A 56,433-nucleotide genomic window follows, 5' to 3' on the forward strand; every position below is an offset into this window, starting at 1 on the left:
GGAGCTTGGTAACTACAAAACTCTTGCTTCCCTTTCTTTTTACCTAATTTGTCCCATTTTTTAGTAGGGTAGAGTAGAATGAAACCTCTTTAGATACAAAGCATGTATCTCTATGAGTAAAAATCATATTAAAAACTTACTCAAACACTGCCACCGCACGTACAGGCGACCCCGTTCCTCCTCTAATTTTGAGGGGCAAAGCAATAAACCGAAATCGTCCACGTCCGATTAATTGATGAAGATTAATCATGTTTTCATAATGTGTAAAACCCATTTTACCACAGATATAATGTACCTCCTTATTGCTGATTTTGGGTATTCCAGGCGATAGTGTTTCTACACCAAAAGCTGATATTTGCTTCTCCCCTAACCATTGTGTTGCCTCTGCTGTCAATCCCGGTCCTTTGTTCCAATTTTCTGTCGCAAAATGTTTTCGATAATGATTGGTATATAGTAAAACTGTGTCCCCTTTTTTGATTTCCAAACCAGCATTCTCACAAGCTTTTTGTAAATCTTCTGAAGTAATGAATTCTTGTAAACCTTTATCACTCAAATCAAGGCAAATACCTTCTGTGTAAAACATAGATAAAGGCATTGTGTCTATAGACTGCCCCACAAACTCCTTACCCATGTGATTGAGCGCATCTACGTGCGTTCCCGTATGCTCGCTTAGTTCCAATTTATATATACTTGGCGTTTGGATTTCATCATCTGTCAGTCCCTCCCATTGCTCATGTGTGGCATGAATTTCCATTTTTACAGGTGGTAAACTATGAAAAACCGACATTCCATCAAATATTTCTTGGCTCAAATCTATAATTTCCATTATTCAAGTATTTTTCCTATGTTCAAAATCCCTTTCGGGTCCAAGGCTGTTTTCAAGGTTTTCATTAAAGTTATTTCCTCTTGACTACGACTCAGATGCAACCACATTTTTTTCTCTAACCCAACGCCATGTTCTGCCGTAATTGAGCCTCCAATAGCGGTAAGAGGTGTCAAAACAATTTCTTCAACTTGGTGCCGCGTATCTGCATGATTTTCGTTGGTGCTTACAAAAAGGTGTAAATTGCCATCTCCCATGTGTCCAAAAGCATAACAGGAAACTTGCTCAAATCTGTTCTGAAGTTTGCCTTTTATTTCTTCAACATAGGATTCCATGGTATTGATAGGCAAACTTACGTCAAATAAAAAGACAGGATGATGAACTTGAAAAATAAGCTCTACCTGCTCTCGTATTCCCCAAAACCAGTCAAGTTCTTGCTGTGACTTTGCCAAGGCTGCATCAGTAATAATCTCTCTTTCAAAGCAGCTTTCTAATAATCCTTCAAAAAGTGCTGAGTCCGCCTCCTGATTTTGCCCCAATGCTTCTATTAACACATAAAAAGGGGCATTTTGTGGTAATGGAGGTGAATATGGCGATGGCGCCGAAGTCATTAATTGGTAATAATCTTGCCAAATAATCTCGTAAGTGGTCAGCAAACTAGCAAGAATCTTTTTTGCTTCATGTAAAAATTGAACAGCATCCTGAAAACTTGCCAAACATACTAAGGCTGTATTACGGGATTGAGGTGCATCTTCCATTCTTAAAACGGCTTTAGTAATAATTCCTAGAGTTCCTTCAGAACCAATAAAGAGTTGTTTGAGGTCATATCCTGCATTATTTTTCATCATTTTATTCATAGATGAAATGGTAGTTCCATCTGCCAAAACAACTTCTAATCCCAGCACCAGTTGACGCATAACACCATAACGCAAAGCCTGAAGTCCCCCAGCGTTGGTTGCGATATTTCCGCCAATCATACAGCTACCTTTTGCCCCCAAATCCAAGGGAAACAGGAAGCCTTGATCTGCGACTTTTTGTTGTAAATCTTGCAAAATAACCCCCGCCTGCACTGTTACAGTTTTGTTTGTGACATCTATTTCTTCGATTTTGTTCAGTCGTTCCAGCGTAATGGCAATTTCATCACCTGAAACCTTTGCTCCTCCAGCAACGCCTGTCAATCCTCCATGTGGAACTACAGGCTGTGCGTACGCATGGCAAATACGCATGATTTCAGCAAGTTCTTCGGTACTTTTAGGACGAGCCAACGCTTTGCAGTGAAGTGCTGCCCCTGCCATCCAAACACTAGCAGGACGATGAGCCGCTTCATGTTGGGAAAGAATACACTCCATACCAAAAGATTCTTGGAGTTTTTCTACTATATCATTCATTTATATGCTTGTGTTTTATGGATACGGAAATGTTGTGTTGCGCTAAATATGGACAATCGAAAAGAAATGTACTGTATTTATTGTCTTTTCAAAATCTTAAAGAGCATGAAGATTCAAGGACTTTCTTCAAATTTATAACTTCTCCGTTAATGGTTATTCTAAGTAAAGATATTTTCGTCTTTCATTCGAATTAAATATTTTTTATAGCAACGAATTATTCCTATTTTTGCCTTGAGTCAGAAAAGAGGAAAGCGTAGGCGTTTTCTTTGCCTATTGTAGGCATAACGCTTCTTCATTCATTCACTCAATAGCACAATGAAAGAATACGGCACAAACGTCCAGAAATTAGTTGATTATATATTATCGGTTCAAGACAAAGAAAAGCGTACTAAATACGCCTATTTGCTTGTCGAACTGATGCGTCAAGTACATCCGAATATGCGTGATAATCAGGACTATTCCAACAAACTTTGGGATGACTTGTATATTATGTCAAATTTCAAATTGGATGTCGACAGCCCGTTTCCTCCTCCGTCGCCAGATGCAGTGGGTAAACTTCCAAAACACGTTCCTTACAATGTTAATGAGTTGCGTTTTCGCTACTATGGTCGCAACGTTGAGTTGTTGATTAAACGTGCTATCGCAGAAAGTAATGAAGAAGAAAAGCGTATTTTGGTGGCGCACATCGCTCGATTAATGAAAACTTTTTACCAAAATTGGAACAAAGAAGTAGTCGATGATGAAGTTATTTGGGGGCATTTGTTAGAAATGTCAAATAACGTACTTGCGCCTGTAGTAGAAGGTATCTCTGGAAAATCTGCTTTAGGTAACTTGCGTAATGCTCGTCCTGCCACCAGCAACAATAATTCGAATAACGGTCGCAATAACAACAATAATAATAACAACAATCGTAATTTCGGAAGTCGTAATAACAATCATCAAAACGAAAGAAACGATCGTAACGACCGCAATAACAATAATCGTAATTCGAACGGTCCACGTAACAACGACAATAGAAACAATCACAATAATCGTAACAACGGAAAACGATAGTGCTGTTGGCCTCAAACACAATTCAACAAAACAATAAACCATTCGGCTTAGCGGGCACATTATCCCTTAATTATAAAATAGTATATGGCATCATTTAAAGTAACAGGCGGTCGCCACCTCAAAGGCGAGATTATCCCTCAGGGAGCCAAAAACGAAGCTTTACAAATTTTGTGTGCGGTGGTTTTGACAAAAGAACCAGTTACCATTCACAACATTCCAAACATTCGTGACGTAAATCAATTGATTGAGTTATTGGGCGATATGGGTGTTCGTTGCACACGTTTGAGTGATTCTTCTATCAAGTTTGATGCCGCAGAAGTAAACCTTGATTATCTAAATTCAGAAACATATAAGCGTAAAGCAGCAGCTTTGAGAGGCTCAGTAATGTTATTGGGACCCACTTTGGCTCGCTTTAAAAAAGGTAGAATTCCTTCTCCAGGTGGTGACAAAATCGGTCGTCGTCGTTTGGATACTCACTTTCATGGTTTCATGAAATTGGGTGCAAAATTCAATTATAGTCAAGAAGATGGTGGTATTTATGAAGTAGATGCTTCGCATTTGCAAGGCGTCTATATGTTGCTTGACGAAGCGTCGGTAACAGGTACAGCCAACATCGTAATGGCTGCTGTATTGGCAGAAGGTACAACAACTATTTACAACGCTGCTTGCGAGCCTTATTTGCAACAATTGTGTAAAATGTTGAACCGCATGGGAGCCAAAATCTCGGGGGTAGGTTCAAACCTTTTGACAATTGAAGGTGTATCAGAATTGCATGGAACAGAGCATACTATGCTTCCAGATATGATTGAAATCGGTTCATTCATTGGATTGGCAGCCATGACTCAGTCAGAAATTACCATCAAAAACTGTTCAATCCCTGATTTAGGAATTATGCCACAGGTATTCCAAAAATTAGGTATCAAATTGGAATTCAGAGGAGATGATATTTTTGTACCAGCACAAGACCACTATGAATTAGAAACATTCATCGATGGTTCAATGCTAACCGTTTCTGACCACCCTTGGCCAGGCTTTACTCCAGACTTGTTGAGTATTGTTTTAGTAACAGCGATTCAGGCAAAAGGAACGGTATTGATTCACCAAAAAATGTTTGAAAGCCGTTTATTCTTTGTTGATAAATTGATTGAAATGGGCGCTCAAATCATTCTTTGTGACCCACACCGTGCTACCGTTGTTGGTTTGAACCGTCAACAACAATTGCGTGGAATCCGCATGACATCACCAGATATTCGTGCAGGGGTTTCGTTGTTGATTGCAGCACTTTCAGCTAAAGGAACATCGATTATCGAAAATATTGAGCAGATTGACCGTGGTTATCAAAATATTGATACACGTCTTAATGCAATTGGCGCCGAGATTGTTCGTTTATAGAATAGTACAAAGGCCCAGTGTTAAAACACTTCAGCGATTCATGGTGCTGAAGTGTTTTTTTTGTTTCTAATCTAAAGTTCTCAGAATTATTAATTGATTTCATCTCTACTTGCGCCCTTCCTTTAAATCTAAATTGCTATCTTTAGGTATTACTGTAACTCCCCACATACATGAATATCAAACAAAAAACACTGCTTTATCTCATTGGCATTCCTGTTGCGTATGCACTTGCACTAAGATTGCTCTACAAAATACCTCGTCTTGAAGGAATTTTTTCGTTAATGTCTATCAGTTTTTTGTTTTTTGTTCCCTTTATCGTGGGGACATTGACTACCTATTTAGCCTCAGAAAATTTCACAAATACCAAGTTAAAAGCAGCCTTTCTTCCTTGGATACCAATATTGATTTTCTTCTTTGTTACATTTTTATTTGCCATTGAGGGCTGGCCTTGCCTGCTGATGATAGCCCCAATTTTTTTAATCGCAGCATCAATTGGAGGGCGATATGGAGTAAATTTGAAAAAAAGAGATAAGAATAATCGTCTACAACTATCAGCTTTGACAGTCCTTCCCTTTCTTATATCTCCAGTCGAGCAAATGATTGGCGCACATACCTCTGAATACAAAGCATATACCTATATCGACATCAAAGCGCCAGCAGCGAAGATTTGGAGTAATGTAACCAGAGTTAGAGAAATTTCAGAAAAAGAAGACCAAGGTTATCTTACGCATTTGCTCAATTTTCCTCGTCCTGTAAAAGCTGAGCTCAATTATGAAGGTGTTGGAGCATATCGTGCTGCCATATTTACCAATGGACTCGTTTTCCACGAAACTGTAACAGAATATATTCCTCTCAAGAAAATGTCATTTACCATCAAAGCACTTCCTCACGAAATTCCACTTACCACAATGGATGAACATTTGGTTGTAGGTGGCAAATATTTTGATGTACTCAATGGCACTTACGAACTCGAAAAGCTAGGTGATAATTCTTACCGACTTCACTTATTCAGTAATTTCAAACTGACCACTACCTTTAATTTCTATGCAAGTTGGTGGACAAAAAACATCATGAAAGACATTCAAAATAATATTCTTCAGATTGAAAAACAACGATCTGAGTCTATGTGAATACCTACTTTATGCTGTTCTGACTAAATCTCTTGGGCTTTACTCCTATTTGTTCTTCAAAGACTTGTGAAAAATGACTCAAATTGGTAAAGCCCAAAAGATAACCAACTTCCGAAACGCTTATATTGCCCTGTTGCAAGAGATTGGCAGCACTTTGGATTCTAAATTTTTGATAATAGCTATAAATGCTATCTCCAAAAATCTGCTTAAAAATTCGCTTGAGTTTCGATTCGCTCATAGTCGCTTTTTTTGCCAAATCAGCAACTAAAGGTGGTTTACTAAGGTCTGCTAACATTTGGTTTCTTATTTCATAAATTTTCTGTACATCTTGTGTATTCAAAGAATGAAAAGCACTTTTATTCTCACGTTTAAGGAGCTCCGAAAGTGTCAAACAGACTAATTCTTCGGCTTTTAGTTTTAGAAAAAACGGCTCTAAAATCTTCGGCACAGCTGCCTCCACAATCTCCTGAGCAACCTCTTGAAGTCGAGGAGAAATCAATTCTTCAAAAATACTTGGTTGCGATTTTTCCAGTAATTGCGATAAAAAAGTATTTTCAGTAATATCTCCAATTAAGGTCTGGAGATACGCCAAATCTATGCTTATCACAATAGCAGAAATTTTGACACTACTCGGAAAAAACATCTCATAGTCCATACCTCCCGTAGCAATTTGTACCGAAGGTAGCTGATTTAACGCGCCCTCTCTTTGGGTATTTTTCGTAAGAATATGATGAAATGAAAAGGCGACATTTCGAATCGATTTGTCGGTAACTTTTCTCCTGATAAACAAATCTTCCTTTAGTTCATAATCACGCACCATCATCTTGATAGAGGTATTCAAATTGTAACCTTTGACAAAACCATTGCCCAAATGGCTCGGAATAACGATTTGTCCATCCACAATATTTGTCCCCAATATATCTGCAAAAGAGGAAAGTAACCCTGTTCCATCTTTTGATTCAAACTCTATTATCATTTGACCTGATTTAGCTATTTATTAAACATTTTAGGATATTTTATCGTAAAATGAACATATACTTTTGCAAAGTAAACAAATTAATAAAGCAATGAATCATTTATTAGAACATAAAAAAGTTGCCATTATCGGCGGAGGACCTGGTGGATTAACCTTAGCAAACCTTTTGCAACAAAAGGGAATTGCTGTTAAGGTTTATGAACGCGATGCCAATCAATATACTCGTCAACAGGGTGCAACGCTGGATTTGCATCACGAATCAGGATTGAAGGCTTTGAGTAGAGCAGGATTGCTAGAAGAATTCAAAAAACATTACAGAATTGGGGCAGATAAACTGTGTATTACAAACGCACAGGCAACGCCTCTTTGGGACGACCATCAGGATGAGGTTATTGCAGATTTTGGCAATGAAGATTTCAGACCCGAAATTGATAGAGGTCCCCTGAGAGATATACTGATCAAGGCTCTTTTGCCTGAAACAATTATTTGGAATTCGCATTTCGAAAAACTTCAACCTTTAGAAAATGGTTGGGAGATATTTTTCAAAAATGGTAATTCAGCATACACCGACTTGGTGATTGGAGTTGATGGAGCTAATTCTAAAATTAGACCATATTTATCAAATATTTCGCCAATTTATTCGGGAATAACTATTGTTGAAGGTAATATATACCATGCGGCTCAAAATACACCAACGCTATGGAAAATGACCAATGGTGGAAAAATATTCGCAATGGGTTCAGAAAAATCACTTATTCTCAGTACGAAAGGAGATGGCGCTTTGTCATTTTACACGGGTACTAAAGAGTCAGAAAATTGGCTTCAAACCTGTGCCATTGATTTTACGAATAAAGATTCTGTGAAAAAATGGTTTATGGAAAGCTATGCTGATTGGAGCGACATTTGGCTAGAGATTTTTGATACCGATGAGTCCTATTTTGTACCTCGTCCTATGTATCATTTTCCTCTGAATCAATCTTGGGAAACTCAATCCAATCTGACAATCATTGGCGATGCTGCGCACAGAATGCCTCCATACGCGGGTGAGGGCGTTAATATGGCGATGCAGGATGCCTTGGAATTAGCTGAAGCATTAACAGAAAGTAACTTTTCGAGCATTCAAGATGCTTTACAGGCATTCGAAAAACAAATGTTGGAAAGAACTTCAGTAGTTACACAAGACACACTCATCAACACAGACTTGATTCACTCCGAAAATGGATTAGCAGAAATGTTAGCATTTTTTAAAGTTGAAAATAAGGATGAAGCTGAAATTGTGTAAAATAAAATGCGTACTGATTTGTACAAATCAGTACGCAAAGCTTCTCCAATTTTTCAAATAGGCAAATCAATCAAGAATAGACTCCCCGACATTGGGTCGCTTTGGATACTTAATTTTCCTTGGTATTTATTGACTCTTTCTTTGATATTTTGGATGCCATTTCTATCAGTTTTTTGATCGGGGTCGAACCCAATTCCATTATCTTGAATCGAAAGAATAATTGATTTTTTCTGAATCATAATCTTTATACTCGCTTCGGAACATTGACTATGCTTGGCGATATTATTGACGGTTTCTTTAAAAATCAAATAGATGTCATGCCGTTTTTCCATAGGTAAGGCAATACCGCTCAAATCCTCTGGAAGTTGTAATTGATAGTTGATATTTTTAGCCTCAAACAATTCGCTGGCATAGCGTGTCATGCGAGAAAGTACATTTTCCAAACTATCATTTTGAGGTTTGATACTCCATACAATATCATCTAAAGCCTCAGAAATCTTTTTGGCATCCTCTGAGATTCTCTCAACAAAGCCTTTATTTTCAGGTTGTTCAACTAATCTTTGCTTGAGGATATTACTGATGATATTGATACCGCTGATGGTAGAGCCGACTTCATCGTGCAAATCCGCTGAAATCCTATTTCTCACGGTATATATCTCTTTAATTTGCTTGATTCGGTACAAATAAAGGCTATAGACAGCTACAAGCACTAGCAACCCTACCAATAGCTGAAACCACCAAGTTTGGTAAAAATGCGGTTGGATTTCAAAATCAATCGACAACGGAACACTCGCCCAATTCCCCTGACTATCCCCTTGTTGCACCAATAATTCATATTGTTTGGGAGATAAATTAGAAAAGCTTATCATTTCTGCGTTTCCATTATCAATCCAATTGTCGTGAATATCTACCAGTTTAAAACGAATATGATTTTGCGAAGCTGATTTAAAATTTAAAGGACTTAGCCTAATTGTCAGATTGTTCTGTTGGGGTTCAAACAACAGCGATTTATGGGTATTTACTAAGGTTGTATCGCCCAGTATTTCGATCGTAGAGATTTTCAAATTTGATTTTATCTGCTTCTGCTGAAGCCTTTCCAACTGCAAAATATTAAACTGATTGGTAAACCCCAGCCATAGCTGATTGGCTTGATTTAGGCTGTAGCCATATACCACATCATTCTCGGTCAAGCCATCTTTTTCAGAAAAGTAAGACACTTGATTTTGTTTTCCAACCGAGCAAACCCCTTCGGTAGTACCCATCCATATGGTGCCCTTTTTGTCCAACACAATCGAGTTACAGTTTCCTCCTTTTAGTTTTAAATTTCCTGAGGCTCCTGTTCTAATGATTTTACCCGTTGTAGTATTAAGCACATTAAAGCCGCCATATCCCGAAATAGCGATCGTATTTGGCTCATGATAAGCTAGACTCAAATAGTAATCAGTAACAAAATCGGTATGTTTATTCTGGTTTTCAGCTAATACAAACTGCTTCTTTTTTATGTCAAAATGGGCAATACCAAAACCTTTGGGAAACCATGCAGAAAACCATAGATTTCCCTCTTTCGTCTCGAGAATATCGGTAAATACATTTTGCTGAAAAAAGTTTTGATAAGGTAACTCTTTCCAAGGCTGTAGTCGCTGATGAGTACGCCAATCATACACTTGAATCGCTCCTGACTCAGGCAAACACCAAAGTTGATTTTGCCTAGTCAGGCATACCTTTTTGATATTGGTAGTAAAAGAAATAAGCTTTTCCCATGATTTCTTGGCAAGATTTAATCTAAAAATAGCCTTTTGAGTACATGCTAAAAGATTCCCTGAAACATCTTTTAACAACTGATTGACAGGAACCCCATCAGGTATCGCAAATAATTGAAAATCATTAGTATGCTCATTCCATGATAATACTCCTGTATGGGAAAGTCCTAGCCAATTTCGTTCGGTATTTTCATGAAAAAAGCAGGTTACCTTTACGGGAAATGCCACCAATTTTTTGGGTAAATCTACCTGCAAAAGCGTCGCATCTACCGCAAAATCATGCTTAAGAAGTCCTACTGAAGAAGCTAACCAAGTAATTTGATTTTGGGTATCTAAATAACAATCTTTCATGGCAATACCTTCTTCTCGTAGATTTGAAAAATCTACAAACGCTCGCTGTTGTGCATCAAAAAGGTATAACGAGCGATCGGTGCCAAGCCAAAAATGAGATGGCAAGTGAGCAGGTTTAAGAAACACAGAAACGTCAGTCTTCGAGGGAAGCTTTACATAAGAACTGATATGCTTTTTAGAAATTTCGAGTAAAAAAACACCTCCATTTGCTGTAGTAAAAAGGGTTGAATCTTTACTCAAAAATGCAATATCGCTTACAGATTGGTTTTTCAAAACTTTCCACAAACGCTTCGTTTGTGAGTCATAGCACTGAATTCCCCACTGATTAGCTACCCAAACACGCCCTTGGGAATCTTCTGTAAACCGACTTTTAAAAATATTGAATTGATAACTTGACGTAATTCGGAAGACTTTTAAATGCTTGGTTTTAGGTTCAAAACACTTGATATTGTTAAAATCATTAGACCAAATTTGCCCTTGACTATCTGCAAAGACATTTTCATAATGATCATTTTCGGGATAGGCATCGTGCAAATCAGACGAAATTTCTTTTTGAATTTTTAAGCTTTTTTCGTCAATACTAAAAAGTCCGTTGATGTTGGCAAACCAGATTTTCCCTTTGTGGTCAGAGAACAAGCCAAAGAGCATTTCGGATTGAGGAAAATGAGTAAAATGATAGCCATCGTAACGACTAATACTTTGTTTGAAGCCTAACCACAAAAACCCCTGAGCATCTTTGGTAATAAACTGTACTTCTTTGGACAACAGTCCTTCCTTGATTCCGAGTCGCTCGAAATTAATCCCAGAGTGTTGAGATAACAATCGTTGAGTTGGAATAAGGATTAATAGCAAAAAAATACAATATAATTTCCTAAGCATATTGAGTAAGGTATTTATCAAATCAATACAAATGGCGTTGTGGCAATACTATTCTGGTTAACAGCTTGTTATCTGCGTAATCATCATGTGACAAAGAATTCGATTTTTGAGAACACTTCCAAAGCTTATCTCTCTTTTTGTCTTAAATTTTGAGTAAATGGAGTTTTAGAGTTATTTAAGCCCTAAATTCACTTTTAAATAATAGGCTTAGACCATTATTTTTCTCGAAACTTCAAGCAATTTCATCTATATTTAGGGCATAAATTTCTGACCATAAAACAATCCTTTTTTACAATTATGTCTGATAGAACCATTGCCACACGCAAACGTATTGCGCTCATTGCACATGACAACAAGAAAGCTGAATTAATCGATTGGGTATATTACAATAGAGGAGTTTTGTCGCGCCATGAGTTGTTTGCTACAGGCACAACAGGAAAATTAATTGAAGAAGCCATAGACCGACCAGTTAAAAAATTTTTGAGCGGACCACTCGGTGGCGATCAACAAATTGGAGCGTTGGTTGCTGAAGGTAAAATAGATGTATTAATCTTTTTCTGGGACCCAATGGCGTCTCAGCCTCATGACCCAGACATTAAAGCTCTTTTACGCTTAGGGGTTGTTTGGAATATTCCGATGGCATGTAATCGTGCGACCGCCGATTTTATATTGACCTCTAACCTTATCGCCGAAACCTACGAATCTGTACAGACAGATTATTCGGGATATTTGAATAGAAAGGTTTAAGATATATTCAAAACAGGGTGCGACTAATGTTACACCCTGTTTTGAATATAGTAATTTAAGTGAAATATGCTCTTATTCATTCATTGGGGTAATTTTCAAAACTTGGTCTGGTGCATTCATCAGGAGATATAAAGCGCCGTCGGGTGCAAATTTTACATCTCTTATTCTCCCATAACCCTTCAAAAGAATTTCCTGCTCAAGAACTTTATCTCCTTCAATTACCAGTCGTCTCAACTCTTGAAAAGCTAACGAGCCTACGATGAGATTTCCTCTCCATTTCGAAAACTTGGGTGAAAAAGCAAAATCTATCGCACTCACCGCAATAGAGGGAGTCCACTGGGTTAGGGGTTTTTCGATACCTTCTTTTTCGGATTTATCAGAAATAATTTTTCCACTATAATCTACGCCATAAGTCACCAATGGCCAACCGTAATTAGCGCCATTCTTAATGATATTTAGTTCGTCACCACCTTTTGGTCCATGCTCGGTGGCATAAATACTATTTGTTTTGGGATGAATTGTGATCCCCTGTGCATTACGATTTCCCCAAGAGTAAATCGCCGGAAGAAACTGACCATTCCCAACCAAAGGATTATCTTTGGGAATAGAGCCATCAGTATTGATACGGAAGATTTTACCCGATGGTCGAGTCAAAATCTGAGAATCCTCTCCCCGATTCATATCTCCAATCGTAAAAAACAAATGTCCTTTTTTATCCAAAGCCAAACGGCTTCCCCAGCGGGTTCCTCCCTTCACTTGCAAAGAATCGTGTACCTGAAACAAGGTTTGTTCTTCCTGCCATTGATTCTCTTTAATTTTACCACGCACAATTTTAGTCATTCCAGCAGCCTTCGCGTCCAAGCTATTTTCAGAATTATGGCTTAATGCTAAATAAACCCAACCATTTTTAGCATAATCTCGGTCGAGCGCAATATCCATATAGCCTCCTAATATACTTTGGGCATACGTTGGTGGCGTATTTTTTACGGAAGAATCACTCAATTTCCCATTTTTCATCCATGTTAATTCACCTGATTTCTCTGAAATTAATGCGGTATTATGATCAACAAACTCGATTCCCCAAGGAGTATTGAGACCACTAGTAACCAAACGCTCAACTTTAAGTTTATAATGTTTTGTTTCGACCATAAAACTTTCCTCATATTGTCGCTCTTTCTTTGGTTTTTGCTGAGCATTTACAATAAAATCGGCGATTGATTCAATCTCTTTCGCATTTAGAGTATTTTCCCACTTAATCATTTCTGTAGTTGGAACTCCCTGCGTAATAGTTTTAATTAAAGAAGACTTGTCTCCTCCATGTTTCCATGAATTTTTAATCAATGCTGGTGCCGAGCTTCCCTGGAGTTGCTCTCCATGGCAACCAGCACAATAGGTTTTATATAATTTTTCACCAGATTGTGCCCAGACTGGCAAAGTCAACAAACATAGTAAAACATTGATTAAAAAAAAGTTGAATAGTTTCATTAGAAAAAGCGGTTTAGTTCAAAGGGCTAATCTATATAATTTAGAAAACATTCTTTTGATAGGACTTTCAACTTGATACGAATTGCATAAAGTTTGAATAATTAGTACAAACCGATTGAATTTACCTCAAAATAAAAATGAGTCACCCCAAATTTTAGAATTAGGGTTATTTTCCAATTTTTATCAAAAAAAGCGCTCGAAAAACAATTTTCGAGCGCTTTTTTTGATACTGAAACTGTTTAAACTTTCGTAAAACTGCTTGCGTCAGCAATGAATTTATACTGTTTGAGCGAAGCGAGGTGGGACGCCACTCCGATTATAAATTCTTGATTTTTTTGTGGCCGCCGCTGCGGTTACTTTTTGTATCAAGGTGCTGTGTTAACAAACAAGTTCATTTGATTAAATATTTTTATAAATTGCATTACCAAAGCAGGAATTTATTTCCATGCACTTTAGGCGGAGCAATTTATTATTGACTCCGCCTTATTTTTTGAGTCTCATTACGTTCTTTGTCATATTGGTAATTTTCATCATAAGGTATATTGTTCTTGTATATAGTATAAATCAAGACAAGCATCTTTCTTTGTACAGCTACATTCCCTTTCATTTTTATGGCTGTTCTTTCGGTGATTTTTTCATAGGTGCTTTTCATTTTAGTATTGAATCTGCTTGCGGTTGTAGCTGGGAAAAATAGCGCTTTTCTAATATTTTTATTCCCTTTTTTAGAGATCCTAGTTTTAGATTCGGCGTTCCCAGATTGTTTTCTTACTACATCATATCCTGCATAACTAATAAGTTGGGCTTTATTATTAAATAAGGCAAATCCATTAGTTTCAGCAATGATAACGATAGCAGAGAGCAACCCTACATCTTTAATGGAACAGACATTGGATACTCGTTTTGCTAAGTCTTGATCTTTTTCAACGATGTTTTGAATTTCTTTTTCAATCTCTTGAATTTGTGCTTTGATAAAAATTAACCTACTTTCTAATCTCTTTAAGATGCTTTCTTCAGGTTTATAAGTGTGTTTCCAAGCATGAGATTGATTTTTAACGGTAGTCTGTTCTGCTTGAAGCATCATTCTTTCTCGACACAGATGTTTCAAAAGTCGCATTTGAGTGCTGCCAGGTTGCCATAGTTTAAGTTTTCTTTCAAGACCCATTTGAGCGATGGCTTGTGCATCGATATCATCTGTCTTTGACTTAATATTATGGCTTTGCATAAAGAATTTGACATTCTTTGCTAATTGAACGCTCACAGATTGATTTCTTTCTAATAAATCAAATGCCAGCGATTCGTAATAAATCCCAGACTAGGCGTCCCCGTAGCTTCCATTACATAGATTAGTGGAAGTTCAGAGCTTGTGAACTTTGTGACCCATTCCTGTAAGGTTTTAAAGCCTGCAGGCGTATTACTGATTTTTTTAGTACTTTTTACAACAATTTCATCGCTTGAAGTCTTGTGACTAATGCAAGCAACAAAACTATCCTTACTGATGTCAATTCCCACACATTGACGTGAAATAGATGGATTACTAATTACATTTTTGCTCATGGTCTTAGATAGATAAAATTGTCTTTTCTCGTCCTATACAAGCTTACCACCATTTTGGTGATGCTTAAGGTGCTGTTGTGACTCTTAGCAATGAGTGATGGGGAATCCCTTGAAATGTACATATCCAAATGGATTGTTTAGACAAAAATCTCCTCTCATCACACAAATGCTAATTTCGGAATTTAATCTATTTGAACATGAATTTTAGTAAAACAAACATACGAGACAAAAAGTAAGATGAAGAATTAATCAATAAAATATGTCTTTTGAAAAGTTTAAGCAGCTTCACTATAATGTCTGATACGTCAGCCTTAGACGCAAGACATTGCGTCTCTACTGGTAGAATATAGATTTTTAAGATAATCATTCACTCAATCGCAATTCACTAAATTAGAGATGAATCATGCGTGAATAAATAACAAACTTTTAATTCATCGAACTTCCCAAAAGTACTCTCAAATAATGCTCTAGGCGCTCAATATTTTGTTTTTGTCCTTCATCGGCCTTATGTGCTTTTACCACAATGTCGTACATTTCTGGAGTATCGAACAACATTGACCAGTCAATTTGGGTTTCGTCTCCTTTTTCCTCAAAAAATACGGTTGTCGTAAAATGAGGGTTAAAATGTTCGAATACAATTTTATGATAAGGAATGATTTCCAAATAGATACTTCGATTGGGATAATTTTTCCCATCTGGACCATGCATAGTCATTTTCCATTCGCCTTCTTCCTGCACATCCATCACATGAATCGTAGACGTAAATCCAGCGGGTCCCCACCAGTTAACTATATGTTTGGGCTCAGTCCAGACTTTCCAAAGCAATTCGATCGGAGCATCGAAGGTTGTGATAGTTCGGAGCTCTTTGATACTAGTAGTATTCATTTTCATAAAGGGTTTAGCATTATCGTAGCTAAAAATAACCGAAATTTGACTAATACCAAAGTAATATAGCACTTTATCGATATTCTTTTAGGTTTGTAACAATCAATGTCCTTTTGTTACTTCATCAAAAACTTTACAAAAATTTGCTCCTCCTATCTTGATAATTTCGGGTTCTGTCAAGCCGAGTTTTAATAATTCTTCTACTACGGTATAGAAATACCCCGAATGCTGAGATTCCCATATTTCATTGGTACGCTCGCCAAAACGTTTTGACTGATTGTTATTATTATTCTGACGATTTTGGTTAGCATTGGGAGAACGATAAGCGGGAGTCAATTTGGTATCTGTTCCCAAACACACATGGTTAACCCCTACTACATCTACCATTGCCTTGATATTTTGTGCATAAGCAACTGGCGAGTCCGTTAAATGTCGCCAAACTCCAATTAAACCTCCCGCATTAGCCACAATTTTGGCTTGCTCTTGACTAATCAAACGTGGCATCATCATTTTCGCCATACTAGGATTTTGTCCCAATTGCGTATTCAAACTCGTGTGTGATACCACCATAGGTTTGCTCGAAAGTTTGAGAGCATCGTTAATGGCAGCATCGCTACAATGCGTTAAATCAATCAAAATCCCTAATCTATTGCATTCTTTGACAACTTCCTTTCCAAAATCCGACAATCCATTAAATTTAGGAGGATTAGTATAAATATCGCCCAAAGGCACCGAGGCATCATTGTCGTGTAAAAGTCCTAATTGTCTTAGTCCTCGTTGATAAGCGATGCCTAAGCGTTCTATTTTACCTTCTAAAAAATGCCCTCCTTCTACCGATTGAATTACGATTGGAGTACCAGCCTTGTGAGCTTTCTTAAGGTCTGAAAGGTTGTATGCTCTCTTAATCTGATTGCTTTCCAACATTTTATCCATGGCATCCAATCCATTCATAAAACGCTCGTAGGCTTCTCCTTCGTAGGTAAGTTTTTGGTAGTCTACCGCAAAAGTCATACAAATAGCAGAAAGCCCTGATTTTTTCATTTCCTCTTTTAACGCTACCTCAGGACCAGGCAACTCCTCTTTTTTGAGAGGAACGTCTATGTGATTATGCGTGTCTATCGCAATAGTTTTATTGACGATAGCGACTATACGAGGATCTGTTTCATCGATGGCAAATGAACGTAAAGGTTTGAATAACATAATACCACCTATACCAGAGATAGCTGTCAAAAAATGTCTTCTTGTAAAAGCGTTTCGGATTTCTTTCATGATTTGATTGTCTGAATTGTTAGCAATAATTAACTCGATAAAAGCTATCGATTGATTATTTTGACAAACACTTAGACAAGGATGTTGCTCAAATGTGAACGTATCTTGAAGGGAAACTACTTTTTTTCGACATACATAATCTACAGCGCCATCATCGGAGATTTTTTGACCCCGAAAAACTGGTTAATACAAAAAAGAAAGCACCAAGATATTGTAGTTATAATCCTTAATGCTTTCATATTTATTCCATTTAGATTCGATTAATAATATCATTTGCAACAGCCTTGAGTTCAGCTATAGAAGTTTTTTCTGAAAATTCATTTACTTTGAGTCGAATCATTTCATTCTTTTTTCTTGCGATAATGAGACAAAAATTTTTGCCATCACTATGAAAAAATGCTTCCTCTCCCACGCCGCTCAATGTCTCATACCCACTTTGATGTTGGTTGCTTTTCTGGAATTCTGAATATAGTTTGATCGCCTCAGCTTCATTTTCATAACTATCAAACATAAAATATAAGGCCTTTTGTGGTCTATCAACTGTACTTGACTTGGTCAAAAACTTACATTTGTATTCATGACCACCATTCTTTGATGCACTTGAACTTTCGGAAAGCTCACAGGATTCTCCCAAAATTCTTGTTGCTTCTTGTTGGGTTATTTTATGACCGCCAATAGCGGGAGCTACCAATGAAAAGATAGAGATTAATCCATATAGTATTATTTTCATAGCTTGAATAAGTTTAAGTTTTTTCAGAGATGCTATTTTTACTTAAATGTTGCACATTTAAGCCTAAAAATCAAACACTTAGCCTTCTATTTTTATATTGCCCAGGGGTCATGCCTGTAATAGACTTAAATACTCTTGAAAAATAAGAAACACTTTCAAAACCAGTTTGTGAGGCAATTTCCTCAAAAGACAAATACCCTGTAATCATTAGGTACTGTGCCCGCTCAATTCGTTTATCAAGAATATAGGAAATAGGGCGCAAACCTGTTGCTTGAAGGAACAATCGCGAAAAATAATCAACGTGCATATTGGCTCTGGACGCCAGCAGGTTTACTGATATTTTTTGAGACATATTAAGCTGAATATAACTTATCGAATCCATGATTTTAGACGGAATATCAGAAGTGTTTTTCTCTAAGTCAGGCTCTTTATTCAAGAATTTTGCAATTAATTGATATAAAATCCCCTGTGTTTCGAAATGGCAAGACAATGATTGTTGATGGTTTAAATCTTGATATTCTTTGTAGTAAATATCTTTCTCATACACCTTGGGGTTGTCAGAACGGTTGATTCCTCTGCCAGGATTTATTTCTAGTAATCGCTTAAAATTGAAAATATCACCTTCGTTGGCACTTACTCTCATTACTTTTCGCTGATTGGCAAATAAGGACAATCCATTGCCTGATTCCTCAAAAAATTGAACAAAGTATTGACTCAGATATTCATCACAACTTAAATCACATACCGTAAAACTTGGAATGAGATACAAATAACCCACTTCCAAATCGACCACACCTTGCGGGCTAGTAATCTTTCCTTTTCCTTCATCGATAAAATATAGTCTATAATAGGGACTAATCACGGTTTTGTAATTCCATTTTATTCCCAGTTTCACATAGTCTACATGCAGCAATGAAAAGAGTTGATTACTTGAAAAACTTCCCATAAATAAGTCTGATTTGTATAAATTAATCTAATAAAGCGATAGCTATCTTTTTCACTAAAAAACAATCATTTAAGATTCAATACTAGATAAAATAAAGAATTTTCATAACCTTTTCTATGTAGTTTTATCTAAAAAATGAAGATAGATACTTCAAAAAAGTCTGATTTGTACAATAAAATCGCTGATTTATATAAGAACTAAACTGTCCTTGGCATTTAATTTTGCTTTATCAATTCAATGTATCTTGATAAACTATGAAAAGACGAGCGCTTTTAAAACAACTTGGTTTAGGCTTTTCAGCTCTTAGCTTGGCGAAGCCGACTTTTGCACAAAATTCTTTTGCAAATTTTTCAGGAGGTGAAAAAATCGCCACTGGAAGATTTACACCTGATTGGGCTTCTTTAGAGCAATATCAGGTTCCAAAGTGGTTTCAAGATGCCAAATTTGGTATGTGGGCGCACTGGGGTCCCCAATGTCAGGCGGAGGCAGGCGATTGGTATGCCAGAGGGATGTATCAAGAGGGCGACTGGCAATATAAATATCATGTAGAAAAATTTGGGCACCCGTCTAAGTTTGGGTTCAAAGATATTATTCATGAATGGAAAGCCGAAAAATGGAATCCAGATGAGTTGGTGACGCTTTACAAAAATACAGGAGCGAAATATTTTATTGGTATGGCCAATCACCATGACAATTTTGATATGTACGACAGTAAATATCAAAGCCAATGGAACTCTACCAAAATGGGTCCTAAGAAGGATATTATCGCTGGCTGGGCAAAAGCTGCCAAAGCCAACAATCTTCCTTTTGGCGTAAGTATCCATGCAAGTCATGCTTGGCGATGGTACGAATCTGCACAAAGAAGTGATAAAAATGGCGCATTAGCGGGAGTTCCTTACGACGGCAAACTGCGTAAATCTGATGGAAAAGGACAGTGGTGGGAAGGTCTTGATCCACAAGATCTTTATGCTCAAAATCACGATCTTAGTGAGAATAGTCTTCAGAATGGGGCAATTCACAAACAATGGGAATGGGAAAATGGGGCCAACAGACCATCAAAAGAATATATTGAAAAGTTCGTAAATCGTACCATTGACCTCATCAATAAATACGACCCTGATTTGTTGTATTTTGATGATACCAAACTTCCATTTTGGCCAATTAGTGATGCGGGATTGCGCATCGCAGCCCATCATTACAACATGAGTATCAAGCGTCATGGAGAGTTAAGAGCTGTTATTAATGGTAAAATCTTGGATGAAAACGAGCGTAAAGCCATGGTTTGGGATATCGAACGTGGACAAGCTAGTGACATTCAACCTTTTGTTTGGCAGACGGATACCTGTATCGGAAGCTGGCACTATGATCGTGGCGTTTATAATCGAGATGGCTATAAATCAGCTAAATCTGTCATTCATGCTTTGGTAGATATTGTTAGCAAAAATGGAAATTATTTGCTCAACGTACCCGTACGTGGCGATGGAAGCATTGATGAAAAAGAACGTAAAATTGTAGAAGAAATCGGACGTTGGATGGCCGTTAATAGTGGTAGTATTTATGGAACAAGACCATGGAAAATCTACGGCGAAGGTCCTTCTACTCAAAACGAAGCCAAACTAAACGCACAAGGTTTCAATGAAGGTAAAACAAAATATACTGCTGAAGATATTCGCTTCAATACTTTGGGAAATACCCTTTTTGCTACGGTAATGGATTGGCCTTCAAATGGAAAAGTGGTTATTAAAAGCTTAGCTCAAAATAGCCCTTTACATGCACAAACCATCAATAAAGTTGAGTTTTTAGGAAATCAAAATCAGCCTTTGAGTTTCGAAAGACTTTCGGATGGCTTGCATATCCAATTTCCAGAAAACAAGCCAGTAGATAGCTACGCGAATGTCTTGAAAATTTCTTAGTAAATAGAAATTCAATATTAAAACAACGAATTATAATCCTCTTTGTAAATTCAAGTAAAAAGAAGTTAAAAGTATATCAGTTATTGGATTACACTCATAATCAGGAGGATATTACCACAGATAGCAGTAGAGACGCAATGATTGCGTCTCAAGCAGGGTAAAATCTGGGAAGGTTTCATCAAAAAAGCGGTCGGAAAATATTTCCGACCGCTTTTTTGATGAAACCTTGGAGAATCTTAAAATTCGGGATGGCTCATGTTTTTGATCCTATATTTCAGAATGACACCTTTTCAGACGCAAAGCATTGCGTCTCTACTAATAAAATTCATATTTAAAATAATCACTAAATTAAGAATGACTCTATTTTACCGTTTCATTTTGATTTATGAAACCGAGGGATGTAATTTTCCGATTCTAACCGTTGTGAGCAACAACATCACAAAAGTTCCCATCGAAAAATAGCCTAAAGCTAAGTCTGGTTGAGTAGCAGGATGTAGCATATTTACGACACCATAACTTAAACCCGAAGTCAGAATAAAGGCGACTCCTCCAGTAAATCCACCCGAAACGCCCGCAATTTTAGAAAAACGACTCAGACAATACGTAAAGTAATTGTTAAAGGTAAAGCCAGCCGCTAAGTGTATAAAAAAGGCAAACACAAGCAGAGTCCAAAGGTTTTGCAGCCATTGAGAAGAAATATACATCGCCAAAATCAAGGTAGTTTGTAACAAACTTGCTAATTGTATCTTGGGTAAAAATGGTTTATTCATCAAAGCTCGTCCCAAAAAACCACCCAACATCCATGCTATTCCCATAATCAAGGAAGCATATCCAACAGTCACAGGCGTATATCCCAACTGGTGCTCAATGATAAAAGGTGCACTTAGGTTGAAAAGAAAAATCATTCCGTAACTAAGTCCCACAACCAACAGACCTAAAAAGAAATCAGGAGTTGCTATCATTTCTTTAAAATTACCTAGCAAATTACGACCATTGAATGCTGTCTTTTTACGAATAGTTTCTCCCGAAAACAAAAACTCTAACACACCTATCACACCGCTATATACTGCCAATAAATAAAAATTAGATTGCCAGCCAAAATGTTCTTGTAAATAGCCCCCAATAAAAGGGGCCACAATCGGACCAGCCGACCACACGATGGTCATTAGACTCAAATATTGTCTTCTTTCTTCGCCCTCATATACGTCTACAAAAAATGCTCGCTTGGCAACAATCGCAAAAGCTGAGAGAATTCCCTGCACAACACGCATTGCATAAATCATGTATATATCTGTGCTTATGGCAGTTACCCAAAAAGATATCATAAACAAAAACAACGATAGCGTCGACAACTTATAACGCCCGAAAGCATCGAGAATACTTCCTACAAAAAACTGTGCAATAGCATAGCTACCTAAATAAAGGGATAATGTCAGTTGAATACTGTTTTCTGCCTGACCAAAATATTTTGCCATATAGGGCATCGAAGGCAAGTATATATCCGTTGCCAAACCCGACATTGGTATTACCGCAAATGCTAACAAAGTAGCAATAACTCTATTTTTTTCCTGAACCGCTTTCATATTTCAAAGGAGTTAAATAGAGGCATCAGTTGTTAGGCAAGGAGTTTAAATATTCAAATAAAAACTAATGCCTATACCCTAATCCCTCTTTATTACTCCACAAAATTATAGGACAAAAAGAAGGCTACAAAAGAAGATTCAAACAAGAAATTATAAAATTCAAACAAGTTCTAATTTTCTTAACTCTTTTGGTTTGTTCCCTGTAGCTTTTCTATAAAAATTGTTGAAGTAAGCAGGATATTCAAATCCCAAACAATAAGCTATTTCGGCAATAGCCCAATCGGTATAAGTCAATAATTGGTTGGCTTCCAACACAATCCTGTGGGCAATATGCTCAGTTGTGGTTTTTCCTGTAATAGTTTTTACTGCACGATTCAAATGATTAACATGTAGGTTCAATGTATCGGCAAAGTCCTTAGCGGTGGTCAACTGCAATTGATTTTGCATAGAATCAATAGGAAATTGACTCTCTAATACATCAAAAAATTGCTGAGTAATGCGAGCATTAGCATTTACAGGAACTTCTTGTTGGGATTGATTAAAGGACTTTAAAGCATAATGAACAATCAAATGCAAATAATTTCGCATAATATCCTGTTTATAAGCATAGTTACCCAAACTTTCGCATTTCATTTTTTGAAATAAGTCTGATATTTCTCCAACACTTTTTTCATCAATAAAATATACTTTTTCAGTATTCATTTGAAACATTGGCAACTCTGTCAACAAATTGTCTCGTTGATGAATAAAGGCTTCATTAAAAATACAAAACCAACCTTGTTGTAAATCAGATATTGATTGCCAATAATAGGGCAGTGTTGGGTTACTAAACAAAAGTGCTGGCTTATCGATATATATCGTTTTGTCAGCATATTCAACACGACCCTCTCCTATTACAAGCGTTACTTTATAATAATCTCTACGAGAATATGGTAATAGATTTTTACAATCCCCTCTTTCAAAAACATTGATATGAGGCGTATTATGACTAATAGATTCCCTTGGTTGAATCTCTAGCCTCTGATAAAATTCTTGTAAATTCTCCGTTACTTTCATATCAATAAATTATAAAATTCAAACTATTCACTTTTGTGTCTATTTGTACAAAATGTATTTTTTCAAGAACAAGTTCCTCAATACAGACAGTTCTTTAGAATTTAATCTTTAATTTTATCAGGTTCGTTTCTCACAACAGAAATAGACTCTTTTACGGTATTCACTCATTTTCTATCTAAACATTTATGCAATCTCCCAACCGTCGTACCTTTTTGCGTCAATCCAGCAGTTTAGCATTAGCGAGCCTGCTTCCTTCTTCTATTTACCAAGGAATGCCTTTTGCTAAAACAGTTAAAGCCAAAGTTCATGTCAATTTTGAAAAACCAATCGGTAAAATAGAACCTGAAATTTATGGACAATTCATCGAATATCTCGGTCGAGCCATCACAGGTGGAGTTGTTGATGCTAAAACTAGTCAAGTAAGAAAAGATGTTTTAGAAAAAATCAAAAGACTACAAACACCTCTTTTGAGATTTCCAGGAGGAACTGTTACTAAAATTTACCATTGGCAAGACGGTATAGGCCCCAAAAATCTGCGTCCTATTCGACCAAACCTCATTTGGGGTGGCGAAGAAAGCAACCAATTTGGTACCAATGAGTTTATCGATTATTGTCGGACGCTCAAAACTGACCCATTTTTGGTGGTCAATATGAATACTGGTACACCAGAAGAAGCCTCCAACTGGGTCGAATACTGTAATGGTTCTGGAAATACTTCGTTTGCAAGTCTTCGTAAAAAACATGGTTATCCTCAGGCTCACAAGGTAAAATATTGGGGATTGGGAAATGAGGAAAGTGCTGTACCAGATACTGGACGTTTGCAAGACCCCAATAAATATGTAGAAATTGCTTGGCAATATGCCAAATTAATGAAACTGCAAGACCCTAACATTTCACTAGTTTTGGCAGGAGGAGATACCAAATGGAACGAAATTCTCCTTAAGGAACTCCATCCTATTGCTGATTATATCTCTTTGCATTATTACGCCAATTCAAAGAAAGGTCAACCTGCATCGCTCTTTGCTCATATTGCTACTTTTGAAAAAGAAATAGTCGCTACCAAAAAGCAGATTCATGATTTAGCACCAGAAAAAGTAGAGAATTTTAATCGTTGGTATCGTTTTCCTCCTCGTAAAAAGGCTTTAAAAATTGCCTTAGACGAATGGGGGATTTGGGAAAATGAAGGAAAAGGTGCTTACAATCTTGAAGTAACGTATCAATGGTTTCATGCCTTAGGGGTTGCAGGCTTTCTGAATATATTCCAACGTCAAGCAGATATTGTGGGAATGGCTACTTGGGCGCAAACCGTCAATGTGCTAGCACCTATTATGACGAATGAAAAAGAATCTATCTGTCAAACTGTTTTCTATCCACTCGAACTTTATCGTAAATATTGCAAAGGAACAAGTATTACAACTGAAGTCGAAAGTCCAGCATTGGAACAATCGGGCGCTGAAAACCTTGGGATATTGGACACCTCTGCGAGCTATGATGAAGATAATAAAACGCTAACGCTCGCTATTGTAAACCGTCATCCTGATTTGGCAGTGGAAACAGAAATTGATTTCCCTGTAGCCAAAAGTTTGAAAATATTCGAGAAACATGAGCTTACAGCTTCCTCATATACGGCAGCCAATACCCTTGAAAAACCTTCTCAGAATGTGGTAAATTATCAACATCAAAATATCAATGCAGCTATTTCAAGTATTACCCTAGCTCCTGCTTCTATCACACTCTTGAGATTTAAGTAAATAATGTAGTATTTGTTTTTACTCAGAAAGGCAATACGTTCGGTATTGCCTAATCTATAGATTTTCTTAGGGATTCAGTTTTAAAAACCCTAAATTTGCACTTTCTTAAGTAATTCGGCTGTTTTATGTAATTTTTCTGACTCAAAATTACCGAATTAGGCACAATCAACTATCAATTTGCTATCATCATGATTCATTTCTTCGGAAGTCACTCTGGTAATGTTTTTGCTGTCCAAGCTCAATCTGCTATCGCAGAAGAAGATATTCAAAAACTAGTGTGGCTTTTCAACAGTTCAAGAGACCATCGTTTCACTGTCATCAATCAAGAGGATGCTTCGTTAGAGGCGGTTTTTGTAGGTCCACGTGCCGCTATGATTACTCCATGGAGTACCAATGCTGTGGAAATTACCCAAAACATGGGTATTCAGGGAATTATCCGTATAGAGGAGTTTGCTCAGGTAGCCGAAGATTTTACGGACTTCGACCCAATGTTATCGCAAAAGTACACAAGCTTAAACCAAGCTATTTACACGATAAAAATTCAGCCTGAACCTATTCTCGAAATCGACGATATTGCAGCCTACAACAAACAAGAAGGACTTGCATTAAGTCAGGAAGAAATCGACTATCTGAATGGTCTTTCAGAAAAATTAGGCCGCAAATTGACAGATTCTGAAGTGTTTGGTTTCTCTCAGGTAAACTCTGAACACTGTCGTCACAAAATCTTCAATGGTACTTTTATCATCGACGGTGAAGAAAAACCAAGCTCTCTTTTCAAGCTCATCAAGAAAACTTCCGAAACGAATCCAAACGACATCGTTTCTGCTTATAAAGACAACGTTGCTTTTATCAAAGGTCCTCGCGTTACTCAATTTGCTCCAAAATCTGCTGACAAACCTGACTTTTACGACGAAAAAGAATTCGATTCTGTTATTTCGGTAAAAGCAGAAACTCACAACTTCCCAACGACAGTTGAGCCATTCAACGGTGCAGCAACAGGTTCGGGTGGCGAAATTCGTGACCGTTTGGCTGGTGGACAAGGTTCGTTGCCTTTGGCAGGTACTGCGGTTTATATGACTTCGTACTCTCGCTTAGAAGAAACTCGTGCTTGGGAAAAAGGCATGAACGAACGTGACTGGTTATATCAAATACCTATGGATATCTTAATCAAAGCGTCTAACGGTGCTTCTGATTTTGGTAACAAGTTTGGTCAACCTTTGATTACAGGTTCTGTTTTGACGTTTGAACACGAAGAAGAAGCTCGCAAATTAGGTTTCGATAAAGTAATCATGTTGGCTGGTGGTATTGGTTATGGCAAAGAAAGTCAAGCCAAAAAACAAAAGCCATCGGTTGGCGATAAAGTAGTGGTATTGGGTGGTGAAAACTACCGTATTGGTATGGGTGGTGCAGCGGTATCATCTGCTGACACGGGCGCATTTGGTTCAGGTATTGAATTAAATGCGATTCAACGTTCAAACCCAGAAATGCAAAAACGTGCTGCCAATGCGATTAGAGGTTTGGTAGAATCTGACGAAAACCCAATCGTTTCTATCCACGACCACGGTGCTGGTGGACACCTTAACTGTTTGTCAGAATTGGTAGAAGAAACAGGCGGTTTGATTGATTTAGACAAATTGCCAGTTGGTGACCCAACGCTTTCAGCAAAAGAAATCATCGGTAACGAATCACAAGAACGTATGGGCTTGGTGATTGGTGAAAAAGATATAGCAACTCTTCAACGTGTAGCAGAGCGTGAGCGCTCACCAATGTATACGGTAGGTGATATTACAGGCAACAACCGTTTTACTTTCCAATCAAAATCTACAGGTGCAAAACCAATGGATTTTGCGATTTCGGAAATGTTTGGAAGCTCGCCTAAAATTGTGATGGAAGACAAAACCATTGAGCGCAATTACGCAGGTTTGTCTTACGCTGAAACAGAAATCCCAACCTATTTGAATCAAGTATTACAGTTAGAAGCTGTAGCTTGTAAAGATTGGTTGACCAATAAAGTTGACCGTTGTGTGGGCGGACGTGTTGCGAAACAACAATGCGCTGGTCCATTACAATTGCCTTTGAACAACGTAGGCGTAATGGCCTTGGATTTCAAAGGAAAAGATGGTATCGCCACTTCGGTGGGACACTCGCCAGTAGCAGCTATTGTTGACCCAGCAGCGGGTTCTCGTACTGCCATTGCAGAAGCATTGTCAAACATCGTTTTTGCACCATTGAAGGACGGTTTAAAATCGGTTTCATTGTCAGCCAACTGGATGTGGGCTTGTAAAAATGCAGGTGAAGATGCACGTTTATATGAAGCCGTAAAAGCTTGTTCAGACTTTGCGATTGAATTAGGAATCAATATTCCGACAGGAAAAGATTCACTTTCGATGAAGCAAAAATATCCAAACGATGAAGTAATCGCCCCAGGTACAGTCATTATCTCAGCGGGTGCTCATTGTTCTGACATCAACAAAGTAGTTGAGCCAGTTTTACAACGTAATGGAGGTGCTATTTACTATTTGAATTTATCGAAAGATAACTTCAAATTGGGCGGTAGTTCTTTTGCCCAAATCTTGAACAAAGTAGGAACCGAAGTTCCAACGATTCAAGATGCAGCGTATTTCAAAACGGCATTTGATACTTTCCAAGACTTAATCAAAGCAGGCAAAATCGAAGCAGGTCACGACATCGGTAGCGGTGGTTTGATTACGACTTTATTAGAAATGTGTTTCGCAGATGTAAACCTTGGAGCAAATATCGACCTTTCAGGTTTAGGTGAAAACGATACCGTAAAAGCTTTGTTCAACGAAAATATTGCCTTGGTATTCCAAGCAGACGCTTCAGTTGAGTCAGCTTTTGCAGCAAACAATATTTCGATCATTAAAATTGGTGAAGTAGTAGAAGGAAATACAGTTTCTGTAAAAAATAATGATACGTCATTTGATTTCTCAGTTGCTGACCTAAGAGATGTATGGTACAAAACTTCATTCCTTTTAGATTCAAAACAATCTAAAAACGGAACGGCTTTAGACCGCTATACCAACTACAAAAACCAACCGTTGGCATACACATTCCCTTCACAGTTCACAGGAAAATTAACTGACCATCGTGCGATTTCAACTCGTCCAAAAGCAGCAATTATTCGTGAAAAAGGCTCAAACTCAGAGCGTGAAATGGCGAATGCGATGTATTTGGCAGGTTTCGATGTAAAAGACGTTCACATGACCGACCTTATCGCTGGTCGTGAGACATTGGAAGATATTCAGTTTATTGGTGCAGTGGGTGGTTTCTCAAACTCAGATGTTTTAGGTTCGGCAAAAGGTTGGGCTGGAGCATTCTTGTATAATGAAAAAGCTAATGCTGCCATCAAGAAATTCTTCGAACGTGAAGATACCCTTTCGGTAGGTATTTGTAACGGATGTCAGTTGTTTATGGAATTGGAATTAATCAATCCAGACCATGATACGCATGGTAAAATGCACCATAACAAATCACATAAGCACGAAAGTATCTTTACCTCAGTTACTATCCAGAAAAACAACTCAGTAATGCTTTCTACCTTAGAAGGAACTACTTTGGGTGTTTGGGTATCACACGGAGAAGGTAAGTTTGTATTACCTTATGGCGAAGAACGTTATCACATTGTTGGTAAATATGGTTATGCTGAGTATCCTGCTAATCCAAATGACTCGGATTACAATACAGCAATGATGTGCGACTCAACAGGTCGTCACTTGGTAACCATGCCACACATCGAGCGTTCAACTTTCCCTTGGAACTGGGCAAACTACCCAGCCAACCGCAAAAACGACGAAGTAAGTCCTTGGTTAGAAGCTTTTGTAAACGCAAGACTTTGGATTGAGGAAAAGAATAAGTAGAGATACTAAATTGAAAAAGGAAGCTTTCGGGCTTCCTTTTTTTATATCCTCTTGGACCACTAGCACAAGTCTAAGACTTGTGCTTTTTCTTACTAAAGTTTCAAAACTTCACCTTTGAGCCACGATCTAGGATAAAATTAATTCTTTGACTAATGAAATTAGAATCCTTGGAAATGGCTAGTGCTGCTTACTTAGATGCTAACACTAGCGGGAATACTTATTTACTCGTGTTGGTTTCTGCTAAGTAGCTACTGGCATTTAATTTCTACATCAGCAGTAATGACTACAAAAAAAGCTTTGATTTAACTACGACCAGATGAAATTCATATTTGTACCTATTGTTTAATGTGTATGACAATGGATTTTATCAAGTATGATCATTTTATCTTGCAGACTTTTCAAGAACAATTCAGGGTCTGTTGAAAACTTAATAAAATCGGAGGAAATCTCTAAATCAAAGTAAAAACTTGGGCGAGGTAAGGTCTCTTTTAAGTGTTTGACAAGCGTTATTTTGCCTACCTGTCGAGTACTAAGAATAGCAGTTACGGGAAAATGATTAATTCTAAACAATAGCTCTTATGTAATTTTCCTCTGAATCATAGCTTCATTTTTATTCTAAGTAAAATCATTTTTAGCTTCCGTTTATGGTTACATGGCTGTTAAGGGATAACTCATATCATGAACCAAGAGCGAAAACTTCATTCAGTTTTTATAGCACTCATAGACTGTATTTGATGCTACCTCGAGGTAGCAACTACGAGGTTTGAGTTAAAAACTGGACATATTGGTAGGTGCGAATAACACTAGCTCCTGCTAGTGGGTTCTTGGGATTTCCCATTGAAATTATTATATGAAAATTTTAAACAATAAGAAGAAGCTAAAATATATCTTATCAAGTTGTGCCACGATACCGCTAGTAAATTTCAAGCAGCCACAAAAAATCTTAGCTAGAACAAAAGAAAAAATTCTACCGAAAAATAAATTTCCTCCCAAAATATAGGCTAATTAGCTTAATTTTAGGGTCAGTATTTTAATATTTATCCTATTAGACTGTTAAGGTTTTGTCAAAAATAGTATTTATAAGTAAATTATTACAAACAAGCTTGCTACGAATATGTATATCTATACTCTCTCAAGTAGTTGAATCATAACATACTCTTAGCATCTAACGCTCTGAAAACTTACAAACATTTTTATTTAATTTAACAACTCCTAAGTAATCGTGCAGAATAAGATTTAAGTTATGTGTTTAGGCACAAGGCACAGAGTATTAAAATGTTTTTATTATATACAGCTATGCTTTTTTCCAAAACTCACCACCGAAAACCGTTACCTGAAAAGCATAATCTTAAATTTAATTTTGCCCACTAACTTACGTACCTATAAGTGTTCTAGGTACCACCGTTATCGTCAAATAGCTCAAGAGTGGTATTATTTGGGAGTCGATAAATGAGAGAATAAACAGAAGATAAGGTATTTTAAAAATATGATCCGAGAAAATGAAAATTTCGCATTGGCACATTATCAAAAGAAGTAGTGTTATTGAAGACTTTCAAATATAAAGAAGCACAAGAGTTTTTCTCCACTGCTATCAGTGTGGTTTGACGATTGGAAATTCTACCTATTCAAATTTAAAAAGGCTCATCAAAAACCTTTTTATCCAATAAAACATACCACACATAATGCGTAACTATTTTTCCATACCTGTTTGTTGTTACTCTGTTCGCAGCATACATAACGTAATACTATTTGAGCGCAACGATGTAGAACGCAATTCTTGAATTTTTTGCGACCGCCGCAGCGGTTACTTTTTGTTTTAAAACGGGAACATCTAGTTAAAAGTACGGCTAAAAATTAATCAAAGAATAGCATTTTATTGAAAGTTTAAACAGCTCCTTTGTACTTATAATGTGTCTCGATTCATTTGCTCGTAAAATAATACAGAACCCTTCAACTATTTCAATTACTTTGAAATAATCTATTATTCAACGAAGGCAAGTACGAACACTTGACCTTTACTCAGGAATTAAGAAAGGTGAATCTTGGTTTTTTGACTACATATACAAGTTAGTTTATACTAGTCATCAGTATGAATTGAAAGGAGATAAAACCTAGCCTTTGATTTATATCAGGACGCTATTTTAGATTTATTTCTCCGAATAAAAGAGAATCGTCTAGAAAAAAGAACATTAGAAAAGGGCGGAATGATTATCTCATAGATAAAGCAACATTTAGAATGGAAACGGGATGATCACTGGAAAAAGTGCTACTAAATACAATGATAGACTTGATATGGTAATTCATGAACAATATACAGCAAGAGCTGCTGAGGCAGAAATGATTTTATATTACAAAGATTTGCTCATGAACATAAATAAACTATCGACAACTTGTGATGATTTGTTAAAGATAAAACTTATTGAAGACCTTGCTTGGCAAACAATTTATCTACGTTATCCCAATGAAAATAAGGGTTCATTACGAGTCAAATTCAGTAATAGTATAAAGAATCTTCGGAAGATACTCTCTTGATAGAAGAACTAAGGTTTAATAAAAGCCTATAAATCATTGACTAGCATTTTGATTTAAACATTTTTCACAACCATGATAAAACAAATATCCAAATGGCTACTCTTTGCATTTTGCATATTCGTAGCAAACTCGAACTCCTTAATGGCTCAACTTAGAGTAGAAGCCAATAGCGCTATAGTAGAAAATGGAAAAATAAAAATTTCATTTTTTGTTCCATTTAGTACAAACAACTGCTATGATATTCAAGCATTGGAAGTAATTGCTATTGAAACCAACACAAAAACAATACCTCATACTCTAATAGGTAAAATAACTCAGTTAAGTACCGGAACAAATAATATTATATGGGACTATAAAGTAGATGATTTTTTTGTGGATGGGGATTTCAAGATTATTGTCTCATTAAAATTATGCCCATTAATAGAAGTACTTACTCCCCCTAAGAAAGAAGTGGTAGTAAACCCTCCTAAAAAAGAGGAAGTAATTGCTACGCCTACAAGAGCAGAAGAGTTATCCTTTAAACCACATCCCATAGGCTTGAAAATAGCTGTTGGAGTAATTGGGGTTGCTACAGCAGTTATGGCAAACTCAATTAAGAGTAACTTCAATTCAAAATTGGCTATTCTCAAATCACTAGATACTAGTGTGAACAACGAGTTTTTGTCAAAGAGTGATTTAGATAAATGGACTGCCGCTGCTGTAGATGCACAAGCCGCTCGTCAAACAGGATTATTAAATGTACTAGTAATTGGTTCTGCCCTCTCATTTGGGTATGAAGTTTTCTTATTAGCAACAAAGGTAAAAGTAAAGGAGAAAGGCTTAGGCTTTCAGCCTGCATCCCACCAAACAGGTATATCATTAACCTATAAATTTTAGTTATCTATATATGAGACAGTCTGTACTACTTTTAATTACCATCTTTTGTTTCTTGTACGCATCTTCGTTCGCTCAATTGAGCTTAAATACCATTAATTTGAAAGAAGTTCGCTGGACAGAACCTTCTCAAGTATCTTCTAGTGGGGTATATCAAACTAATCAGACAATACTAACTTTCCATTGTAAAGCAGAGTCTGATGCTAATTTAGACAAGAGTGATTTTACGCTATTTGTAGATGGCGAGAGTTTTGTCCTGTCTAATGCCAACTGTAAAAACAATGAGCTAACTTTTTCGGCTCAACTTTCTTTAGAAAAAGACCATGAAGTCTACGTTTCTGTTAGAAAAGGAAGAAGAGTGGTACAAACACCATTATTAAAAATCGTACGCTACAAAGCTGTTAAACGTTTTGCCTTCTTACTTGGAAATTCTGATTATATTAACACACTCTCGTTAAATAATAGACCTTTAGAGGACATCAATGCCATTGCAGCAAGTTTAAAAAAGCTTGACTTCACCATTCATTCTGTAAGTAATTTATCGAGAATTGGCTTACTAGATTCCTTAGACAATTTTGTAGCAGAAGCACACCATGCTGATATGATTTTTTTCTATTATGCCGGACATGGCATTCAAAATAGTGGAAAAAACTATCTAGTTCCCGTAGATGCAAAATTCAGAACAAGAACAGACATTGCACCTCGTGCTGTAGAAATTCAATACATTATCAATAAGCTTGAAGAAAGTAATCCAAAATGCAAAATAATTGTGTTAGATGCCTGTAGAAACGAAGCATTTCCTGTGTTATCCGCAGATTCAAGAGGAGATGATCTTCGTGGCTTTAGCCCTATTATGGGAGTAAGTGTTGCTAAGGGAGTAGGTACCTACATTGTTAATGCAACTCAAGCAAATCAAACAGCTGCCAATGATGGTATTTTCGCTAAAGAATTGGCCTCGGCACTAGGCAGAGGAAAGACAATATCTGAAGTATTCAGAAGGGTACGAACCAAAATTGTTGAATTGTCAGGCTCGCATCAAGAGCCAGAAATCAATGATAAACTAACAGAGGAAATAACTTTTTAAGATACAAATCAAATGATAAAGTGATCTATTCATGCTTTGCTACTGATGAAGAATTACGAATAAGTCTTAGCCCATTTGCAAGACCTAATATTCGCATTGCATAATTATGATAAATATGTTCCAAAATCCATACTTCGAAAGCAGTATTTGATCTTCAAACAAAAATTAATTTAAAATGAAATTACAACTATTATCTCTATACATAAGTTTCTTATTGTTTACTACAAATTGTAGTTTAGAAGCAATAGAAACAACTAAAACACTTAAAACTTGTAGTAGAGCAACAAGTGCATCCGCATCAAGCTCCACACCTCTTAATGTTAATATGAGTTTAGTTGGTACGGTGAGTGATATCACGAGTGTAGTCTGGCAAATTAGTAAAAATGGCACTGAGTATTATAAAAGTACTACGAATATAAGCCCTTTTTCACTGACGAGTTCGACACTTACAACTGATGGCACATTCACTATTATTGCTCAAGTTACCGATAGATGTGGCTCTAATTACTCATTAACAACAAGTTATAACTACACTACTCCTAATTCTTTAGTGGTAGCAATGGTGCAAGTAGAAGGGGGAACTTTTCAAATGGGAAGTACTACGGGGCAATCTGATGAACAACCTATCCATAATGTAACCTTGAATACCTTTAACATTGGTCAATATGAAGTATCTGTATCTGATTTTAAAAAATTTATAGATGCTACTGGTTACCAAACAGATGCAGAGAAAAATGGAGGAAGTTATGTATATGATGGCAACCTTTGGCCATATAAAAATGGAATAAATTGGCGTTGTGACGTAGCAGGTAACATAAGACCTACCGCCGATTACACACATCCAGTTATTCACGTAAGCTGGAACGATGCTGTAGCTTATTGTAATTGGCTCAGTAATCAAACTGGTAAAGCATACAGATTACCTACAGAAGCAGAGTGGGAATTTGCCGCACGAGGGGGAAAATTAAGTAAAGGATATACTTATTCAGGTAGTAACACCATAGGTAACATTGCCTGGTACGGTTCAAACAGCGGCAATATAACGCATCCTCTAGCACAAAAATTAACTAATGAAATTGGCATCTACGATATGACAGGAAATGTATGGGAATGGTGCCAGGATTTGTACGGAACCTACACCGCCACAAATCAAACAAATCCAACAGGAGCTAGTGCTGGTGTTAATCGAGTATTACGAGGTGGTAGTTGGTTTGACAATACTCAGGATAGTAGAATAACCTATAGACTTAACAGAGATCCAACTAATAGGGTTAGCAACTGTGGTTTTAGAGTAGCATCGTCTCTATAGTTAGGAGAAATAGAACTTAAAAATATTTCATCGCTATTAGACTTTATCACGGTTTATTTGTTATGATCAAAAAATCATCATCGATTTCTAGAGATATACAAATACCTCAAATTTTGATAATTTAATGTGAATCAAGTAATCGTGCAGAATAATATTTAAGTTATTATTTTTACGGTTATGGGTCGTAAAAAGAAACAAATAGTTCTTGAAGAAAGCGAACATAGTAGCTTGCTTCATAATTCAAAATATCATCCAAAAGCAGAGGTTCGAGAAAAATGTCAAGCCATCTTGTTGAACCATTCAGGTCTTAGTCAAAAAGATGTTGCTCGTCATTTGCGAGTATCAGAAGTCTCTATTTGTCACTGGATGAAAACATGGAAAGAATCCGGGCTTGCTGGTCTATGCCGAAAATCAGGGCAAGGACGTAAACCCATTTTAAGTATTCAAAATACAGAACATAATCAACTTATTGAAAAAGTACTCCAACAACAAAATCAGAGTATAAAATCTATTCAAGCTGAATTAGCCAAAGAACTCTCTGTTGATATGAGTACAGATACGGTGAAACGCTACTAAAGGGGACGCCCAGTCAAAAATTGTTATACATGGAGAAGAATCCGTCGCTGCACTCGCCAAGGTCAAAAGGAAAAGGTCTACCAAGACAAGTACGAAAGGTGGAAAACTCTCGTAACTCTTTATGTATTAGGATATATAGATCTCATATTCGCTGACGAGAGTGGCTTTACAATGCAACCTTATTTACCTTATGCTTGGCAAAAAAAGGGACAAACCATACGTATCTTCGCTCGTAATAACTCAAAAAGGTTAAACGTTTTTGGCCTTATGTCACTAGCAGGTCATTTGACCACCTATCATACAGAGAAGCCAATTACAGCTGAATTTATCAAGTGCTCACTTGAAGATTTTATCGCCAAAAGGAGTGACAAACCAACCGTAATTGTACTTGATAATGGCCCAGTACATCATGCCAAAATTGTCAAAGAATGTTCCCCTAGCTGGGAAGAAAAAAATACCTATTTATTCTATTTACCTACTTATAGTCCACATCTAAATCCCATTGAAATTTTATGGAGATTTATCAAATATAAGTGGTTAAATAGAGAGCATTATAAATCTTGGACCAGCTTTAAAAAGCGTATTCTTTCGATATTTTCAGATTATGGAAACAAAGTATCTTATTAACTTTAATTCCCTTGTGAAAAATAACATAATTAGTGTAACTTAATTCTGCACGATTACTTAAGTATTCGTGCAAAATAAGATTTAAGTTATTCTTTTTACGGTTATGGGTCGTAAAAAGAAACAAATAGTTCTTGAAGAAAGCGAACATAGTAGCTTGCTTCATAATTCAAAATATCATCTAAAAGCAGAGGTTCGAGAAAAATGTCAAGCCATCTTGTTGAACCATTCAGGTCTTAGTCAAAAAGATGTTACTCGTCATTTGCGAGTATCAGAAGTCTCTATATGAAAACATGGAAAGAATCTGGGCTTGCTGGTCTATGCCGAAAATCAGGACAAGGATGTAAACCCATTTTAAGCATTCAAAATACAGAACATAATCAACTTATTGAGAAAGTACTCCAACAACAAAATCAGAGTATAAAATCTATTCAAGCTGAATTAGCCAAAGTACTCTCTGTTGATATGAGTACAGATACGGTGAAACGCTACTAAAGGGGACGCCCAGTCAAAAATTGTTACACATGGCGAAGAATCCGTCGCTGCACTCGCCAAGGTCAAAAGGAAAAGATCTACCAAGACAAGTACGAAAGATGGAAAACTCTCGTAACTCTTTATGTATTAGGACATATAGACCTCATATTCGCTGATGAGAGTGGCTTTACAATGCAACCTTATTTACCTTATGCTTGGCAAAAGAAAGGACAAGCTATACGTATCTTCGCTCGTAATAACTCTAAAAGGTTAAACGTTTTTGGCCTTATGTCACTAGCAGGTCATTTGACTACCTATCATACAGAAAAGCCTATTACAGCTGAATTTATCAAGTGCTTACTTGAAGATTTTATCGCAAAAAAGACAGACAAACCAACCGTGATTGTACTTGATAATGGCCCTGTACATCATGCCAAAATTGTCCAAGAATGTTCCCCTAGCTGGGAAGAAAAAAATACCTATTTATTCTATTTACCTACTTGTAGTCCATATCTAAATCCCATTGAAATTTTATGGAGATTTATCAAATATAAGTGGTTAAATAGAGAGCATTATAAATCTTGGACCAGCTTTAAAAAGCGTATTCTTTCGATATTTTCTGATTATGGAAACAAGTATCTTATTAACTTTAATTCCCTTGTGAAAAATAACATAATTAGTTTAACTTAATTCTGCACGATTACTTAATTTAGGCAACACATTTATAATCAATTAAAGGATTCATAATAAAAGATTTTTATTTAATAAAATGGTAAGCTACAATTACACCAGCAATATTGGCAAAAGCATTTTTAGGTTTACGATGGCTAGTATACTCTAAATCGTAAACAGAGGTTAAAATATTATTGGTTATTATAGTTTGCTGGGCATTGTTGTTTCATATTCTTTTCTGGTTTCAAAACAAGATATAACCCATTAGTATAAAACAATTCTAAAAGTGAGGTATGGTCGCCTTTATCACCCACGCAAATACCTTGTAGATTTGCTATTAGTTTTTTGAGTAAATCAGCGTTGTTATCTGATACATTCCCTGCTGAGATTAACCAATTAACAATTTGACCATAAGAATTGATTACTAAATGTAATTTAAAGCCATAAGACCATCGGGGATGCCTAATCCTGTTGAAGTTTTGTCTTTACAAGCAGAATCATCAAAAACTTTAGACGAATGGTCTCTTTTTAGATGGCAAACGGGCTGTTTTTTAGAGTCGATAAAATAAAGACCATTGCCTTGAGCATGTAAGCAACAATGTAATGAACAAAGCCACATTAGAGGATAACTATGAGTCTTCAATGTTAAAAATCGTTCATAACTTAGAGCAGATGGGAAATAAGATGAATGAGTCTCCTTGATAACTTTACAGTGATAGTATTCAAAGCATTTATCACCCGATAGGTGATAACATGTCACAATAGTGCATACTTCAATGGCGGAAAGCTAAGTAAAGGAACATCTATGCAGGTAGTAGTAGTAATATGATAACAGATGTCGCTTGGTGTTCTACTAATAGGGAAAATACCTCCCCCAGAGGAAAAAACAGCCAATGAATTATCTATGATATGAAAGAAAACCTTTAAAAGTGTTTTCAAGATTAGCATGACCCTTATTCTAAGGATAATCAGATAAATTCATTCGGAAATATGATTGAAACTAATCATATCTTACAAGAAGGGATGGTTTAGTTTCCATACATTTCTATATACTTAGTATAAGACTTTAGACTAACAAAAGATCTGAGTCCTTATAATAAGCCAGCACTAGCTGATGTTTTCTTAATATGTTCCTTTCAACAGGACATCTATTGTACGAGCCTCTGCCGTAAACTGGTTATATCCGATATTAAGTTTACCAATGCTTTCACCGTTGCAATTATAAATATACGAAGCTGGTGATGAAACCAAAGGATTAATCACACCTATAAAATACTGGTTTTTGTAAGTGTAAAGTACCACTTCTAATGGACCACTTTTAGGTTTTTGAAAGTCTGAAACCACACTTTTAAGCCAAGGAAGTTCAGCAATTGCGTCTTTCTTGAAACATGTGTCGGTTGGCAATGCATTGGAGGTGTCATCAGTACAAGCATTCATTGAAAAAATGAAGAGTAAACTTGCTAAGCGTAGGTAGTTTTTCATAGTGTAAAATTTAATGTTTAGTTGGCACAAATATACTTTATTCTATAAATATTTGAATATTATATAGTTACAAACTTATTTAACGTAAATAATTCGTTTAGTGATAATGGAAATATCGTAGCACAACTACATTTGAATACTGGGAATAAAACCTAATTTGAGATTAAGTTGAATCTAAAATCCTTATACCCAACAAAAATATTAGCGTATAGATAGGATTTGTATTGAAAATTTTATCCTTTTATAATTTGAAAGCTATTGAACCTATTATGTATCTACTATGAAAAAACTATGCTATAGTCTTACCTTCTTAATTTTTCTTTCCTGTGGAAAGTCCTCTCCTAAATCTGAAACGAAAAGCTCCAATCAGGCTAATAAAATTGAAGATTCGATAAGAGCAATCAACTCACTAATGAAGCCTGAAATGAAAGAAAGTTCTTCCGACACTACGGGTTTGATGGTTAAGCAAAAGAAAGTGTTGGGAAAATATAAAATTGAGTTCGCCTACACTGCGTACAACGAAGAAAAATATGGTTTTCAAAACCCTGGATATCTCAAGGTCTATAAAAATAATAAGATGATATTCTCGGATGTGTTTTTAGGCGATAATGAATTAACCGTTTTACAACTCAAAAATCAGGATGATAAAGACCATATTTTCTTTAAGCTTAACTGGGGCGTAGAGGCTTGTGACTATATACAAACATCGAGATTTTATTGTATTACCGCCAATGACAAAGTACATAAATTAGGCGATCATTGGGCGACGAGTACAGGAGATGGCTACTCTAGTCGTAACTTTGATTATTTTATCAGTCAAGACAACGGTAACTTGACGGTAGTAGAATCACTTTTTTATCATAAACATGATAAAAGAGACCTGAGCGATACCATTATTTACACTTTTGAGGAGGATAAATTTAAGGTGCATAGATTAAGCAATCATATAAAGTCAGGTAATTAAATGTCATTAAGACATTGACCTGCTTTACAAATCTAATTACAGGAATAAAATATCAACTTTGAACATTCAATATAAAGCCTACTTTAAAAACATTATCGATACTAATTCGAGGGTCGTTTTGTAGCATTTTCCTTAACTTTGATATAAATACATCAAAACTTCTACCCAGAAAATAGTCTTTTTTACCGTAAATTTTTTCTACCGCATCTTCTCGTTTTAAAATCTGATTTTGGTTCTGACAAAGCAATTTTAAAACTTCGCTTTCTGTTTCGGTCAATCGCCATGTTTCATCTTGATAACATAGTTCTTGTCTGGAATAATCAAAAACATAGGTACCAATCGTAAATTTCTGTACTTGTGGCGCTGGCAACTGTTGTGGCTGACGACGTAATAATACTTTGATACGACAAAGTAATTCGTCCTCATCAAATGGTTTTGTAATGTAATCCTCCGCTCCTAGTTCAAAACCTTTTAGCTTATCTTCTTTTAATGAACGAGCCGTAATAAACAAAAATGGCATAGCTGGATTGAGTTCTTTACAATGAGTCGCCAATGTAAAGCCATCCATTTTGGGCATCATAACATCGAGCAAACAAACATCATAAGGTTGTCTTTTGAGCGCATTATAACCACTTTCTCCATCTCGACATAGCTTGACTTCAAACCCTTGGTCTTCCAAAAATTCGGTCAATAGGAAACCCATACTCAGGTCGTCTTCAATCAAAAGTATTTTGTGTGAAATATTGCTCATAAATAAGTGGTTACCCTTACATTCAACGATTTAAGGAGGTTGAAATTATTACACGCCCAAAGGTAGATATACCTCAAAACAACTTCCTTTTTTATCTTCGCTTTTTACCTGAATATTGCCTTTATGGAGCTCAAGCATATTTTTGACATAAGCTAAACCTAGTCCAAATCCTTTGAAAGCATGGGTCGTTTGATGCACTCGCTGAAATTTCTCAAATATCAAACTCCGCTGGCTAACAGGAATACCAATGCCGTTATCTTCAAACGAAATGACGATGTCTTGCGATAGTAATTTGGCTGAAATACGAATTTCGGGTGTATTTTCATTGTATTTTAAGGCATTTTCAATCAAATTACGAAAGGTGTTCACGAGGTGCTGCCTATCTCCTATCACAAACATATCTGTGCTAAATCCCTCCAAAAGAATTTGAGCATTTTTTTCTGAAATTGACATCGACAAACTGTCTATCGAAGCACGAATGAGAGATTCTATACTTAACTTTTCTTTCTCCAAAATGTATTCTCCATTTTCGATTTTGGCCAGATGTAACACACGTTCAACTTCTTGCAATAGTTGAGTATTTTCTCTTTTGATAACTGCTAAAAATGGGTTTTCTCGTAAATCTTCATGCTTCTTAGTCAAGCGATTTACTGCTAAACCAATACTACTCAGTGGAGTACGAAACTCATGCGCCATATTATTGAAAAAATCCACATTGGTTTGAAGCAACAGTTTTTGTTTCATCAACGACCAGTTGACCATCAACAACACTACGGTAATAAACCCAACAATAAAAAGGGTAGCTAGCACCATAAAGGTCATTCCGCCCAATATGTAGCGTTCTTTAGTGGGAAAAGTAACTCTCAGATATGACTCATTGCCATGATGGTTTTTGAAAGAAATAGCCGTTTGAAATACATCAGTAGCACAGAAACTATTGTTAGAAAGACTAATTTGATAAGGTAAAAAAACCTGATAATTGGCTAGGTTTTTATCTAAAGTTTCTCGAAAATCTTTGGTATTCACAATATCATGTGGCAACTCTGAAATATTGGAAATAAGTGTTTCGCCCGACATATCCACTACTGCACATTTTCCATCATTGCAATAGGCACCATCTTTATATGATTTGATGGTGGAGCAAAGTGCTGATGTAACCCTTTGGTTAAATATCTCTTCTGATAATCGCCATGAGTGACGCATCCATATAATCTGGATAATCACCAAGGCAATTACGCCTAAAGTCGACGCAATCAGAATGTAAGGGATATTTTTATGCTGAATTTTCATGTCGTAAAGATAAAGAGCTTCTTATTAAACAGGGTGGTTTTAACAACTCTATAACAAGTCAATAACACTTGAATGACAGCAAGAAGCCAACAGAAGATTGTAATTTTGTAAGGTCAACAGTGCAAAAATTATCGTATTCAATAAACCTCTTTATGCTTCGATATTTTGCGCTATTCGTTCCATTAAATTAAACAAATTCAACATGAAAAAAGCAATTATTTCAGGATTCTTGACACTTGGTATTGTAGCGGCATCTTTGGCGTGTCCTGGTGGAAAATGTGATAAGTCGAAATGCGACAAAGCAAAATGTGATAAGTCGGCTTGCACAAAATCAGCTAAAACTGAGAACTGCAAAGACCACGATAAAAAATCAGCCTCTGCTGAGAAAAAAGAAGCACAAGATAACAAAGTAAAGTCTGATGCTAAAAATTCTAATAAAGTAGCAATCTGGACATCTCCATATTTTACTTTGGATAAGCCAGGGTGCTAAGAATAAGTGCTGAATTGTGAGTGATGAGTATTGAGCGTAATTTTATGATTACTAACATTTTGGCTCATTAATTCCCTCCACTTCATGCTAAGGAAATTGGATTTTTGATTTCAGATACAGGGAGTACCAAAAGTTTTCGAGGCTTTTGACGATTGTAGTTGTAGTAATTAGGGCTGTACAAAGGATTTAATTTTGTCGTAGCGGCAACCCTTGCGGTTGCCCAACTCAACATGGCAACTGCAAGGATTGCCACTAACTGCAATTTTATTTTAAAGACAATACTTAAACCTTCGTACAGTTCTATTTTAGTAATCCGAAATCAAAAATCCGATTTCCAAAATTCAATAAAGTTCTCAGTTAGTCTACCCTCTCAGCATCCTCTAAAATATAATTTAACTCCTGTACATTAGTGGCATTTAATCGCAGAACCCCCTTAAAGGTTCTTATTTCATCAACCTTGTACCGTTGCTTACTACTAAACTTTAGCTGTATCATAGATTCTGGACCAGATTTCCCACAGAAATAACACATCGAATTAGGATTCTGCGATACCACATAATTTCCTTCACTATCAATCGGAATCGTGTACCCTCTAATTTCAACGGTTTTTCCATTAAGCATGGTTACCTTTGGTCCAAAATTGGGATATAGATAAAACATCGCTAAGTCGATATTAAATTTCTTTTTGAAATGAACGTCCTTTAAATCATTCCATGTGATTTTTTGGACATCGAAATCTTGCTTCGACTTCTTTTGCAGAGGATTTTCCCAAAAAGCTGATACTGTGAGAAAGCAGATGAAAATAAGTGTCTTCATAGTCCTTGGTATATTTGCAATATTGTTGCAAATATACCAAGGACTTGAATGAATGATAGAATATTGTAGTTTTTTATTGGGAAAAAATCAAAAAGGGAGTGTATTTAGATGTTATTCACCATAATGCGAAAGTACTTTCAAAACAATCAGTAAAAACATCATAGCGAATCCAATCGTTATGATTCTTTTACCATGCGTTCGGTCTTCTTCAGAATAAGAGTACACTACACTTCCGTTGGGCAATCTTTTTTGGGAAAAATAAATACCCCAACCCATCGCAACGCCCAAAAGCCCACCTAAAATGGCAAAAGTATAGCCTGCCCAAATAAATTTGGCTTGCGAAGGCTCAGGTTTCGCCAACATCTCTAATCTTTCCTTTTTCAGATACTTGAGATATTCAGCCCCAACCACATGACCTCTATCTTGTAAAATTTTTTGTGCAAGTTTATAATCCAATTCAGACCACTCATCAGGCTTAGATAAAATTTCAAACAGTTCTTCGTCCGAGAACTGAAAAAGATAATGATCTGGGTCAATATCCTCAATACTTTCTTGAGCAATGTTTTCTAGTAGCTTTTGTACAGGGGCAAAATTCTCTTTTTCGATTTTTACTAAAAAAAGTTTCTGTACAGCACGCATACTCACAGGGTCGATTGCGCCATTACTGATTTCTGTTTGAAATCCAATGTTATTCTGCTCAAGGAATTGGGTAAATTCAATAAAGTGCTCTTCGTCTGAAAACTCTTTGAAGGTTACAAATTCATCCATAAAAGGTGGTAGTTACAATTATCAAAGTTAAAGGTTTCTTTCAATTGAAATTTAGGTAAATTATTTTGAAAAATAGATGGTCTTTCCTGTCTTCGCTGATTCCTTGGCGGCTGAAAGAATTTCAACTACTACGCTATTGACTGCAAAAGACGACAAATCTTTTTCAGGTTTAATTTTACCATTGACCACCGCCGCCAAATAGGCAAACACATTGGATTGTTCATAAGGAAGTGGCGCCAAATCTACCCATTTTTCAGCATTGGATGCTTCTCCAAATACATATCGCATTTTAGGTTCTTTATTAGCAATAACGATACCTGATGTACCATAAACTTCGGTATCTTTTACGCCAAATGGCCAGTTCCACGAGGCCTGAATCACCGCTTGGGTATTAGGATATTTTAGAATAATGGTGGCCTCATCATCTACTTTAGGATATACCGAAGGTTTGTCTTGTTGGGTAACAGCAGTTACTGAAATAGGCTTTTGACCATCCATTAGCCAAGTCATGATATTGGCACCATAACAACCAAAATCAACAATCGCTCCTCCCCCATTTTGGATAGGATCAGTGAGCCAATTGGTAAATTCTTTCGAACAGCCAATTTCGATTGGACCACCATGACCATCCTTAAAAACTACCTTTTTGATTTCACCTAAATTCTTATTTTGCTTAGCCATTTCCCATACCTTGGCATGAGACGCATACCAAGTAGTCTCAAAATTGGTCAATAAATGAATTTTGTACTTTTCTACCAATACTTTCATCAAAGCCAAATGTTGGTTATTCACTGCCAAGGGCTTTTCTACAATCACATGAATACCTTTGGGTGCGCAAGATTCGACCACTGCCAAATGCTCATATATAGAGTTAAAAGCACAAACTGCTTCAGGATTTGTTTGTTGGATAAGGGCATCCAATGTAGGAAACCACATTGATTCGGGGAGGTTGTGACGTTTCAGCAAACGCATAGCTAATGCTTTGTTGGGCTCAGCAAACCCTACAATTTCTACATCCTGCTGTTTGCCCATATAATCAAAAACCTGATTGATATGGTCGTGAGTCATGCCAGCTACCCCAACACGGATAGGTTTGGCATTCACCAAATGGCTTGATATAAGCAACAATAGAAGAAGAGATAAAAGTATTTTTTTCATAGTTAATTGGGATAAAATTTGAAACTCAATTTATCTTAACAACCCAACATTGTTATCTGTCAGTATATGTATTGATAAAATAAAAATATGAATCATCCTGAAATTTAAGATTGGAATTATTCTCCAAGTGTTCATCAAAAAAGCGGTCAGAAAATATTTTCCGACCGCTTTTTTGATACTACTATGCTAGGATATGACTCGCCTTAAGACGCAAGCATTATGTCTTTACAGCTAGAATACAAATTTTAAAAATCACTCATTCACTCAATCTCAAATCACTCAATTGTTTATTTCGCATCTTTCTCAAAATCCAATGCCACAGAGTTGAGACAGTATCTTAAACCTGTGGGTCTTGGTCCATCGTCGAATACGTGTCCGAGGTGTGCACCGCAACGACTACACAAAATTTCGGTGCGTGACATCCCAAAACTATCATCAGGAATTTCGAGGATAGCATCCTTATGAATGGCTTTGTAAAAAGAAGGCCAGCCTGTCCCTGATTCAAATTTTGTCTTAGAATCGAATAAAGGGAGTTTACAACAAACACATTTATAAATCCCTTTTTCATGGTTTTTCCAGTAAGCTCCCGAACAAGCTAATTCTGTACTTCGTTGACGAGTAACTTTATATTGTTCTGGTGTCAAAATCTTGCGCCATTCAGCCTCAGTTTTGACTACAGCAAATTTGTGGTTTTTGAGCGGGTCGTCTTCTTTTCTCTGCGAGCGACTTATCACAAGTCCTAACACACAAATAAATCCTAAAATGACTAATATGGTTTTCATATCTGATAAGTTTTGTTTTAATAATTACGAAAAACTCCTACAAATTGTTTTTGAATGCAATTAATAACTTCTCGAAATGATAAAAAGTCGTCTAGATTGCCAAATAGAATTAAGAAATAAAAATGTTGAAATTATGGTAAAATTTGAAATTCGCAGAAAATTTTCCTGTGAGGTTTAAAAACAAACCAACTATGCTATTTTTCTGACAAATAAGTAATTTTACCATCCAAAATTGACCAAATGCTACCTAATTTTAACATATTTTAACATAATTTTAAATTTTTTTATTATGTTTTAAAATAAGTTATTATATTTATCCATCTGCTTACGAACAGCCATTTTTAAGCAGAACAATTTTCTAAAAAAAACGATTTGCAGAATTTTTTACTCCTAAATATTACTAGATGCAAAATATTTACTAATAAGGATTCCAACTTGACAAAATTTGAAAGTGTTTCTCTTCTAAGATTTTCAAAAAATCAGAAATTAACTTTCATAACCAACAATCACATACATATTTCCTTCTTGTCAGTCTTCTTTTGGTAGATCGCATCTTTAATATTAGGTGTTCGATTAAAACTTAAACCGAAACTAAATTTATTCCCGTTGAGCATTGTCCTCACTAAAAGGATAATATTTGACATAACTTGACTAATTAGCTTGAAAAACTTTACCAACAATTCAACCAAACTAAAGGAGAACTATCAAGATTCAAACACAACTTCTGGGTGAATTCACACTTAGAGGCTTTCCTTTTATTATTCAATCTCAAATATTCAAAACCTTAGCGTTGTTCAGTAACAACTGCAGCTGAAAAGTACGTCTATACGATACTCAATCAGGTTTTGATATTTTCATATTCATCTTTCTATCCGAAACGATGCCTTTATAACTGTGTGTGCTCAGAACTGAGAACACCCTTTCTGGAATACGTATATACTTATAGTTAGCTAAAATATATCTCTTTTCCACCTTTAAATGAATCTTTTTTACCAAACAATTTAAACAATAATCATTATGAGAAAACTCTTACTGCTTATTACTGTATTTCTTCTTGTACAGATAGGCAACGCGTTTGCACAAGATAGGCAAGTTACAGGGAAGGTGACCTCATCTGAAGATGGTGCTCCACTTCCTGGCGTTAGTATCTCGATAAAAGGTACTCCTCGTGGTACAACTTCGGGTGCAGATGGTTCCTATAAAATTGCTGTAGGAAAAGACGCTGTTTTGACATTTTCATTCGTAGGTTTTGCTGCTCAAACTGTTACAGTAGGTGGACAATCACAAATCAACGTGGCAATGAAAGTAAACACTTCTCAAATAGAAGAAGTTGTCGTAACTGCCCTTGGAGCAAAACGTTCGGAAAAATCTTTAGCATACTCAGCTCAGAGTGTTAAAGACGAACAATTAAACACTATTCGTCAAACAAACTTAAACAACGCATTAGCTGGTAAAGTAGCTGGTATTCAGGTACGTAGCCAGTCAACAGTAGCATTGGGTCGCGATGCTAGTATCCGTATCCGTGGTGCGGGTTCATTGAGCGACAAAGCTCCACTTTACATCCTTGACGGTAACCCTGTAAGTTCATCTGACGTAAACTTAGATGACGTTGAATCAGTAACAGTGTTGAAAGGTCCAAGTGCAACTGCACTTTATGGACAGCGCGGTGATGCTGGTGTAATCATCATGGCATCCAAAAAAGGTACGATGAAAAAAGGCGTTGGTATCGAATTGAACCAAAGTACTTTTTATGAAACAGTTTATGTTTTACCTCGTTACCAAAACTCTTACGCTGGTGGTGCTTCTTCAGACATGATCAAATTCAACTGGGAAGCTGGTATGCCAGAAGAGTGGAAAGCATTGAATGGTAAATACTATCATGACTATTCGGATGATGCTTCTTGGGGACCTCGTATGGTAGGTCAAGAGTATATACCTTGGTATTCTTGGTATCCAGGTACACAATATACTGGTAAAACGGCTTCTTTGGTAGCTCAACCAAACAACATCCGTGATTTCTACCAAGGTCAGTTTGCTACTAACACTAACGTTAACTTCTCGAAGGCTGGAGACAACTACTCTACTCGTATTTCATTTACGGCTCAAAACCAAAACGGTTTGATGTACAAATCAAGTGGTGTAAAATATAACATTTCATCACAAACTACAGTAGATTTAGGAAAGCATTTGACTGCAACAGCCAACATTAACTTGTCAGAATACACTATCAAAGGACAATTCAATGATGGTTATTCTAACCAATCTTCAGGTTCATTTAACTCTTGGTTCCACAGAGATTTGGATTTGAATAAGTTAAAAGAATTGAAAGACTTGACTTCTCCAGAAGGTATTTTAGCAAGCTGGAACCACAATAACCCAGGTGCTTATGCTTCTTCTCCATTGAACTTCTACGGAGCAAACTACTGGTATAACTTCTACTCGTATTTCGAGAAATTAGATATTTCAGAAAACAGAAGACGTATGTTTGGTGATGTGAATTTGACTTACAAAATCAATGATAATTTGAAAGTAGCAGGTTTTGTTCGTTTCAACCAAGGTAATACTTTTGGAGAATCTAAAGTTCCAACGATTCTTCAAACATCAGCTACTCAGACAGGTTTAAAAGCAGGTTATAACACTTACCAAACTTATGGTAACATTGTAAACAACGGTAACACGCCAAATGAGATGAACTACGAATTGATGGCGACTTATAACAAGCACATCAATGACTTTACAATCGATGCTTTGGCTGGTGGTAACATTCGTCACGATAGCTACAGAACGATGTCGGCTGGTACTGTAAACGGTTTGGTTATTCCAGATTACTTTGCTTTGAGTAACTCATCATCGACTCCTTCTTTGAGTTCTTACCGTTCAGATAAAGAAATTCGCAGTTTGTATGCACGTGGTTCATTCGGCTACAAAGACATCATTTTCTTGGAAGGTTCTGTACGTAATGACCGTTCTTCAGCTCTTCCAAAAGATGCAAACTCTTACACATATCCATCTGTAGGTACTTCATTCGTCTTCGGAGAGTTGATTCGTAGTACAGTTCCTGCCTTATCATTCGGTAAACTTCGTGCTAGCTGGGCACAAGTTGGTTCTGACTTAAGTCCATATTCATTGGCATTGAACTACTCTTTGGCTTCTGCTAAATTTGGTTCATACTCTTACATGGGAACACCAAATACGATTGTTGACCCTAATATCAAGCCAGCTTTGTCATCTGCGTATGAATTTGGTTTAGACTTGAAATTCTTGAAGGATAAATTAGGTTTGTCTGTAACATACTACAACGAAGATAAAATCAATGAAATCATTACTGTACCTATCTCAGGAACAAGTGGTTTTACTTCTAAATTGATTAACGCTGGTAAAATCAACCGTCATGGTTTAGAGGTTTCATTGAACGCAACTCCTGTTAAAACTAAAGATGTAACTTGGACTACTACTGTAAACTGGGCAAAAAATACTTCAAAAGTATTAGCATTAGCGGAAGGTGTAGATGCAATTACTGTAACATCTGATGCTTTTGGTGTGGGTACTGTAGTTCACCAAGTTGGTGAAGCATGGGGTCAAATCCGTGGTGGTGCATACACATACAAAGATGGCAAGAAAGTATTGACTGCTGATGGAATGTATGTAGTAACTCCAAACTCTTATTTGGGTAGTGTATTGCCAGACTTCACAGGTGGTTGGTTCAACCAAATCCAATACAAAGACTTCGTTCTTTCGGCTAATATCGAATTCTCAAAAGGTGGTAAATATTTCTCATTGTCTGATTACTGGGGTGGTTTCTCAGGTTTGTTTGAAAGAACAGCAGGTGTAAACGACAAAGGAAACCCTATCCGTGACCCTATCGCTGATGGTGGTGGTGTACACGTACAAGGTGTTACTGCCGATGGTGCAGCAGTAGATAAATACGTAGATGCTTATACCTACTTCCACCAATTTGCTACTAACAAACTTTCAGAAGAACACGTTTACGACCTTGACTTTATCAAATTGAGAGAGGTTAGCATCGGTTATAGAATTCCAGTTAAAGGAAGCAAATTGTTACAAAGCGCAACGGTTTCAATTGTTGCTCGTAACCCTTGGTTGATTTATACTAAAAACAGAGATTTTGACCCATCAGAGATGTCTCAAATTTTCGGTGAAAACGGTCAGTTCCCAGGCACAAGATCATTAGGTGTAAACATCAAATTAGGTTTCTAACAAACGATTTTAATTGAAGAGTAAGATGATACGTAAAAATATACTAAAAACGCTGGGTTTTGCATCAGTTATGCTTTTCACAGCAAGTTGTTCGGATTTTGGAACAATGAACGACAACCCCAATGCCATTGTAACACCAGTAACATCAGCTTTGTTAACAAATGCATTGTTGGACTTTGATAGCCCTGCTACCAATGGCTCAATCAGGAATGGTTTATATTGTCAATATTTTGCTGAAACTCAATACACTGAGACATCGCTTTATGCTATTCCACAAATTGGTTGGGATGGTAACTATGCTGGTTCATTGTATGACTTACAAAACATCATCAATAACAATACAGACCCTGCCACCAAAGCTTATGCTGCGTTAAATGGTTCGAACAATAACCAAATCGCTTTGGCTCGTATTGTAAAAGCATACCGCTTTTTGATGTTGACTGACCAATGGGGTGATATGCCTTATTCGGAAGCATTACAATTGAAAACACAACCAAAATACGATACACAACAAGAAATCTATAATGGTTTGTTTAAAGAGTTGAAAGAAGCTGTTGCTCAATTTGACGGTGGTGCTTCTCCTGCTGGCGATATTGTACATAGTGGTAATTTAACACGTTGGAAAAAATTTGCTAACTCTTTGCGTTTGATCATGGCTGTTCGTTTATCAAAAGTTGACCCAACTACAGGTAAAGCGCAGTTTTTGGATGCCTTAGCATCTAGTGGTGGTGTGATTGATGCAAACGAAGACAATACTCAAGTGGCTTATCCAGGCGGTACATTCAACAGCCCTTGGTATAACACCTACAACGGACGTAAAGATTACGGTATTAGTGATGTGATCGTAAATATGCTTTACGCAACTTCTGATGCACGTGTAAACGCTTATGGCGAACCAAATGCAAGTGGTACAGTGGTTCCTATGCCTTATGGTTTGACTCGTGACGATGCTGTGAACTATACCAACTCACACGCTGACTGGTCAAGAATCTTGAATCCAACTTACAGAGCTGGTAGCGCAACGTCATTTGTTTTGACAGCAGCTAGTGTTTATTTGGCAAGAGCCGAAGCAGCAGCTTTAGGTTGGACAACAGAAAGTGCTTCTACTATGTACAGCAAAGGTCTTGAAATGTCTTGGAAACAATGGGGTGTATTTGACCAAACTAAGTTTAATACGTTTATGTCAAATGCTTCTGTTCAATTAGGAACTACGAATGATGATATTTTGACCAAAGTTCGTACACAGCGTTATATCTCATTCTTCCCAGATGGTGCTAACGGTTGGTCAGAATGGCGTAGAACAGGTGTTCCAGCTCTTACTCCAACACCAAAAGCTACCAACGTTAGTAAGCAGATTCCTCGTCGTTTTGTGTATGGTTCAAATGAGCCAAACCTTAACAAAACAAATTATCAGGCAGCAGTATCAAGACTAACAGGTGGTGATACACAAGATGCTAAAATTTGGTGGGACAAATAGATGAACATTTTAATTCTAGAAGCAATGAAAAAATATATCAACATATTTAATGTCTTAGTAATGGGTTCTCTTCTTTCGATGACTAGTTGTATCGAAGAAGGAAAGGATCTAATTGCTGGAAAAGGCTCAAACTTTGTTAGAATCCCTGCTGCAGGCACAGAACTAAACAATGTAGGTCTTGAGCTAAGTGCAGGAGACAAAACGGCAGATTTAGTGGAAATTATCCGTGATGTAACTTCCAACGCTGAATTGCAATCGACCGTTACTGTGAAGTTAAAGGTAGATGATGCCTTGATTACGAAATATAACACAGCACATGGAACAACTATCAAACCTTTGCCAACTTCTTTTTACAAACTTTCGGCTACAGACGTAACATTCAATGCTGGTGAGTTCAGTAAAATTGTTCAGTTGACAATCGACCCTACAAAAATCGTAGGTGCTGACTATGCTGTAGGTTTGACAGTAGATAACGCAGGTGCTTACAAAATCCGTTCAGGTTTGGGTTCAGCATTGTTCAAGATCATCGCTAAAAACCAATGGGATGGTCGTTACAAAGCTGCTGGGGTATTCTCACACCCAACTGCTGGTGACCGTGCTATCGACCGTGTAAAAGACTTGGTAAGTGTGAATGCCAACACGGTAATTGCTGAATTAGGTGACTTAGGTGGTTCAGGATATTATATGTTGTTGACCATTAACACAGATAATTCTGTAACAATTAAGCCGTCTGGCGCAACTCCAAACGTAGACCAAAGTTATTCTAGAAACTATTACGACCCAGCTACGAAGAGATTCTACTTGAATTACTCTTACAACGTAGCAGCTCCTCGTATTGTGAAGGAGACATTGACTAGACAATAAAGAATTTTATTAATAATTATTGGTTAAATTGTAATCGGTACTGAATATTTCGGTACCGATTTTTTTTGAATCTGGATGTCTGAAATCCCAATCATTTAATTCTTCAGTCAACATGGACAATGATCTAAAATATCAACTTATTCAATTCATTAGGGAGGAAATTGGAGAGTTCAACATAGAAATCACGGATACCACCGAGTTAGAAAATGATTTGGGTGTGACAGGAGACGATGGTAGGGATTTAATCGTAAAATATGCTAATGTATTTAATGTAGAGATAAGCGGGTTTGTATTCTCTAAATATTTTTATCCCGAGCCATCAGTTTTTTCTAATTATAAACCAATTAGTTCATTAAATATAGCAAAGCTATTTGAAGGTGTTCTTGAAGGAAAATTAACCTAAATTTTATTCAAAAGGCTTTGATCAGGGAAATGGATTTTAAGCTTATCCTAAAAATAAAAGTCATTTAAGGCAAAATAGAAAAGAATAAATTTTATATCTTAACAAGGTAATTTCTACATTAATAAACAAGTTACATCTCTAAATTATTTTTAATATAACCTTTCTTATGAAAACACACCTTTTATTTCTTGCACTATTGTGCACGCTACTTTTTACTTCTACTCCCAATTTAGTTGCTCAATGTACGATTCCATTATTAGATATTAAAGACTCAGTTACCATAAAGGCACTGAGAAGATACGTTGATGTAGCAGATGCAACAAACTCAAAATATAAGGGGAAATTTATAGATAAAAAGAAAACGATTGTTTTACTTCAAGAAAAGCAAACTATTCAAGCAGATGGCAAGATTTTGAAGCTTATGGAAGTGAATATGAGTGAGACAAATTATTACAAATTTTGGAAGTTGATTATCACAGGATATTTTTATGTAGATGAGTTTCTCTTTGTAGTGATTTCTCCTCGTACAGGGTCATTTATTACTAATAACTATGATTACGATACTTGCTTGAGCCAAGTTTTACAAAATCATACAATTAGAGAATATGATTCGCCTAAAACATTTAAGAAAATCTTACATAATCAGGAAGTAACCATGAAGGAAATGGGAGAAAGTATCGATATGTATTCAGCCAGAATAACAATAAATCTGTTAGATAAAAGTACAAAAGAACCTTACAGCATTCAGTTTTATAAATAGATTTTTAACGGAACTAGTCCGAGTCTTAGACTTGGACTTTTTTTGTTTGTAGTTTGCTAGTGCTGGCTTCCAAGCCAGTACTAGCTTATTCTAAGGATTCCAATCCTGATAGTAAAAGATTTAAACTTATCTGAAGTAAAGTTTTAAAACTAGAGTAATAGAAAGCACAAGTCTAAGACTTGCGCTAATGGAGAGTTAAACTTATCTGAGGTGAAGTTTTAAAATTTTGGAAATTGAAAGCATAGGTCTAAAACTTGTGCTAATGATTATATGATAGATTAATACTAAATAACTTAAACGGTATTGATATATTATATCCTATATTTCAGATGGATTTTTTGGAATAGGTTCACTCTTTTTGTCTCCGTCTGATGGTTGCGGCCTTGGATTGGAAAAAATTAGGTGGACCAAATTTAAATGAAGCATTTAGATGATGAATAATAGGATAACATTAAATTTTAGAGAGTTTGGACAAAGTTCAGACCCGAAAGTAGTAGGTATTAGAGATGGAGGTGGGCAAATAATTTTTGATGATTTGTTTTTTCACAGTCATCCCCATTTTACGAGTGTTTTTTTTCCCGATGTTTTAATGGATAAAGATTGGTGGAAAAAATGGGCTAAATGGGAGGAGTATGGAAGTAAATTACTCCATATAAAATTAGCAAAAACAGCTATACTCACTGATTATATTGGTGCTAGTGGACTGTTCAGATGTTTTTTTGTGAATAGTAAATTGAAAGAAATACTACAAACAGCTAATTTGCCAAATCATAATTTTTTTGAAATTACTTTTATTCAGGGGGGAAAAATTGTAGATGGTTACTGGTGGTTTTGTTTTGATCTTGAAACAGGTGAAAATACTGTTGACTTTTCAAAATGTGAATATAACTTACGTGATCACAAGAGGACATTTGGTGAAAATTTTTCAGTTAATATTCAGTCTTATCAAGACTATTTAAATGTTTTTTATGAAACGGGTAAAGCAATCAAAGTTACAGAATTAGTTTTTAACTCTAACTTTAATTCTGAGCTTGATATTTTTGGGACTCAATTTTTAACAAATCAAGTATATATATCCGAAAATCTTCATAAAAAATTACAAGAACAAAACATTACAGGGTATACTGCAAGCTATCCTACATTTGGCTTAGATTTAGTAGTATGTTGAATGGAGACTCAAAAACTAAAAGCATAAGTCTAAGACTTGCGCTAGTGGGGTATTCCAATAAATTAACAGGTTGAAATAGGCCCTTCAAAAAACAGTGATAATTCAATAGGTTTTATAATGATTACGTTACCAAGAAGCCGATGAGAAAGCTATTTTCCATTATTATGATACTCATATCATGCAATATTTATGGTCAAAGTAGAATAACGAATATAACTAAATCAGATACTTTTTACATTCATAAAATAAAAAAGTATAAAACGATTAGCATCATTCATGCGAAAAATAACATAGATAAGATTTTCAAAATTGTATATAGACATTCAAATGTTGGTCAAAGTATAAAAAAAGGTCGGAAATATTATTTAGAAATAAGTACTGTCGGATTTGAGATGGATGGGAAAATAGGGTATATACCAAATAGAATAATGTGTTCAGAATACGGTAAAGGGCTTAAAATCTGTACTGAACCCGAGAATGGAATTACTGAAATTTATGATTTGATTGAAATCTCAAAATGTCTATAGAGTTCCGCAGGACCCCGCCGCTGCAAGCTTCCATGTCATCACTAGCTTAAACTAGGGATTCCAATCCTATTCGAAAAAGAGTTAAACTTATCCGAGGTTAAGTTTTAAAACTAGAGAAATAGAAAGCACAAGTCTAAGACTTGCGCTAGTGGGGTTCAGTAATACTAATAATCAATTGATTTATGAAACAGCCCAAAGATTCGGATTTAATGTAAATTATCAAGGAACCAACGGATCAAATATTGGGGCAATAAGAGTTGGGGGGCATAATAACCATGGATATTTAGGTTATGGTTTACCACCTGTGACAATTAGGACAAAAAAACAAAAGACTGATGAAAGTAATAAGATTTATTCTATTGTGTATTAGCCCATTTTTAGGAATATTTAACTGCTATTCGAGTGCTGGGCTTTTATGTAATAATTCTGACTTAGGTAAGGATAATATATTAACCATTTTGAATAGCGATAATAGTATTTATTTAGAATTTTCTTTGTTAGGAGATATAAACCCTAAATTACCCGAAACGTTTAATCCTTACGCAATAGATATTCCAAATGATATTTTTTTAATCGAAGTAATTCGTGAAGATAAAGATAGGTATCAAGTTTCTATAGGAAATGGGCAATCAAAATTTATTAGTAAATCAGAAAATAGTTTAAAATATTACAGTTGGACGAACTTTATTCTTAGTTACGACTATAATTCTATCATAGTTGATAAAAAGAAAAACCCAGTGAGAGTTTTGCCAACTGAAAACTCCAAGAAAGTATTGTATATTGATTATGACACTTATACTATTTATGGGAAAAAAATAGTTGGAGATTGGCTGAAGGTAGAGGTTCAAGATATTGAATCTATTGAAAATTTTAAGACTTATGGCTGGGTAAAATGGAAAGATAAAGACAAAATGCTAATTGATTTTAGATTTTATGACTAATCCAGTTCCATCGCTCATCCCCGCCGCTGCAAGCTTCCAAGCCTATATTAGCTTATTCTAAGGATTCCAATCTTGTTAGTAAAGTGTCGGCTTCCCATTTTTAGTACAGTTTAAAAATATACATAATCAGTCTGCTTTGATTATGTTTTTAACCCTTCTTGGGCTGAGTGTAGCGTAGCGGAACGAAGCCCAAGAAGGGTGTTCTGTTTTTTCATTCTATAATCTACTGGGCTCATACCACCTAAAGAGACATGCGGGCGAACGAAATTATAATCGCTCAGCCATAGATCTGTTTCTTGGCGAACTTCCTCCAAAGAATCAAACACATAAGCATCTAATACATGTCTACGGTAAGTTTGGTTAAATCGCTCAATGTAGGCGTTTTGCGTTGGTTTCTCTGGTTGAAACTAGCGAAAAACTATGTCATTCATCTGACTCCATTCTTGCGCTAGTTTTGCTACAAATTCTGGTCCATTATCCATTCTAATCTTAGTAGGCTTGCCATGTTTGTTTACCAAATGACGAAGAATATAAATCACCCTACTACTCTTGAGCGAGTAATCAGTCTCTATGAAAAGTACTTCTCGATTGTAATCATC

Annotated in this window: 47 protein-coding genes and 1 pseudogene; 24 read left to right on the forward strand and 24 right to left on the reverse strand. The window is 36.3% G+C overall.

All coding sequences use genetic code 11. The features are described from left to right. Positions 1-136 precede the first annotated feature (136 nt). Complete coding sequence (locus GVN22_RS21550) at positions 137-826, reverse strand: cyclase family protein (protein ID WP_205690994.1); 690 nt, start codon at positions 824-826, stop codon at positions 137-139. Beyond that, entirely contained in the window at positions 826-2,211 is a 1,386-nt protein-coding gene (locus GVN22_RS21555; RefSeq protein ID WP_166553080.1) for an FAD-binding oxidoreductase, read from the reverse strand. Before GVN22_RS21555 ends, GVN22_RS21550 begins: the two co-directional genes overlap by 1 nt. A 315-nt stretch (positions 2,212-2,526) precedes the next feature. Here GVN22_RS21555 and GVN22_RS21560 point away from each other — a divergent pair, with 315 nt between their 5' ends. From GVN22_RS21560 to GVN22_RS21570, 3 genes are all read left to right on the forward strand, one after another. After that, positions 2,527-3,264, forward strand: a complete 738-nt coding sequence (locus GVN22_RS21560; protein ID WP_166553081.1) for a DUF4290 domain-containing protein — start codon at positions 2,527-2,529, stop codon at positions 3,262-3,264. 84 nt (positions 3,265-3,348) lie between these two features. Beyond that, positions 3,349-4,656, forward strand: a complete 1,308-nt coding sequence (gene murA / locus GVN22_RS21565; protein WP_166553082.1) for a UDP-N-acetylglucosamine 1-carboxyvinyltransferase — start codon at positions 3,349-3,351, stop codon at positions 4,654-4,656. A 170-nt stretch (positions 4,657-4,826) separates the two neighbouring features. Next, a complete protein-coding gene (locus tag GVN22_RS21570; RefSeq protein ID WP_166553083.1) occupies positions 4,827-5,786 on the forward strand; it encodes a hypothetical protein in 960 nt (319 codons plus the stop codon). A gap of 4 nt (positions 5,787-5,790) precedes the next feature. On the opposite strand, the gene GVN22_RS21575 is transcribed toward GVN22_RS21570, so the two are convergent. Further along, a complete protein-coding gene (locus GVN22_RS21575; RefSeq protein WP_166553084.1) occupies positions 5,791-6,762 on the reverse strand; it encodes a helix-turn-helix transcriptional regulator in 972 nt (323 codons plus the stop codon). A 91-nt stretch (positions 6,763-6,853) separates the two neighbouring features. On the opposite strand from GVN22_RS21575, the gene GVN22_RS21580 reads away from it, so the two are divergent. Further along, positions 6,854-8,044: an NAD(P)/FAD-dependent oxidoreductase gene (locus GVN22_RS21580; protein ID WP_166553085.1), complete on the forward strand. Its 1,191-nt coding sequence runs from the start codon at positions 6,854-6,856 to the stop codon at positions 8,042-8,044. Between the two features lie 53 nt (positions 8,045-8,097). Here the strand turns inward: GVN22_RS21580 and GVN22_RS21585 are convergent, their stop codons facing one another. After that, positions 8,098-11,034: a triple tyrosine motif-containing protein gene (locus GVN22_RS21585; RefSeq protein WP_166553086.1), complete on the reverse strand. Its 2,937-nt coding sequence runs from the start codon at positions 11,032-11,034 to the stop codon at positions 8,098-8,100. Between the two features lie 297 nt (positions 11,035-11,331). Here GVN22_RS21585 and GVN22_RS21590 point away from each other — a divergent pair, with 297 nt between their 5' ends. Further along, positions 11,332-11,781: a methylglyoxal synthase gene (locus tag GVN22_RS21590; protein ID WP_166553087.1), complete on the forward strand. Its 450-nt coding sequence runs from the start codon at positions 11,332-11,334 to the stop codon at positions 11,779-11,781. A gap of 72 nt (positions 11,782-11,853) precedes the next feature. On the opposite strand, the gene GVN22_RS21595 is transcribed toward GVN22_RS21590, so the two are convergent. The 7 genes from GVN22_RS21595 to GVN22_RS21625 form a co-directional block, all read right to left on the reverse strand. Next, the gene (locus GVN22_RS21595; protein ID WP_166553088.1) at positions 11,854-13,266 is read right to left on the reverse strand and encodes a PQQ-dependent sugar dehydrogenase; all 1,413 of its coding nucleotides are present in this window, start codon (positions 13,264-13,266) and stop codon (positions 11,854-11,856) included. 469 nt (positions 13,267-13,735) lie between these two features. Beyond that, positions 13,736-14,524 carry a transposase gene (locus GVN22_RS21600; protein ID WP_166553089.1) on the reverse strand — a complete coding sequence of 263 codons (789 nt, stop codon included), beginning with the start codon at positions 14,522-14,524 and terminating at the stop codon, positions 13,736-13,738. Positions 14,525-14,538: 14 nt separating this feature from the next. Then, positions 14,539-14,820 carry a transposase gene (locus tag GVN22_RS21605; RefSeq protein ID WP_166553090.1) on the reverse strand — a complete coding sequence of 94 codons (282 nt, stop codon included), beginning with the start codon at positions 14,818-14,820 and terminating at the stop codon, positions 14,539-14,541. Positions 14,821-15,246: 426 nt separating this feature from the next. Further along, positions 15,247-15,705, reverse strand: a complete 459-nt coding sequence (locus GVN22_RS21610) for an SRPBCC domain-containing protein (RefSeq protein WP_205690995.1) — start codon at positions 15,703-15,705, stop codon at positions 15,247-15,249. A 102-nt stretch (positions 15,706-15,807) separates the two neighbouring features. Continuing rightward, on the reverse strand, positions 15,808-16,974 hold the full coding sequence (locus GVN22_RS21615; RefSeq protein ID WP_166553092.1) for a dipeptidase: 1,167 nt from the start codon (positions 16,972-16,974) through the stop codon (positions 15,808-15,810). A 250-nt stretch (positions 16,975-17,224) separates the two neighbouring features. After that, positions 17,225-17,704 carry a hypothetical protein gene (locus GVN22_RS21620; RefSeq protein WP_166553093.1) on the reverse strand — a complete coding sequence of 160 codons (480 nt, stop codon included), beginning with the start codon at positions 17,702-17,704 and terminating at the stop codon, positions 17,225-17,227. 70 nt (positions 17,705-17,774) lie between these two features. After that, positions 17,775-18,650 (reverse strand): AraC family transcriptional regulator, encoded by an 876-nt coding sequence (locus GVN22_RS21625; protein WP_166553094.1) that lies wholly within the window; start codon positions 18,648-18,650, stop codon positions 17,775-17,777. A 254-nt stretch (positions 18,651-18,904) separates the two neighbouring features. Here GVN22_RS21625 and GVN22_RS21630 point away from each other — a divergent pair, with 254 nt between their 5' ends. Next, positions 18,905-20,563 (forward strand): alpha-L-fucosidase, encoded by a 1,659-nt coding sequence (locus GVN22_RS21630; protein WP_166553095.1) that lies wholly within the window; start codon positions 18,905-18,907, stop codon positions 20,561-20,563. A 383-nt stretch (positions 20,564-20,946) separates the two neighbouring features. On the opposite strand, the gene GVN22_RS21635 is transcribed toward GVN22_RS21630, so the two are convergent. Next, positions 20,947-22,146 (reverse strand): MFS transporter, encoded by a 1,200-nt coding sequence (locus tag GVN22_RS21635; RefSeq protein ID WP_166553096.1) that lies wholly within the window; start codon positions 22,144-22,146, stop codon positions 20,947-20,949. Positions 22,147-22,305: 159 nt separating this feature from the next. Further along, positions 22,306-23,202: an AraC family transcriptional regulator gene (locus tag GVN22_RS21640; protein ID WP_166553097.1), complete on the reverse strand. Its 897-nt coding sequence runs from the start codon at positions 23,200-23,202 to the stop codon at positions 22,306-22,308. A gap of 185 nt (positions 23,203-23,387) precedes the next feature. Between GVN22_RS21640 and GVN22_RS21645 the strand changes: the two genes are divergently transcribed. The 9 genes from GVN22_RS21645 (at position 23,388) to GVN22_RS21685 (ending at position 36,993) form a co-directional block, all read left to right on the forward strand. Next, entirely contained in the window at positions 23,388-24,953 is a 1,566-nt protein-coding gene (locus GVN22_RS21645; RefSeq protein WP_166553098.1) for an alpha-L-arabinofuranosidase C-terminal domain-containing protein, read from the forward strand. Between the two features lie 188 nt (positions 24,954-25,141). Further along, entirely contained in the window at positions 25,142-28,831 is a 3,690-nt protein-coding gene (purL, locus tag GVN22_RS21650; RefSeq protein WP_166553099.1) for a phosphoribosylformylglycinamidine synthase, read from the forward strand. Positions 28,832-31,504: 2,673 nt separating this feature from the next. Beyond that, complete coding sequence (locus GVN22_RS21655) at positions 31,505-32,239, forward strand: hypothetical protein (RefSeq protein WP_166553100.1); 735 nt, start codon at positions 31,505-31,507, stop codon at positions 32,237-32,239. Positions 32,240-32,249: 10 nt separating this feature from the next. Beyond that, positions 32,250-33,320 (forward strand): caspase family protein, encoded by a 1,071-nt coding sequence (locus GVN22_RS21660; RefSeq protein ID WP_166553101.1) that lies wholly within the window; start codon positions 32,250-32,252, stop codon positions 33,318-33,320. Positions 33,321-33,495: 175 nt separating this feature from the next. Further along, positions 33,496-34,629: a formylglycine-generating enzyme family protein gene (locus tag GVN22_RS21665; RefSeq protein ID WP_205690996.1), complete on the forward strand. Its 1,134-nt coding sequence runs from the start codon at positions 33,496-33,498 to the stop codon at positions 34,627-34,629. 177 nt (positions 34,630-34,806) lie between these two features. After that, positions 34,807-35,205, forward strand: a complete 399-nt coding sequence (locus GVN22_RS21670; protein WP_166553102.1) for a helix-turn-helix domain-containing protein — start codon at positions 34,807-34,809, stop codon at positions 35,203-35,205. Positions 35,206-35,244: 39 nt separating this feature from the next. Then, on the forward strand, positions 35,245-35,832 hold the full coding sequence (locus GVN22_RS21675; protein WP_166553124.1) for an IS630 family transposase: 588 nt from the start codon (positions 35,245-35,247) through the stop codon (positions 35,830-35,832). A 282-nt stretch (positions 35,833-36,114) separates the two neighbouring features. Continuing rightward, the gene (locus tag GVN22_RS21680) at positions 36,115-36,324 is read left to right on the forward strand and encodes a helix-turn-helix domain-containing protein (RefSeq protein ID WP_166553103.1); all 210 of its coding nucleotides are present in this window, start codon (positions 36,115-36,117) and stop codon (positions 36,322-36,324) included. A 75-nt stretch (positions 36,325-36,399) separates the two neighbouring features. After that, on the forward strand, positions 36,400-36,993 hold the full coding sequence (locus GVN22_RS21685) for an IS630 family transposase (protein ID WP_370520459.1): 594 nt from the start codon (positions 36,400-36,402) through the stop codon (positions 36,991-36,993). Between the two features lie 173 nt (positions 36,994-37,166). Here the strand turns inward: GVN22_RS21685 and GVN22_RS28470 are convergent, their stop codons facing one another. Both GVN22_RS28470 and GVN22_RS21695 read right to left on the reverse strand, forming a co-directional pair. After that, a complete protein-coding gene (locus tag GVN22_RS28470) occupies positions 37,167-37,442 on the reverse strand; it encodes a transposase (RefSeq protein ID WP_166553126.1) in 276 nt (91 codons plus the stop codon). A gap of 655 nt (positions 37,443-38,097) precedes the next feature. After that, positions 38,098-38,457: a hypothetical protein gene (locus tag GVN22_RS21695; protein ID WP_166553104.1), complete on the reverse strand. Its 360-nt coding sequence runs from the start codon at positions 38,455-38,457 to the stop codon at positions 38,098-38,100. 280 nt (positions 38,458-38,737) lie between these two features. On the opposite strand from GVN22_RS21695, the gene GVN22_RS21700 reads away from it, so the two are divergent. Beyond that, positions 38,738-39,421 carry a hypothetical protein gene (locus GVN22_RS21700; protein ID WP_166553105.1) on the forward strand — a complete coding sequence of 228 codons (684 nt, stop codon included), beginning with the start codon at positions 38,738-38,740 and terminating at the stop codon, positions 39,419-39,421. Between the two features lie 52 nt (positions 39,422-39,473). On the opposite strand, the gene GVN22_RS21705 is transcribed toward GVN22_RS21700, so the two are convergent. Together GVN22_RS21705 and GVN22_RS21710 are read right to left on the reverse strand one after the other, a co-directional pair. Then, the gene (locus GVN22_RS21705; RefSeq protein WP_166553106.1) at positions 39,474-40,172 is read right to left on the reverse strand and encodes a response regulator transcription factor; all 699 of its coding nucleotides are present in this window, start codon (positions 40,170-40,172) and stop codon (positions 39,474-39,476) included. A 48-nt stretch (positions 40,173-40,220) separates the two neighbouring features. Next, positions 40,221-41,462 carry a sensor histidine kinase KdpD gene (locus tag GVN22_RS21710; protein ID WP_166553107.1) on the reverse strand — a complete coding sequence of 414 codons (1,242 nt, stop codon included), beginning with the start codon at positions 41,460-41,462 and terminating at the stop codon, positions 40,221-40,223. Positions 41,463-41,664: 202 nt separating this feature from the next. Here GVN22_RS21710 and GVN22_RS21715 point away from each other — a divergent pair, with 202 nt between their 5' ends. Next, positions 41,665-41,952 carry a hypothetical protein gene (locus GVN22_RS21715; protein WP_166553108.1) on the forward strand — a complete coding sequence of 96 codons (288 nt, stop codon included), beginning with the start codon at positions 41,665-41,667 and terminating at the stop codon, positions 41,950-41,952. Between the two features lie 82 nt (positions 41,953-42,034). Here the strand turns inward: GVN22_RS21715 and GVN22_RS21720 are convergent, their stop codons facing one another. The 5 genes from GVN22_RS21720 to msrB form a co-directional block, all read right to left on the reverse strand. Beyond that, on the reverse strand, positions 42,035-42,205 hold the full coding sequence (locus GVN22_RS21720; RefSeq protein ID WP_166553109.1) for a hypothetical protein: 171 nt from the start codon (positions 42,203-42,205) through the stop codon (positions 42,035-42,037). Between the two features lie 104 nt (positions 42,206-42,309). Continuing rightward, positions 42,310-42,768, reverse strand: coding sequence for a DUF3299 domain-containing protein (locus GVN22_RS21725; protein ID WP_166553110.1), 459 nt, complete (start codon positions 42,766-42,768; stop codon positions 42,310-42,312). Positions 42,769-42,879: 111 nt separating this feature from the next. Continuing rightward, entirely contained in the window at positions 42,880-43,536 is a 657-nt protein-coding gene (locus GVN22_RS21730; RefSeq protein ID WP_166553111.1) for a hypothetical protein, read from the reverse strand. Positions 43,537-43,596: 60 nt separating this feature from the next. Continuing rightward, positions 43,597-44,694, reverse strand: coding sequence for a Gfo/Idh/MocA family protein (locus GVN22_RS21735; protein ID WP_166553112.1), 1,098 nt, complete (start codon positions 44,692-44,694; stop codon positions 43,597-43,599). A gap of 287 nt (positions 44,695-44,981) precedes the next feature. Then, positions 44,982-45,476: a peptide-methionine (R)-S-oxide reductase MsrB gene (gene msrB, locus GVN22_RS21740; protein WP_166553113.1), complete on the reverse strand. Its 495-nt coding sequence runs from the start codon at positions 45,474-45,476 to the stop codon at positions 44,982-44,984. 1,017 nt (positions 45,477-46,493) lie between these two features. Between msrB and GVN22_RS21745 the strand changes: the two genes are divergently transcribed. The 7 genes from GVN22_RS21745 (at position 46,494) to GVN22_RS21775 (ending at position 55,834) form a co-directional block, all read left to right on the forward strand. Further along, entirely contained in the window at positions 46,494-49,694 is a 3,201-nt protein-coding gene (locus GVN22_RS21745) for a SusC/RagA family TonB-linked outer membrane protein (RefSeq protein ID WP_166553114.1), read from the forward strand. Positions 49,695-49,719: 25 nt separating this feature from the next. After that, a complete protein-coding gene (locus tag GVN22_RS21750) occupies positions 49,720-51,171 on the forward strand; it encodes a SusD/RagB family nutrient-binding outer membrane lipoprotein (RefSeq protein ID WP_166553115.1) in 1,452 nt (483 codons plus the stop codon). After that, on the forward strand, positions 51,172-52,035 hold the full coding sequence (locus GVN22_RS21755) for a BT_3987 domain-containing protein (RefSeq protein ID WP_166553116.1): 864 nt from the start codon (positions 51,172-51,174) through the stop codon (positions 52,033-52,035). A gap of 112 nt (positions 52,036-52,147) precedes the next feature. Then, positions 52,148-52,438: a DUF1493 family protein gene (locus GVN22_RS21760; protein WP_166553117.1), complete on the forward strand. Its 291-nt coding sequence runs from the start codon at positions 52,148-52,150 to the stop codon at positions 52,436-52,438. A 166-nt stretch (positions 52,439-52,604) separates the two neighbouring features. Then, positions 52,605-53,198 carry a hypothetical protein gene (locus GVN22_RS21765; protein WP_166553118.1) on the forward strand — a complete coding sequence of 198 codons (594 nt, stop codon included), beginning with the start codon at positions 52,605-52,607 and terminating at the stop codon, positions 53,196-53,198. Between the two features lie 430 nt (positions 53,199-53,628). Then, the gene (locus tag GVN22_RS21770; protein ID WP_166553119.1) at positions 53,629-54,366 is read left to right on the forward strand and encodes an imm11 family protein; all 738 of its coding nucleotides are present in this window, start codon (positions 53,629-53,631) and stop codon (positions 54,364-54,366) included. Positions 54,367-55,228: 862 nt separating this feature from the next. Then, positions 55,229-55,834 (forward strand): hypothetical protein, encoded by a 606-nt coding sequence (locus tag GVN22_RS21775; protein ID WP_166553120.1) that lies wholly within the window; start codon positions 55,229-55,231, stop codon positions 55,832-55,834. 140 nt (positions 55,835-55,974) lie between these two features. On the opposite strand, the pseudogene GVN22_RS28475 reads toward GVN22_RS21775, so the two are convergent. Beyond that, a pseudogene (locus GVN22_RS28475) lies at positions 55,975-56,226 on the reverse strand (transposase); the annotation flags it as partial. A 15-nt stretch (positions 56,227-56,241) separates the two neighbouring features. Further along, positions 56,242-56,433, reverse strand: a 192-nt coding sequence (locus tag GVN22_RS21785) for a transposase family protein (protein ID WP_166553121.1), incomplete at its 5' end; no start/stop codon positions are given.

It is taken from the genome of Cellulophaga sp. BC115SP (genome assembly GCF_009905545.1).
Lineage (GTDB): Bacteria > Bacteroidota > Bacteroidia > Cytophagales > Spirosomataceae > Flectobacillus > Flectobacillus rivi.

What these genes read in the sequence shown, in the direction of transcription:
- GVN22_RS21550 (WP_205690994.1), bottom strand. Translation starts at nt 826, where the DNA reads ATGGAAATTATAGATTTGAGCCAAGAAATATTTGATGGAATGTCGGTT.
- GVN22_RS21555 (WP_166553080.1), bottom strand. Translation starts at nt 2,211, where the DNA reads ATGAATGATATAGTAGAAAAACTCCAAGAATCTTTTGGTATGGAGTGT.
- GVN22_RS21560 (WP_166553081.1), top strand. Translation starts at nt 2,527, where the DNA reads ATGAAAGAATACGGCACAAACGTCCAGAAATTAGTTGATTATATATTA.
- murA (WP_166553082.1), top strand. Translation starts at nt 3,349, where the DNA reads ATGGCATCATTTAAAGTAACAGGCGGTCGCCACCTCAAAGGCGAGATT.
- GVN22_RS21570 (WP_166553083.1), top strand. Translation starts at nt 4,827, where the DNA reads ATGAATATCAAACAAAAAACACTGCTTTATCTCATTGGCATTCCTGTT.
- GVN22_RS21575 (WP_166553084.1), bottom strand. Translation starts at nt 6,762, where the DNA reads ATGATAATAGAGTTTGAATCAAAAGATGGAACAGGGTTACTTTCCTCT.
- GVN22_RS21580 (WP_166553085.1), top strand. Translation starts at nt 6,854, where the DNA reads ATGAATCATTTATTAGAACATAAAAAAGTTGCCATTATCGGCGGAGGA.
- GVN22_RS21585 (WP_166553086.1), bottom strand. Translation starts at nt 11,034, where the DNA reads ATGCTTAGGAAATTATATTGTATTTTTTTGCTATTAATCCTTATTCCA.
- GVN22_RS21590 (WP_166553087.1), top strand. Translation starts at nt 11,332, where the DNA reads ATGTCTGATAGAACCATTGCCACACGCAAACGTATTGCGCTCATTGCA.
- GVN22_RS21595 (WP_166553088.1), bottom strand. Translation starts at nt 13,266, where the DNA reads ATGAAACTATTCAACTTTTTTTTAATCAATGTTTTACTATGTTTGTTG.
- GVN22_RS21605 (WP_166553090.1), bottom strand. Translation starts at nt 14,820, where the DNA reads ATGAGCAAAAATGTAATTAGTAATCCATCTATTTCACGTCAATGTGTG.
- GVN22_RS21610 (WP_205690995.1), bottom strand. Translation starts at nt 15,705, where the DNA reads ATGAATACTACTAGTATCAAAGAGCTCCGAACTATCACAACCTTCGAT.
- GVN22_RS21615 (WP_166553092.1), bottom strand. Translation starts at nt 16,974, where the DNA reads ATGAAAGAAATCCGAAACGCTTTTACAAGAAGACATTTTTTGACAGCT.
- GVN22_RS21620 (WP_166553093.1), bottom strand. Translation starts at nt 17,704, where the DNA reads ATGAAAATAATACTATATGGATTAATCTCTATCTTTTCATTGGTAGCT.
- GVN22_RS21625 (WP_166553094.1), bottom strand. Translation starts at nt 18,650, where the DNA reads ATGGGAAGTTTTTCAAGTAATCAACTCTTTTCATTGCTGCATGTAGAC.
- GVN22_RS21630 (WP_166553095.1), top strand. Translation starts at nt 18,905, where the DNA reads ATGAAAAGACGAGCGCTTTTAAAACAACTTGGTTTAGGCTTTTCAGCT.
- GVN22_RS21635 (WP_166553096.1), bottom strand. Translation starts at nt 22,146, where the DNA reads ATGAAAGCGGTTCAGGAAAAAAATAGAGTTATTGCTACTTTGTTAGCA.
- GVN22_RS21640 (WP_166553097.1), bottom strand. Translation starts at nt 23,202, where the DNA reads ATGAAAGTAACGGAGAATTTACAAGAATTTTATCAGAGGCTAGAGATT.
- GVN22_RS21645 (WP_166553098.1), top strand. Translation starts at nt 23,388, where the DNA reads ATGCAATCTCCCAACCGTCGTACCTTTTTGCGTCAATCCAGCAGTTTA.
- purL (WP_166553099.1), top strand. Translation starts at nt 25,142, where the DNA reads ATGATTCATTTCTTCGGAAGTCACTCTGGTAATGTTTTTGCTGTCCAA.
- GVN22_RS21655 (WP_166553100.1), top strand. Translation starts at nt 31,505, where the DNA reads ATGGCTCAACTTAGAGTAGAAGCCAATAGCGCTATAGTAGAAAATGGA.
- GVN22_RS21660 (WP_166553101.1), top strand. Translation starts at nt 32,250, where the DNA reads ATGAGACAGTCTGTACTACTTTTAATTACCATCTTTTGTTTCTTGTAC.
- GVN22_RS21665 (WP_205690996.1), top strand. Translation starts at nt 33,496, where the DNA reads ATGAAATTACAACTATTATCTCTATACATAAGTTTCTTATTGTTTACT.
- GVN22_RS21670 (WP_166553102.1), top strand. Translation starts at nt 34,807, where the DNA reads ATGGGTCGTAAAAAGAAACAAATAGTTCTTGAAGAAAGCGAACATAGT.
- GVN22_RS21680 (WP_166553103.1), top strand. Translation starts at nt 36,115, where the DNA reads ATGAAAACATGGAAAGAATCTGGGCTTGCTGGTCTATGCCGAAAATCA.
- GVN22_RS21695 (WP_166553104.1), bottom strand. Translation starts at nt 38,457, where the DNA reads ATGAAAAACTACCTACGCTTAGCAAGTTTACTCTTCATTTTTTCAATG.
- GVN22_RS21700 (WP_166553105.1), top strand. Translation starts at nt 38,738, where the DNA reads ATGAAAAAACTATGCTATAGTCTTACCTTCTTAATTTTTCTTTCCTGT.
- GVN22_RS21705 (WP_166553106.1), bottom strand. Translation starts at nt 40,172, where the DNA reads ATGAGCAATATTTCACACAAAATACTTTTGATTGAAGACGACCTGAGT.
- GVN22_RS21710 (WP_166553107.1), bottom strand. Translation starts at nt 41,462, where the DNA reads ATGAAAATTCAGCATAAAAATATCCCTTACATTCTGATTGCGTCGACT.
- GVN22_RS21715 (WP_166553108.1), top strand. Translation starts at nt 41,665, where the DNA reads ATGAAAAAAGCAATTATTTCAGGATTCTTGACACTTGGTATTGTAGCG.
- GVN22_RS21725 (WP_166553110.1), bottom strand. Translation starts at nt 42,768, where the DNA reads ATGAAGACACTTATTTTCATCTGCTTTCTCACAGTATCAGCTTTTTGG.
- GVN22_RS21730 (WP_166553111.1), bottom strand. Translation starts at nt 43,536, where the DNA reads ATGGATGAATTTGTAACCTTCAAAGAGTTTTCAGACGAAGAGCACTTT.
- GVN22_RS21735 (WP_166553112.1), bottom strand. Translation starts at nt 44,694, where the DNA reads ATGAAAAAAATACTTTTATCTCTTCTTCTATTGTTGCTTATATCAAGC.
- msrB (WP_166553113.1), bottom strand. Translation starts at nt 45,476, where the DNA reads ATGAAAACCATATTAGTCATTTTAGGATTTATTTGTGTGTTAGGACTT.
- GVN22_RS21745 (WP_166553114.1), top strand. Translation starts at nt 46,494, where the DNA reads ATGAGAAAACTCTTACTGCTTATTACTGTATTTCTTCTTGTACAGATA.
- GVN22_RS21750 (WP_166553115.1), top strand. Translation starts at nt 49,720, where the DNA reads ATGATACGTAAAAATATACTAAAAACGCTGGGTTTTGCATCAGTTATG.
- GVN22_RS21755 (WP_166553116.1), top strand. Translation starts at nt 51,172, where the DNA reads ATGAACATTTTAATTCTAGAAGCAATGAAAAAATATATCAACATATTT.
- GVN22_RS21760 (WP_166553117.1), top strand. Translation starts at nt 52,148, where the DNA reads ATGGACAATGATCTAAAATATCAACTTATTCAATTCATTAGGGAGGAA.
- GVN22_RS21765 (WP_166553118.1), top strand. Translation starts at nt 52,605, where the DNA reads ATGAAAACACACCTTTTATTTCTTGCACTATTGTGCACGCTACTTTTT.
- GVN22_RS21770 (WP_166553119.1), top strand. Translation starts at nt 53,629, where the DNA reads ATGATGAATAATAGGATAACATTAAATTTTAGAGAGTTTGGACAAAGT.
- GVN22_RS21775 (WP_166553120.1), top strand. Translation starts at nt 55,229, where the DNA reads ATGAAAGTAATAAGATTTATTCTATTGTGTATTAGCCCATTTTTAGGA.